At 63.2% G+C, this 54,782-nt stretch carries 55 protein-coding genes and 4 pseudogenes (2 of these 59 cut by a window edge); 34 read left to right on the forward strand and 25 right to left on the reverse strand.

The window, feature by feature from the left end; genetic code table 11:
- Positions 1-231 carry the final stretch of a LysR substrate-binding domain-containing protein gene (locus ACNQPL_RS06090; RefSeq protein ID WP_416466218.1) on the forward strand. 660 nt of this gene lie to the left of the window's left edge, so 231 of the gene's 891 nt are visible here — the last part of the coding sequence; its start codon lies beyond the left edge, outside the window; its stop codon occupies positions 229-231.
- Between the two features lie 118 nt (positions 232-349).
- Here the strand turns inward: ACNQPL_RS06090 and ACNQPL_RS06095 are convergent, their stop codons facing one another.
- Positions 350-805, reverse strand: coding sequence for a flavodoxin (locus ACNQPL_RS06095; protein WP_416466219.1), 456 nt, complete (start codon positions 803-805; stop codon positions 350-352).
- Positions 806-909: 104 nt separating this feature from the next.
- On the opposite strand from ACNQPL_RS06095, the gene ACNQPL_RS06100 reads away from it, so the two are divergent.
- On the forward strand, positions 910-1,338 hold the full coding sequence (locus ACNQPL_RS06100; RefSeq protein ID WP_346613933.1) for a PAS domain S-box protein: 429 nt from the start codon (positions 910-912) through the stop codon (positions 1,336-1,338).
- A gap of 59 nt (positions 1,339-1,397) precedes the next feature.
- Positions 1,398-2,015, forward strand: coding sequence for a PilZ domain-containing protein (locus ACNQPL_RS06105; protein ID WP_346613932.1), 618 nt, complete (start codon positions 1,398-1,400; stop codon positions 2,013-2,015).
- Here ACNQPL_RS06105 and ACNQPL_RS06110 read toward each other — a convergent pair.
- Positions 2,000-2,932, reverse strand: a complete 933-nt coding sequence (locus ACNQPL_RS06110; RefSeq protein WP_416466220.1) for a MerR family transcriptional regulator — start codon at positions 2,930-2,932, stop codon at positions 2,000-2,002. The genes ACNQPL_RS06105 and ACNQPL_RS06110 overlap by 16 nt on opposite strands.
- A gap of 217 nt (positions 2,933-3,149) precedes the next feature.
- Between ACNQPL_RS06110 and ACNQPL_RS06115 the strand changes: the two genes are divergently transcribed.
- The 4 genes from ACNQPL_RS06115 to ACNQPL_RS06130 all read left to right on the forward strand — a co-directional run bounded on the left by ACNQPL_RS06115 (position 3,150) and on the right by ACNQPL_RS06130 (position 5,120).
- Positions 3,150-3,710: an antibiotic biosynthesis monooxygenase gene (locus ACNQPL_RS06115; protein WP_346613930.1), complete on the forward strand. Its 561-nt coding sequence runs from the start codon at positions 3,150-3,152 to the stop codon at positions 3,708-3,710.
- A 77-nt stretch (positions 3,711-3,787) separates the two neighbouring features.
- Positions 3,788-4,480: a dihydromonapterin reductase gene (folM, locus tag ACNQPL_RS06120; protein WP_416466221.1), complete on the forward strand. Its 693-nt coding sequence runs from the start codon at positions 3,788-3,790 to the stop codon at positions 4,478-4,480.
- A gap of 9 nt (positions 4,481-4,489) precedes the next feature.
- Entirely contained in the window at positions 4,490-4,786 is a 297-nt protein-coding gene (locus ACNQPL_RS06125; protein ID WP_346613928.1) for a DUF1244 domain-containing protein, read from the forward strand.
- The gene (locus ACNQPL_RS06130; RefSeq protein WP_346613927.1) at positions 4,779-5,120 is read left to right on the forward strand and encodes a HopJ type III effector protein; all 342 of its coding nucleotides are present in this window, start codon (positions 4,779-4,781) and stop codon (positions 5,118-5,120) included. The genes ACNQPL_RS06125 and ACNQPL_RS06130 overlap by 8 nt, the downstream gene beginning before the upstream one ends.
- Before the next feature lie 262 nt (positions 5,121-5,382).
- Here ACNQPL_RS06130 and ACNQPL_RS06135 read toward each other — a convergent pair whose 3' ends face one another.
- From ACNQPL_RS06135 to ACNQPL_RS06145, 3 genes are all read right to left on the reverse strand, one after another.
- Positions 5,383-6,291 (reverse strand): alpha/beta fold hydrolase, encoded by a 909-nt coding sequence (locus tag ACNQPL_RS06135; RefSeq protein WP_416466222.1) that lies wholly within the window; start codon positions 6,289-6,291, stop codon positions 5,383-5,385.
- Positions 6,292-6,444: 153 nt separating this feature from the next.
- The gene (gene fabV / locus ACNQPL_RS06140; RefSeq protein WP_416466223.1) at positions 6,445-7,656 is read right to left on the reverse strand and encodes an enoyl-ACP reductase FabV; all 1,212 of its coding nucleotides are present in this window, start codon (positions 7,654-7,656) and stop codon (positions 6,445-6,447) included.
- Between the two features lie 97 nt (positions 7,657-7,753).
- Positions 7,754-8,638, reverse strand: coding sequence for a LysR substrate-binding domain-containing protein (locus ACNQPL_RS06145; protein WP_346613924.1), 885 nt, complete (start codon positions 8,636-8,638; stop codon positions 7,754-7,756).
- Between the two features lie 135 nt (positions 8,639-8,773).
- Between ACNQPL_RS06145 and ACNQPL_RS06150 the strand changes: the two genes are divergently transcribed.
- From ACNQPL_RS06150 to ACNQPL_RS06165, 4 genes are read left to right on the forward strand one after another with little or no spacing between them, the layout of a single operon-like run.
- Positions 8,774-9,814 (forward strand): agmatine deiminase family protein, encoded by a 1,041-nt coding sequence (locus ACNQPL_RS06150; RefSeq protein WP_416466224.1) that lies wholly within the window; start codon positions 8,774-8,776, stop codon positions 9,812-9,814.
- On the forward strand, positions 9,811-10,707 hold the full coding sequence (gene aguB / locus ACNQPL_RS06155) for an N-carbamoylputrescine amidase (protein ID WP_416466225.1): 897 nt from the start codon (positions 9,811-9,813) through the stop codon (positions 10,705-10,707). The genes ACNQPL_RS06150 and aguB overlap by 4 nt, the downstream gene beginning before the upstream one ends.
- Positions 10,708-10,709: 2 nt before the next feature.
- A complete protein-coding gene (locus tag ACNQPL_RS06160; RefSeq protein WP_416466226.1) occupies positions 10,710-11,795 on the forward strand; it encodes an extracellular solute-binding protein in 1,086 nt (361 codons plus the stop codon).
- Between the two features lie 3 nt (positions 11,796-11,798).
- Complete coding sequence (locus ACNQPL_RS06165) at positions 11,799-12,905, forward strand: agmatine deiminase family protein (protein WP_416466227.1); 1,107 nt, start codon at positions 11,799-11,801, stop codon at positions 12,903-12,905.
- Between the two features lie 39 nt (positions 12,906-12,944).
- Here the strand turns inward: ACNQPL_RS06165 and ACNQPL_RS06170 are convergent, their stop codons facing one another.
- Together ACNQPL_RS06170 and ACNQPL_RS06175 are read right to left on the reverse strand one after the other, a co-directional pair.
- A complete protein-coding gene (locus ACNQPL_RS06170) occupies positions 12,945-13,484 on the reverse strand; it encodes a cytochrome b/b6 domain-containing protein (protein ID WP_416466228.1) in 540 nt (179 codons plus the stop codon).
- Positions 13,484-13,750, reverse strand: coding sequence for a PepSY domain-containing protein (locus tag ACNQPL_RS06175; RefSeq protein WP_346613918.1), 267 nt, complete (start codon positions 13,748-13,750; stop codon positions 13,484-13,486). The genes ACNQPL_RS06170 and ACNQPL_RS06175 overlap by 1 nt, the downstream gene beginning before the upstream one ends.
- A gap of 219 nt (positions 13,751-13,969) precedes the next feature.
- Between ACNQPL_RS06175 and ACNQPL_RS06180 the strand changes: the two are divergent.
- Positions 13,970-14,917 (forward strand): annotated as a pseudogene (locus ACNQPL_RS06180) (acetyl-CoA C-acyltransferase); the annotation flags it as partial.
- A 115-nt stretch (positions 14,918-15,032) separates the two neighbouring features.
- Entirely contained in the window at positions 15,033-15,623 is a 591-nt protein-coding gene (locus ACNQPL_RS06185; RefSeq protein ID WP_038635110.1) for an acyl-homoserine-lactone synthase, read from the forward strand.
- Between the two features lie 31 nt (positions 15,624-15,654).
- On the opposite strand, the gene ACNQPL_RS06190 is transcribed toward ACNQPL_RS06185, so the two are convergent.
- Positions 15,655-16,380: an autoinducer binding domain-containing protein gene (locus ACNQPL_RS06190; RefSeq protein WP_038635113.1), complete on the reverse strand. Its 726-nt coding sequence runs from the start codon at positions 16,378-16,380 to the stop codon at positions 15,655-15,657.
- 316 nt (positions 16,381-16,696) lie between these two features.
- Between ACNQPL_RS06190 and ACNQPL_RS06195 the strand changes: the two are divergent.
- A pseudogene (locus ACNQPL_RS06195) lies at positions 16,697-16,939 on the forward strand (acetyl-CoA C-acetyltransferase); the annotation flags it as partial.
- A 72-nt stretch (positions 16,940-17,011) separates the two neighbouring features.
- On the opposite strand, the pseudogene ACNQPL_RS06200 reads toward ACNQPL_RS06195, so the two are convergent.
- A pseudogene (locus tag ACNQPL_RS06200) lies at positions 17,012-18,069 on the reverse strand (5-methyltetrahydropteroyltriglutamate--homocysteine S-methyltransferase); the annotation flags it as partial.
- Positions 18,070-18,281: 212 nt separating this feature from the next.
- Here ACNQPL_RS06200 and ACNQPL_RS06205 point away from each other — a divergent pair.
- Positions 18,282-19,793, forward strand: a complete 1,512-nt coding sequence (locus ACNQPL_RS06205) for a methylenetetrahydrofolate reductase C-terminal domain-containing protein (RefSeq protein ID WP_416466229.1) — start codon at positions 18,282-18,284, stop codon at positions 19,791-19,793.
- Here the strand turns inward: ACNQPL_RS06205 and yjiA are convergent.
- The 3 genes from yjiA to ACNQPL_RS06220 all read right to left on the reverse strand — a co-directional run bounded on the left by yjiA (position 19,729) and on the right by ACNQPL_RS06220 (position 23,056).
- Positions 19,729-20,706, reverse strand: a complete 978-nt coding sequence (gene yjiA / locus ACNQPL_RS06210) for a GTPase (protein WP_416466230.1) — start codon at positions 20,704-20,706, stop codon at positions 19,729-19,731. The two genes, ACNQPL_RS06205 and yjiA, sit on opposite strands and share 65 nt — an antisense overlap.
- 72 nt (positions 20,707-20,778) lie before the next feature.
- Entirely contained in the window at positions 20,779-20,976 is a 198-nt protein-coding gene (locus ACNQPL_RS06215; protein ID WP_008094130.1) for a YbdD/YjiX family protein, read from the reverse strand.
- Positions 20,977-20,989: 13 nt separating this feature from the next.
- Entirely contained in the window at positions 20,990-23,056 is a 2,067-nt protein-coding gene (locus ACNQPL_RS06220; protein WP_346613914.1) for a carbon starvation CstA family protein, read from the reverse strand.
- A gap of 165 nt (positions 23,057-23,221) precedes the next feature.
- On the opposite strand from ACNQPL_RS06220, the gene ACNQPL_RS06225 reads away from it, so the two are divergent.
- Positions 23,222-23,584, forward strand: a complete 363-nt coding sequence (locus ACNQPL_RS06225; protein WP_346613913.1) for a PilZ domain-containing protein — start codon at positions 23,222-23,224, stop codon at positions 23,582-23,584.
- A gap of 263 nt (positions 23,585-23,847) precedes the next feature.
- The gene (locus ACNQPL_RS06230) at positions 23,848-25,365 is read left to right on the forward strand and encodes a nucleobase:cation symporter-2 family protein (RefSeq protein ID WP_416466231.1); all 1,518 of its coding nucleotides are present in this window, start codon (positions 23,848-23,850) and stop codon (positions 25,363-25,365) included.
- Between the two features lie 178 nt (positions 25,366-25,543).
- On the opposite strand, the gene radA is transcribed toward ACNQPL_RS06230, so the two are convergent.
- A complete protein-coding gene (gene radA / locus ACNQPL_RS06235; RefSeq protein ID WP_346613911.1) occupies positions 25,544-26,911 on the reverse strand; it encodes a DNA repair protein RadA in 1,368 nt (455 codons plus the stop codon).
- Positions 26,912-27,089: 178 nt separating this feature from the next.
- Here radA and mscL point away from each other — a divergent pair, with 178 nt between their 5' ends.
- Entirely contained in the window at positions 27,090-27,509 is a 420-nt protein-coding gene (gene mscL / locus ACNQPL_RS06240; RefSeq protein ID WP_346613910.1) for a large-conductance mechanosensitive channel protein MscL, read from the forward strand.
- 115 nt (positions 27,510-27,624) lie between these two features.
- Here mscL and ACNQPL_RS06245 read toward each other — a convergent pair whose 3' ends face one another.
- Positions 27,625-28,401, reverse strand: a complete 777-nt coding sequence (locus ACNQPL_RS06245; RefSeq protein WP_416466232.1) for a ferredoxin--NADP reductase — start codon at positions 28,399-28,401, stop codon at positions 27,625-27,627.
- A gap of 212 nt (positions 28,402-28,613) precedes the next feature.
- Here ACNQPL_RS06245 and ACNQPL_RS06250 point away from each other — a divergent pair, with 212 nt between their 5' ends.
- Together ACNQPL_RS06250 and ACNQPL_RS06255 are read left to right on the forward strand one after the other, a co-directional pair.
- A complete protein-coding gene (locus ACNQPL_RS06250; RefSeq protein ID WP_416466233.1) occupies positions 28,614-29,327 on the forward strand; it encodes an autoinducer binding domain-containing protein in 714 nt (237 codons plus the stop codon).
- 93 nt (positions 29,328-29,420) lie between these two features.
- Complete coding sequence (locus ACNQPL_RS06255) at positions 29,421-30,545, forward strand: methyltransferase (RefSeq protein ID WP_416466234.1); 1,125 nt, start codon at positions 29,421-29,423, stop codon at positions 30,543-30,545.
- Positions 30,546-30,662: 117 nt separating this feature from the next.
- Here the strand turns inward: ACNQPL_RS06255 and ACNQPL_RS06260 are convergent, their stop codons facing one another.
- The 3 genes from ACNQPL_RS06260 to ACNQPL_RS06270 are packed head-to-tail and all read right to left on the reverse strand — an operon-like array spanning position 30,663 to position 33,275.
- Complete coding sequence (locus tag ACNQPL_RS06260) at positions 30,663-30,818, reverse strand: DUF2474 domain-containing protein (RefSeq protein WP_346613906.1); 156 nt, start codon at positions 30,816-30,818, stop codon at positions 30,663-30,665.
- 9 nt (positions 30,819-30,827) lie between these two features.
- Entirely contained in the window at positions 30,828-31,835 is a 1,008-nt protein-coding gene (cydB, locus tag ACNQPL_RS06265; RefSeq protein WP_416466235.1) for a cytochrome d ubiquinol oxidase subunit II, read from the reverse strand.
- A gap of 3 nt (positions 31,836-31,838) precedes the next feature.
- Entirely contained in the window at positions 31,839-33,275 is a 1,437-nt protein-coding gene (locus tag ACNQPL_RS06270) for a cytochrome ubiquinol oxidase subunit I (protein WP_416466236.1), read from the reverse strand.
- 346 nt (positions 33,276-33,621) lie between these two features.
- Here ACNQPL_RS06270 and ACNQPL_RS06275 point away from each other — a divergent pair, with 346 nt between their 5' ends.
- The 3 genes from ACNQPL_RS06275 (at position 33,622) to trmA (ending at position 37,442) form a co-directional block, all read left to right on the forward strand.
- Entirely contained in the window at positions 33,622-34,842 is a 1,221-nt protein-coding gene (locus ACNQPL_RS06275; protein ID WP_416466237.1) for an MFS transporter, read from the forward strand.
- Between the two features lie 222 nt (positions 34,843-35,064).
- The gene (locus ACNQPL_RS06280; RefSeq protein WP_346613902.1) at positions 35,065-36,360 is read left to right on the forward strand and encodes an NCS2 family permease; all 1,296 of its coding nucleotides are present in this window, start codon (positions 35,065-35,067) and stop codon (positions 36,358-36,360) included.
- The gene (gene trmA / locus ACNQPL_RS06285; RefSeq protein WP_346613901.1) at positions 36,357-37,442 is read left to right on the forward strand and encodes a tRNA (uridine(54)-C5)-methyltransferase TrmA; all 1,086 of its coding nucleotides are present in this window, start codon (positions 36,357-36,359) and stop codon (positions 37,440-37,442) included. Before ACNQPL_RS06280 ends, trmA begins: the two co-directional genes overlap by 4 nt.
- A 38-nt stretch (positions 37,443-37,480) precedes the next feature.
- Here trmA and pcaG read toward each other — a convergent pair whose 3' ends face one another.
- Both pcaG and pcaH read right to left on the reverse strand, forming a co-directional pair.
- A complete protein-coding gene (gene pcaG / locus ACNQPL_RS06290; RefSeq protein WP_346613900.1) occupies positions 37,481-38,086 on the reverse strand; it encodes a protocatechuate 3,4-dioxygenase subunit alpha in 606 nt (201 codons plus the stop codon).
- 10 nt (positions 38,087-38,096) lie between these two features.
- Positions 38,097-38,816, reverse strand: coding sequence for a protocatechuate 3,4-dioxygenase subunit beta (gene pcaH, locus ACNQPL_RS06295; RefSeq protein ID WP_346613899.1), 720 nt, complete (start codon positions 38,814-38,816; stop codon positions 38,097-38,099).
- A gap of 181 nt (positions 38,817-38,997) precedes the next feature.
- On the opposite strand from pcaH, the gene ACNQPL_RS06300 reads away from it, so the two are divergent.
- Positions 38,998-39,888, forward strand: coding sequence for a neutral zinc metallopeptidase (locus ACNQPL_RS06300; protein ID WP_346613898.1), 891 nt, complete (start codon positions 38,998-39,000; stop codon positions 39,886-39,888).
- Positions 39,889-40,082: 194 nt separating this feature from the next.
- On the forward strand, positions 40,083-42,002 hold the full coding sequence (locus ACNQPL_RS06305; protein WP_346613897.1) for a methyl-accepting chemotaxis protein: 1,920 nt from the start codon (positions 40,083-40,085) through the stop codon (positions 42,000-42,002).
- Positions 42,003-42,123: 121 nt separating this feature from the next.
- On the opposite strand, the gene ggt is transcribed toward ACNQPL_RS06305, so the two are convergent.
- The 3 genes from ggt to ACNQPL_RS06320 all read right to left on the reverse strand — a co-directional run bounded on the left by ggt (position 42,124) and on the right by ACNQPL_RS06320 (position 45,456).
- Positions 42,124-43,791, reverse strand: a complete 1,668-nt coding sequence (gene ggt, locus ACNQPL_RS06310; protein WP_416466238.1) for a gamma-glutamyltransferase — start codon at positions 43,789-43,791, stop codon at positions 42,124-42,126.
- Between the two features lie 117 nt (positions 43,792-43,908).
- On the reverse strand, positions 43,909-44,805 hold the full coding sequence (locus ACNQPL_RS06315; protein WP_346613895.1) for a LysR family transcriptional regulator: 897 nt from the start codon (positions 44,803-44,805) through the stop codon (positions 43,909-43,911).
- Positions 44,806-44,865: 60 nt separating this feature from the next.
- Positions 44,866-45,456, reverse strand: a complete 591-nt coding sequence (locus tag ACNQPL_RS06320; RefSeq protein WP_346613894.1) for an NAD(P)H-dependent oxidoreductase — start codon at positions 45,454-45,456, stop codon at positions 44,866-44,868.
- Positions 45,457-45,621: 165 nt separating this feature from the next.
- Between ACNQPL_RS06320 and ACNQPL_RS06325 the strand changes: the two genes are divergently transcribed.
- The gene (locus tag ACNQPL_RS06325; protein WP_416466239.1) at positions 45,622-45,936 is read left to right on the forward strand and encodes a putative quinol monooxygenase; all 315 of its coding nucleotides are present in this window, start codon (positions 45,622-45,624) and stop codon (positions 45,934-45,936) included.
- Here ACNQPL_RS06325 and ACNQPL_RS06330 read toward each other — a convergent pair.
- A complete protein-coding gene (locus ACNQPL_RS06330) occupies positions 45,926-46,690 on the reverse strand; it encodes a sulfite exporter TauE/SafE family protein (protein ID WP_416466240.1) in 765 nt (254 codons plus the stop codon). The genes ACNQPL_RS06325 and ACNQPL_RS06330 overlap by 11 nt on opposite strands.
- 78 nt (positions 46,691-46,768) lie before the next feature.
- Between ACNQPL_RS06330 and ACNQPL_RS06335 the strand changes: the two genes are divergently transcribed.
- The 7 genes from ACNQPL_RS06335 to ACNQPL_RS06365 all read left to right on the forward strand — a co-directional run bounded on the left by ACNQPL_RS06335 (position 46,769) and on the right by ACNQPL_RS06365 (position 53,651).
- Positions 46,769-47,674: a LysR family transcriptional regulator gene (locus ACNQPL_RS06335; RefSeq protein WP_416466241.1), complete on the forward strand. Its 906-nt coding sequence runs from the start codon at positions 46,769-46,771 to the stop codon at positions 47,672-47,674.
- A gap of 178 nt (positions 47,675-47,852) precedes the next feature.
- Positions 47,853-48,458, forward strand: coding sequence for a CDP-alcohol phosphatidyltransferase family protein (locus ACNQPL_RS06340; protein ID WP_346613890.1), 606 nt, complete (start codon positions 47,853-47,855; stop codon positions 48,456-48,458).
- A gap of 30 nt (positions 48,459-48,488) precedes the next feature.
- A complete protein-coding gene (locus ACNQPL_RS06345) occupies positions 48,489-50,246 on the forward strand; it encodes a bifunctional alpha/beta hydrolase/class I SAM-dependent methyltransferase (RefSeq protein WP_416466242.1) in 1,758 nt (585 codons plus the stop codon).
- Complete coding sequence (locus ACNQPL_RS06350) at positions 50,243-51,655, forward strand: phosphatase PAP2/dual specificity phosphatase family protein (RefSeq protein ID WP_416466243.1); 1,413 nt, start codon at positions 50,243-50,245, stop codon at positions 51,653-51,655. Before ACNQPL_RS06345 ends, ACNQPL_RS06350 begins: the two co-directional genes overlap by 4 nt.
- Positions 51,652-52,083 carry a hypothetical protein gene (locus tag ACNQPL_RS06355; RefSeq protein WP_416466244.1) on the forward strand — a complete coding sequence of 144 codons (432 nt, stop codon included), beginning with the start codon at positions 51,652-51,654 and terminating at the stop codon, positions 52,081-52,083. Before ACNQPL_RS06350 ends, ACNQPL_RS06355 begins: the two co-directional genes overlap by 4 nt.
- Before the next feature lie 10 nt (positions 52,084-52,093).
- Complete coding sequence (locus tag ACNQPL_RS06360; protein ID WP_346613886.1) at positions 52,094-52,717, forward strand: lysophospholipid acyltransferase family protein; 624 nt, start codon at positions 52,094-52,096, stop codon at positions 52,715-52,717.
- A 1-nt stretch (position 52,718) separates the two neighbouring features.
- Entirely contained in the window at positions 52,719-53,651 is a 933-nt protein-coding gene (locus ACNQPL_RS06365) for a phosphatidate cytidylyltransferase (RefSeq protein ID WP_346613885.1), read from the forward strand.
- 96 nt (positions 53,652-53,747) lie between these two features.
- On the opposite strand, the gene ACNQPL_RS06370 is transcribed toward ACNQPL_RS06365, so the two are convergent.
- Together ACNQPL_RS06370 and ACNQPL_RS06375 are read right to left on the reverse strand one after the other, a co-directional pair.
- A complete protein-coding gene (locus tag ACNQPL_RS06370) occupies positions 53,748-54,155 on the reverse strand; it encodes a type II toxin-antitoxin system HicB family antitoxin (protein WP_346613884.1) in 408 nt (135 codons plus the stop codon).
- Positions 54,152-54,380 (reverse strand): annotated as a pseudogene (locus ACNQPL_RS06375) (type II toxin-antitoxin system HicA family toxin). The gene ACNQPL_RS06370 and the pseudogene ACNQPL_RS06375 overlap by 4 nt, the downstream one beginning before the upstream one ends.
- 281 nt (positions 54,381-54,661) lie before the next feature.
- On the opposite strand from ACNQPL_RS06375, the gene ACNQPL_RS06380 reads away from it, so the two are divergent.
- A protein-coding gene (locus ACNQPL_RS06380; RefSeq protein WP_003258412.1) for a cupin domain-containing protein crosses the window boundary here: on the forward strand, positions 54,662-54,782 show its 5' end (the start). The gene runs 224 nt beyond the window's last position; only the first 121 of its 345 coding nucleotides appear in the window; it begins with the start codon at positions 54,662-54,664; its stop codon lies beyond the right edge, outside the window.

Here is a 54,782-nt window from a genome sequence, read left to right on the forward strand (position 1 = left end):
GGCCAGGCAGACTTTCTGGTGGCGCTGGTGGCGGCCGGCCAAGGCGTAGTGTTGCTGCCCCGGGTGGTGGCCAAAGCGCTGGAGCGCCCTGGGGTGGTGCGTTTGCCGTTGAGCGCGCCGGAGGATCTGCGCTGGGACATTGCGTTCATCTGGCGGCGGGGGGCGTATCTTTCGCGGGCGGCGCGGGCCTGGCTGGCGCTGGTCAGTGCGGGGGCAGGCACTCGGGAATAGGCTGGTCGGCATGGCCTCATCGCGGGCAAGCCCGCTCCTACAGGTTATTCACAGCACTCAGGCTCGGCTGTAGGAGCGGGCTTGCCCGCGAAGAGGCCGGCGCGCCAGTAAAGAAACCTCAGGCTTTCAAAGCCTGCGCAAACGCCGCCAACCAAGGCTCGGCATCCGTCTCCGGGGTTACCGTCTCGCTGGCATCCAGCTGGAGCATCGGCTGCACTTCACGCACGCCCAGCTCTGCAAACAGCTCGCGCATCTGCTCGCCACCGCCGCAGTAGGTATCGCCATAACTGGAATCGCCCAGGGCAATCACCGCCCCCGGCAGGCCGCGCCAGGCGGCGGGCAGGGTGTCGCGGATAGTGCTGTACAACGGCATCAGGTTATCGGGCAGCTCGCCCATGCCGGTGGTCGAAGTCACTGCCAGCAGCGCTTCGGGTGCAAAGCCTTCGAGGTCCTGCTGGGTGGCGCGGGCCGCGTGCCAGGCTTCGAAGCCTGCGGCCTTGAGCAACGACTCGGCGTGGCGGGCAACTTCTTCGGCGGTGCCGTACACCGAGCCGGAAATAATGGCGACTTTCATCGGGAGGTGGATTCCGAAACTGAGTGAAAACGTAGGATACTAGCATCCAGCGGTGGCAAAAGGCCGCCTCTACCAAAGTCCCTTCTTTGCCGAATGGCCCGAACATGATCAACGCGCAATTGCTGCAATCCATGGTCGATGCGTCCAACGACGGAATCGTGGTCGCCGAACAGGAAGGCGATGACACCATCCTGATCTACGTGAACGCGGCGTTCGAACGCCTGACCGGTTACAGCCGGGACGAAATTCTCTATCAGGATTGCCGCTTCCTCCAGGCGGATGACCGTGACCAGCTCGGCCGTGCACGCATCCGCAAGGCACTGATCGAAGGCCGCCCGTGCCGCGAAGTGCTGCGCAACTATCGCAAGGATGGCAGTGCCTTCTGGAACGAGTTGTCGATCACCCCGGTGAAGAACGATGCCGATCAACGCACCTATTTCATCGGTATCCAGAAGGATGTCAGCCGCCAGGTGGAGCTGGAGCGTGAACTGGCTGAAATGCACGCGCGTCGGAATTTCGACACGCACCTTTGAACCAAGCGCCTACGGCACGGTCAATCACGTTGAAGAAACCGTCACCTCCGAGTTCGATCATGCACGCCGATGCGCTTTTGACCCAGGATGAGCTGGATTTCATCCAGGACATGCAGCACTCCCCGCAATTGAACCTGGCCGACCCCATGTCGAGCCTGCTGGTCAATGGCGACCGTCGTATTCAGTCTTTGCTGGCGCGCCTCGTAGCCAACGAGCAAGTCACCCTGCAGGCGCAATTCAACAACCAGCAGATCAGCTTCCCGCTGCAGCTGGTAGAAGACGAATTCCACGCCGTACACGTGCAAATCGGCTCGCCGGAAATTTACGAAGACGGCCCGATGCTGCGCCCTTGGCGCCTGTCGATGGACCAGCCCTGCGCGCTGCTGGATGCAAAGGGTCGGGTAAGTGGCCTGTTCGTGCGCGACATCTCCTTCAAAGGTGCGTTGCTGGAAGTCCGCGGCTTGCCGGAGGCACCCTCACGCTTCGACCTGCGTTTCGCGCCAGGGGGCATCCCGGCCATCACGCTGCATGGCCGCCTGCGCCGACGAATCGGCCCGGACCTCGCAGCCTATGACCTCAGCCGCAGCCCGGCTGAAGAAATCGACCGCCTGCGTGAATACATCCTTCAGGCGCATCGCCAGGCCCACCCGGAGCTGCACGCTCAGGTATCGAGCTGACCTGCCAGATACTGCCGCAGCCGCCGGCGCATCAGCTCACCCTCCGCGCCCAGGCACGCCACCGGGCTGCCTGCCAGACTCTGCTGGGCCATTTCGCCCGCCTCGCCCGCCAGTAGCAATGGGCACTCCAGGCCGACTGCGAGCCGGTTCAAGCGTTTGCTCAGCTCGGCTGTGGGTGCGTGATTGGAGAACAACACCAGCGCATCCGGCTTGAGCCTGCCGCACACCACGGCCAGCTCGTCCAATGGCTGCCCAGGCATCAGCAGGGTCGCCCCGACATCGTCGCTGCACAGCAGCAAGCCGGTGACCAGCAGTTCCAGCTCCATGCATTGCCCAGGCAGCGGCGCCACCAGCACGCTGCGCCTGCGCGGTAGGTGGGTAAGCTGCAGGCGCGAGAATACCCGGGCACGTAAAAACTGATCGAGAAACAGCCATTCACTGGCCTGGCCGAACGCCGCCTGCGCGGCCGCCAGGTCGTGCCAGACGGGCATGAATACCTCGGCGAATACCTGGTCCTGGCTGATGGTGGCGAACACCTTGTCGAACAGCCGGTCCAGGCTGGCGGCATCAAAACGCTGCACCGCCTCACGCAACTGAGCTTGCCAGCGGGCGGCGCAACCTGCCGGGAGCATGCCCTGCACGTGCGCCTGACCGCGGGCGAGAATGCTGCCAACCTTGCTCACCGCAACACCGCGCTCAAGCCAGCCGAGGATACGGCGGATATCGTCGACATCCGCTTGCGAGTACAGCCTGTGACCGCTGTCGGTACGGGTTGGCTGGATCAGACCGTAGCGCCGCTCCCAGGCGCGCAGGGTCACCGGGTTGACCCCGGTGAGCCGGGAAACTTCACGTATCGGGAACAGGTCCTGGTGTTCCAGCCCTGCTTCGACGTGCGTGGTACGTCCCTGTTTGTTCATCTGCACTGAATAACCTGTGCGCGGAAGTTGAACGCGCATTCTACTACGAGCCGCCACGCCACAGGTTAGCAACCGTTTGCCACCCGATATTTCCCGATCGAAGCGTTTAAGCGATAATTCGCGCCCGATTCTTGCATGTACGCCTGCGTTGCCCACCACCCCGGGCACGCAGACAAGGGGCCGGCTACCCGCCCGCCCCGTCGCCAGGAGATACACGATGTCTACCCCTCCCGTCACCTTGATGGTGTCGCGCCGCGCCGCTCATGGCCGCTACCAGGCCTTGCTTGCCTGGCTGCACGAAGGCGAGCAGCTGGCCACCGACTTCCCCGGCTACCTCGGTTCGGGCATCCTTGCACCGCCCCGTGATGGCGATGAATTCCAGATCATTTTCCGCTTCAGTGACGAACCTACGCTGCATGCATGGGAGCATTCCGCCTCGCGTCGCGCCTGGCTGCAACGCGGCAACGGCCTGTTCGAGCGCCCCAAAGAGAGGCGTGTGAGCGGCATTGACGACTGGTTTGGCACCCATACAGTGCAAAAACCGCCACGCTGGAAGCAGGCTGTGGCGATCTGGCTGGCGTTTTTCCCGGTATCGCTGCTGTTCAACGTTCTGTTCGGCCATTGGCTGGCAGGGCTGGAGCTGGTGCCGCGGGTAATGCTCAGCACCCTGGCCCTGACGCCAGTGATGGTCTACCTGTTCATCCCGCTCTCCACCCGCCTGCTGGCGAGTTGGCTGCACGCCTCGCCGCCCACTGCCGCTGCACTGCGCGGCCGCTGAGGGCAGGCCATACAAGAGGGAAACAGTTCGGGTATGCTGGGCGGCAACGACAGGATAGACAAGTTGACCGCCCGCACATGAACAGCCCAATTCTCGTTACCGGAGCCAGCCAGCGCGTCGGGCTGGCCCTGGCCCTTGAACTGGCAGAGGCCGGCCATACCGTGGTCAGTGCCAGCCGCAGCGCCCAGCCACACGCCGCACACCCGAACATCGTGCAGTTCCAGGCCGACCTGTGCCTGGCTGCCGACCGCCAGGCGCTGATCGACTACCTGCAGCAGCATTACGACGGGCTGCGCGCGATCATCCACAACGCATCTTTGTGGCTGGACGACGGCCTGGACAACCTCGAGACCATGTTCCGCCTGCACGTCGAGGCGCCGTACCACCTGAACCTGGCGCTGGGCGACCTGCTGGCCAAGGTCGACAAGGCCGACATCATTCATATCTGCGACGAAACCTCGTCTCGCGGCAGCAAGAGCCATATCGGCTATGCCGCCACCAAGGCTGCGCTGCAGAACATGGTGCTGTCATTCGCCGAAAAGTACGCGCCCAAGGTGCACGTCAACGGTATCCTGCCCGGGCTGCTGATCCTCAAGGAAGGGGGTGACGACGCCTACCGCCAGCAAACCCTGAACAAGGCCTTGCTGCCGTTCGAACCCGGCGCCGGCCCGCTGATCGAGACGGTCAAGTACCTGCTCGCCAGCCAGTACAGCACCGGCAGCCAGGTGGTCATCAACGGTGGCCGCCACCTGAAGAACCGCATGACCTGAGAGAAGCCCATGACCCCTCAACAACAGCTCGAACTCGAAGCCGCCGCCTTCCGGCGCCTGGTCGCACATCTGCAGAACCGCACCGACGTGCAGAACATCGACCTGATGAACCTTTCCGGCTTCTGCCGCAACTGTTTGTCCAAGTGGTACAAGGCCGCTGCCGATGAGCAGCAGGTCGACATCAGCCTGGATGACGCCCGTGAAGCGGTGTATGGCATGCCCTACGCCGAGTGGAAAGCCCAGTACCAGAAAGAAGCCAGCGCCGACCAGCAAGCGGCGTTCGAAAAAGGAAAACCTCGTGACTGATCTGAATACTCTGCGCGCCAGCCTGGCCAGCGGCCAACACGCCTTTGCCGACACCCTGGCGTTCATCGCTGACCACTACAGCTACCAGCCTCAAGCGTTCAACAATGGCGGCGTGGAAAACGCCGCCGGGCAGAACGAAGGCTCCTGCAAGACCTTGGGCCTGGCCCTGCTGGAAGGCCTGAGCGACCAGGAGGCCCTGCTGGCCTTCGGCGAGCACTACCGAGACGTGGTCGCCACGCCTGAGGGCAGTGACCATGGCAATATCCGCGCGCTGATCAAGCACGGCCTGGCGGGTGTGAAATTCACTGGCCAGCCGCTTTCGCGCAACGCTTGATAGTGCCGGGGCCGCCATGCGGCCCAATCGCCGGCAAGCCGGCTCCCACAGGTTGGACTGCCTCCCAAAAGTTGGACAGTTCCAAGCTGCAGCCTGAGCCCTGTACTCCACAGGGCTCAGGCCATTGAGCCTCAGTTGGACTGCCCCTGGAAGTAGGACACCAGTCCACCCCTGCGGGCAGTCCAGGTGGTTTCGCAAGCCTTGAGTGCTGTGCATTCCCTGTGGGAGCCGGCTTGCCGGCGATTGGGCCGGGCAGGCAACATCAGCCGATGATCTGCCCCGGCCTGCTAGCCACCAACGCACCGCGCTGCAACCACTCCAGCGCAATCGGCCACAGGCTCTCGCGGAAGCGGTCATGGAAAAACGCGAAATGGCCAATGTCCTCGACCGAGATATCCACAGGCGCGATCCGCAGATGCTGATGTTCAGCGCCCTGCAAATAGCCTAGCAACCGCTCTGTAGCCGCCACCGTGCCAAACGGGTCATCGGTCAGGCTGATGGCCAGCGTCGCCGCCCGCACATGGGCAAACGGCAACTGGTCCAACACACGCCCGCTGGGCCGGTGCTCAAAGCGCGGGGTACGGGTCGTCCAGTCCTGCACCACGCCTGCTGGCGTGTCTTCCATCCAGCCCAGCCGCTTGCCGGGGAAGTAACCGAACACGCGGGTCAGCAACGGCATCGCCACATGCCACTTGCCGAACAGCCGCCAACGCTGATCGACGGCGTAATCGCGCCAGTAGGCAAACTGCGCGCCTACCATCACCACCCGCCGCACCTGCCCGGCAGATGGCGCAAGCCCCACGGCGCACCCACCGAAGCTATGCCCGACTACATCCACCGGCTGGCCGGGGAACGCCTGCGTGGCGTGCGCCAGCATGGCTTCGAAATCCAGCCGGCCCCAGTCGCTCCACGACGCCTCGAAGCCGCGCAAGGAAGGCGGCCGGGATTCGCCGATACCCCGGTAGTCGTAGGTCAGCACATCGCAGCCTTGAGCGAACAGGTAGTCGGCAAAACGGGAGTAATAACGGCAGCGCACGGACGTGGCCGCGTTGATGATCACCAGCGGGCGCTGGGGGTTGGCCTGGGTGTGGCGCCAGCAGAAGCCACCGAGGCTGTAGCCGTCGGCTGCGGTCTGGCGAAAGGGCGTGGCCGGTTGGGTGAGGCTGCTCATGGCGCGCTTCCTGTTGTTGTGCGCCAACGCTAGCAAAAAATCTTGGGCCTGTACCGGCCTCTTCGCGGCACAAGCCCGCTCCCACCGGATTCCTAGTGGGAGCGGGCTTGTCGGGGCGCCGAACCGCCGCGAAGGGGCCAGCCCGATTTCAGCTTACAGCTCGATGCAGTCGAACTTCACATCGGTCGCCACGTCTTCGTCATAGTTGACGTCAGCGCGCTCGAAGCCGAACAGGTTGAGGAACTGCTTCTTGTAACCGGCGTAGTCGGTCAGTTCGAACAGGTTCTCGGTGGTCACCTGTGGCCACAGAGCTTTGCAGTCGCTCTGCACGTCGTCACGCAGCTCCCAGTCGTCCAGGCGCAGGCGACCCTCCTCGTCGACTTCAGCCGGCGCACCGTCGGCGCGATACAGGCGGTCACGGTACATGCGGTCCAGTTGGTCCTGGGTGCCTTCGTGCACGCCTTTCTCCTGCATGATCTTGAAGACCATCGACAGGTACAGTGGCATCACAGGGATAGCCGAGCTGGCCTGAGTCACCACCGACTTGAGCACGGCCACGTTGGCGCCGCCTTTGACTTTGTCATCCAATGTCTTATTCAGGCGCGTGGCAGTTTCGTCCAGGTCCTGCTTGGCCTTGCCCAGCGCACCGTGCCAGTAGATCGGCCAGGTGATGTCGCTGCCGATGTAGCTGAAGGCCACGGTGCGAGCGCCTTCGGCCAGTACGTTGGCGTCAGCCAGGGCGTCGATCCACAGCTGCCAGTCCTGGCCACCCATGACGGTGACAGTGTCGGCGATTTCCTGCTCGGTGGCCGGCTCGATGCTGGCCTCGATGATGGTGTCTTTGTTGGTGTCGATGGCAGTCGACTTGTACGGCTCGCCGATTGGCTTGAGCGCGGAGCGGATCACTTCACCGGTCTTTGGCAGCTTGCGCACCGGCGACGCCAGCGAGTAAATGACCAGGTCGACCTTGCCGCCCATTTCATTCTTGATCAGCTCGATGACCTTGGCACGGGCTTCGTCGGAGAAGGCGTCACCGTTGATCGACTTGCTGTACAGGCCCTCGGCCTTGGCGAACTTGTCGAAAGCCGCGGAGTTGTACCAGCCAGCGGTACCGGCCTTGGTCTCGGTACCTGGTTTCTCGAAGAACACGCCCAGGGTGTCGGCTTTGAAGCCGAAGGCTGCGGTGATGCGCGCCGCCAGGCCATAGCCGCTGGATGCGCCGATGACCAGGACCTTCTTCGGGCCATCCTCGCGCACGCCCAGCTTGCGGGTGGCTTCGATCTGGTCACGGACGTTGAGCTCGCAGCCCTTCGGGTGAGTCGTGGTGCAGATGAAACCGCGAACCTTAGGATGAATGATGGCCAATGTCTGTACCTCGTCAGGTTTATGCAGGGAAGCGCCGCCTTGGGCGATTCCGTTTGATCAGAGGGTGAGACTACCCCCGCAGGTTATCCGACACATATTACGGGGTGTTTGAGGGGATGCAAAACTGCGCTTGCTCAGCCAGCTGGCCTTGCAACCACTGCAGAAACCGCCGCGCCAGTGGATCGTCCTGGCTGTCGCGGTGCACCAGGCAGGCCCACGCCGGCCCACGCACCCGCTTGGGCGAAAGCGCCTGCAGGTGCCCCTCCTCCACTGCCCGCCGGGCGAGCAGCTGGCTGACCAGGGCGATACCCAGCCCTTCACTGGCCGCATCCAGCAGTAAACCTGGGTCGGAGAAATTCAGCCCCTTGCCCTGCTGCCCGACATCCTCGCCGCCTTCCAGCTGCCAATGGCTCCAGTCCATTTCCCGTTCGCCGTGCAGGGTGGTGCGCGCAGTTGCCGACAGCAACGAAGGATGGCAGGCCGGATACAGCTCATCCTGGAACAACACGCTGAAGCTGCATTCGGCCTGGGCGCTGAGGTCGTCGCGGATGGCCAGGTCGATGGTCTCGCTGGCCATGTCCGGCACTTCGAAACTGGTGAACAACCACAGGTCGACCTCCGGGCAGCGTTGATGAAAATCGGCCAGCCGCGGCAGCAGCCAGTGCCGGGCAAAAGCCGGGCTGGTGTTGACCACCAGCTGGTTGGGTTTGCGGTACTGATCAAGCCTTCGAATACCCACGGCAAGGTGCTGCAGCAGCGACTGGGTGGTGCTGAGCAGGTCATGCCCGGCATCGGTCAGGCTCACGCTGCGTCCAGCTCGATGAAAAAGCGGCTGCTCCAGGTAGGTTTCCAGGCTGCGGATCTGCTGGCTGATCGCCGACTGGGTGAGGTTCAGGGCTTCGGCTGCCCTGTGGAAGCTGCCGAGCCGCGCAGCGGCTTCGAAGCCCCGCAGCGCATTGAGGGGTGGCCAGTGTTTGAGCATTATCGATAAGCCCTGCTAATCAGATTTGCGCTAAATCTATCGTTTGTCGCGCTGCCTTCATAGCCATAGCATTGGCACCAACACCCGCGACGGCGGGCTTCGTTGATAAAAATCCTTAATTGATCGGAGTTCACTATGCACCTGTCCCTCGACAGCGGCTGGCGCATGCCTGCCGAATGGGCCCGCCACGCTGCCACCTGGATGATCTGGCCACACAACCAGGCACTGTGGGAAAGCGGCTGGCAGGTCAACCTTGCCGACGTGCAGCGCGACTATGCACGGGTCGCCGCCGCCATCGCCCGCTTCGAGCCGGTGAAAATGGTCGTCGATCCCTCGGCACTGCAGAGTGCTCGTGCCCTGTGTGGCGCCAACATCGAACTGGTCGAGCTGGCCGTGGACGACAGCTGGTGCCGTGACAGCGGGCCGAGTTTCGTTTGCCATCCGCAGCATGGCCTGGCCGGGTTGAGCTGGCGCTTCAATGCCTGGGGCGGCAAGTCGCAGCATGGCCACGACCGTAGCCTGGGCCGACGGATCCTCGACCAGCTTGGCCTGGACGGCTTCAGCACGCCGTTGTGCAGCGAAGGTGGTGCGATCCATGTGGACGGCGAAGGCACGCTGATCACCACCGAGTCGGTGCTGCTCAACCCCAACCGCAACCCCGGCGTCAGCAAGGCCGAATTCGAAGCATGCTTCGCCCGTTACCTGGGCATCAGCAAGACCATCTGGCTGCCGGGCGACCCGCAGTACGTCACGGGCGACATGACCGACGGCCACGTGGACGGCGTGTGCGCCTTCGCCCGCCCCGGCGTGCTGCTGGTCGATAACACCCACGAGCACGGCTCGGTCTACGCCGAGGTGGTACGGGAAAACCGCCGCGCCCTGGCGCTTGCCACCGACGCCCAGGGCCGGCATTTCGAGCTGCTCGACCTGTATGAAGCCAGCGCTGCGGTCGACCAGGACGCCGAAGTGTTCTGCGCCTCCTACACCAACTTCTACATCGCCAATGGCGCGATCATCATGCCGGCCTACGGTATCGCCGCCGACGCCGATGCGGCGGCGCAACTGGCCCACGCCTTCCCCGGCCGGGAGATCGTGCCGGTGCGCATCGACCACATCGCCCACGGCGGCGGCGGTATCCATTGCATCACCCAGCAACAGCCGGAGGTTTGCCGATGAGCCTGCTGCGCGTCGCCACCACGCAGATGCCGTGCAGCTGGAACCTGCCCGCCAACCTCGACCGCGCCGAACAGCTGGTACGCCAGGCGGCCGCGCAAGGTGCCCAGGTGATCCTGCTGCAAGAGCTGTTCGCCACACCGTACTTCTGCATCGAGCAGGACCACCGCCACCAGGCCCTGGCCGAGCCGTATCCGCACAGCCCTATCCTGCAACGCTTCGCCGCGCTTGCCGCTGAGCTGGGTGTGGTGCTGCCGCTGAGTTGGTACGAGCGGGCCGGCAATGCCTTCTTCAACTCGCTGACCGTGGCCGACGCCGATGGCCGCCTGCTGGGGGTGTATCGCAAGACCCATATCCCCAACGCCATCGGCTATCAGGAGAAAGAGTACTTCAGCCCCGGCGACACCGGTTTCAGGGTCTGGGACACCGCCTTCGGCTGCCTGGGCATCGGCATCTGCTGGGACCAGTGGTTCCCCGAAACCGCCCGCTGCCTGGCCTTGATGGGCGCTGAAGTGCTGTTGTTCCCGACGGCCATCGGCTCCGAGCCCGGCGCCGCCGAACTGGACTCCCGCGACCATTGGCAGGTCGCCATGCGCGGCCATGCCGCCGCCAACCTGCTGCCGGTGGTGGCGGCTAATCGCGTAGGCCGGGAAGTGGCGCAAAGCGACGAAACGCTGGCCATGCGGTTCTATGGCTCGTCGTTCATCTGCGACCACAAAGGTGCGCTGCTCGCCGAAGCCGACCGCGACAGCAGCGGCATCTGGCTGCACGACCTGGACCTTGCGCGCATGCGCGAGGATCGCCTGAGCTGGGGCATCTACCGCGACCGCCGCCCAGAAATGTACGCGCCGCTTTTGACCCTGGACGGCACTCACCCACACGTCGCGAGGACCTGAACATGAAGCTGCCCCGACTGGCCGCCCTCACCCTGGCGCTTTGCGCCGCCCAGGCCCAGGCCGAACAACCCACCCTGCGCCTATACAACTGGGCCGACTATTTCGCCGAGGACACCCTCAAGCAGTTCACCGCCGAGACCGGTATCCAGGTGATCTACGACGTGATGGACGGCAGCGAAGTGCTCGAAGCCAAGCTGATGTCGGGGCGCAGCGGCTACGACCTGGTATTCCCCGGCGACACCGTGGCCGAGCGCCTGATGCGCGCCGGCAGCCTGCAACCGCTCGACCCCAGCCGCCTGGAGGCCTTGGGCGACATCGAACCGGGCCTGCGCAAACTGCATGGGCAGTACCCCAAGGCCAGCCAGGCCACAGTGCCCTATACCTGGGGCACCATCGGCCTGACGGTGAATGCCGCCAAGGTTCGCGAACGCATGCCTGATGCGCCGCTGGACGACCTCGACCTGCTGTTCAAACCCGAGCTTGCGGCCAAGTTCGCCGACTGCGGCATCTCGGTCATCGACTCGCCAGACGAAGTGCTGGCCGTGGTCCTCAATTACCTGGGCCGCGAACCGCGCAGCGCCAAGCGTGAAGACCTGGCGGCGGCGAGCGAACTGCTCAAGGCGGTGCGCCCGTACATCCGCAAGTTCCAGTCGCAGCCGGTGACCGAGCTGGTCAACGAAAACCTCTGCCTGTCGCTGGGTTACAGCGGCGACGTGATCCAGGCCCAGCGCACGGCATCCGCCGCCGGCAAGGCGCTCGACTTCCAATACCGCGTGCCGCGTCAGGGCACCACGGTATGGATGGACACCATGGCGATCCCCGCCGACGCCAAACACCCCGAATACGCCTATCGTTTCATCAACTTCGTCATGCGCCCGGCGAACATGGCCGCAATCAGCAACTTCACCGGCTACCCCACTGCCAGCGCCAAAGCGCGCGAGGCGGTCGACCCGCAGATGCGCGACAACCCCGACATCTACCTCGACCAAGCCACTTACGCCCGGCTGATTCCGGGCCGGGACATCCCGCAAGCCGACATGCGCGCCCGCATGCGCGTGTGGACCCGCTTCAAGACTGCACAGGACTGAGCCATGCCAAGCCGTAGAACCTTCCTGCAACTGTCACTGGCCGCAGGCCTCGGTGCCGGCCTCGGCCTGCCCCTGAGCCTGGCCCGCGCCGACGAGCCCGGGCCCTGGTTCATGCCCGACGAAGGCGAACCGCAGCAACGGGCGTTCATCGCGTTCGGCGCGCAGGACGCCATCTGGGAAGACTTCACCGCCGACGTGCAGGCGGCCCTTGGCCGCATCGCCCAGGCCATTGCGCGCTACCAGCCGGTAACGGTGTTCTGCCGCGCCAACGAACGGGAGCTGGCCCAGCAGCGTTGCGGCAGCCACAACACAAGCTTCGTCACTTGCGGGCTCGACGACATCTGGATGCGCGACATCGGCGCCAACTTCGTCGTCGATGATGACGGCGCCCTCGGCGCGGTGGACTTCAACTTCAACGGCTGGGGCAACAAGCAACGCCATCGTAGCGACGCTCAACTGGCCAAACGGGCCGCCACGCTCGCTGGCGCGCACTATCAGCGCAGCGAACTGGTTGGCGAGGGTGGCGCAATCGAAGTGGACGGCCACGGCACCGGCATCATGACCGAAAGCAGCTGGGTCAATGCCAACCGCAACAAAGGCTGGAGCAAGGCCGAGGTCGAGGCCGAACTCAAGGAGCGCCTGGGCTTGAGCAAGGTCATCTGGTTGCCGGGCATCGCCGGTGAAGACATCACTGACGGCCATGTGGATTTCTATGCCCGCTTCGTTCGGCCAGGTGTGGTGATTGCCAACCTGGACAATGACCCCGAATCCTATGACTACGACGTGACCCGCAAGCATCTGCAGATTCTCAAGCAGGCGACCGACGCCGAAGGCCGGGCTCTGCAGGTGCACCTGGTTTCGCCACCGATGCGCGGGCGCCGCAACAGGTTCAGCAAGAACGCCGATTTTGCTGCGGGCTACATCAACTATTTCGTCATCAACGGTGCAGTCATCGCCCCGCAGTTCGGCGATGCCCAAGCCGATGAAAAAGCGCGAGCGTTGCTGGCCGCGCTGTACCCAGGGCGCGATATCGTGCAGCTGGACATCGATGCAATTGCTGCGGGTGGCGGAGGCATCCACTGTGTGACACATCAATGCCCGGCAGTCTGAACATTGTACCCGCGAAGAGGCCGGGCCAGGCGCTGTACATCACTGGTCGTTGTCAGGGCCGCGGCGGCGCCCGGTGATCATCGATAGCGGCAGGTTTTCGCCCAGGCGCACGCTTTCGACGATGGCCGCCAGCACGTGTACGCCCACCAGCGCCAGCACGGCGTCTGCCAGCAAGCTGTGCACGTCCATGGGCCAGTCGGCGCCCCATAGTGCGTCGATTTCCTGCGAGGCCCAGCCGGTCAGCCCCAGCCCGGTGATACCGGCCAGCATCAGCAGCATCACCAGTGCACCGATCGGTGAATGCCCCAGCCGATGGTACGGCTCACCCCGCAGCAGCGCCCGGGCATGTGCTGCTAGGCGCGAGGGCGTCGGCCAGAAGTCTGTCCATCGGGCGCTCTGCGGCCCGATGAAGCCCCATACCAGGCGCACCACGACACAGCCCAGTGCGTAATAACCGAGCCACTGGTGCCAGTCGTCACCCTCTTCGGTGAAAAAGTAATCGGCAATGAACACGGTGGCGAAAGACAGGTGGCACAGCCGCAGGAGCGGGTCCCACAGCTGTACCGTTGGCGTCTGCATCAGTCTTCGATCTCGGTCTTGACCGCTTTGCCAGTGACCGGGTCATGGTAGATCTCGACCTTCTTGCCGTCCTTGTTGAAGCCGTAGATTTCGTAGCAGTTGCCTTTGGTGACCTTGAACTTGTTGATCTTGTAGCCCTGCTCCTTGAGCTGGGCCTGAAACTTTTCCTGGTCTTGCCAGGTGCTTTTGTCAGCGGTGGTGCATTGGGTGGCGGCGAATGCACTGCTGCAGCCAACGAGCAAGGTGAGAGCGATCAGGGTACGCATGGCAATGAGCTCCGGTCTGTTGAGTGAACAGCATGAGGCGCGTGCAGCCCAATCAAGCTTAGCCAGCGGTGCAAGGTTTGCCTGCTGTGGCCTTTCAAGCCATTCATTTGCTTTTCACATCAATGGCAAAGAAAAACAAACTTAACAAATGAGCCAAACCCACCGAAGCTGAAGGCACCGCGCCCGCTCGGCGCCCACCTGTACACGGAGAACAACAAGATGAACGATGTGGTCATCGTCGCCGCAACCCGTACCGCCATCGGCAGCTTCCAGGGCGCCCTGGCCACGGTGCCCGCCGTCGACCTCGGCGCGGCCGTGATCAAGCGCCTGCTGGAGCAGACCGGGCTGGACCCGGCGCAGGTCGACGAAGTGATCCTGGGCCAGGTGCTCACCGCCGGTGCCGGGCAGAACCCCGCCCGCCAGGCCGCGATCAAGGCCGGCCTGCCCTACAGCGTGCCGGCGCTGACCCTGAACAAAGTCTGCGGCTCGGGCCTCAAGGCCCTGCACCTGGCGGCCCAGGCCATCCGTTGCGGCGATGCCGAGGTGGTAATTGCCGGCGGCCAGGAGAACATGAGCCTGGCCCCTTACGTGATGCCTTCGGCGCGCTCCGGCCAACGCATGGGCCACGGCCAGCTGGTCGATAGCATGATCAGCGACGGCCTTTGGGATGCCTTCAACGACTACCACATGGGTATCACCGCAGAAAACCTGGTCGAGCAGTACAGCCTCAGCCGTGAACAACAGGATGCCTTCGCCGCCGAATCGCAGCGCAAGGCCGTGGCCGCCATTGAGGCAGGCCGTTTCCAGGACGAAATCACGCCAATCGTGATGCCACAGAAAAAAGGCGACCCCGAGGTCTTCGACCGTGACGAGCAGCCACGTCCGGACACTACCGCCGATTCCCTGGCCAAGCTGCGCCCGGCCTTCAAGAAAGACGGCAGCGTCACTGCGGGTAACGCCTCCAGCCTGAACGACGGCGCTGCAGCGGTGCTGCTGATGAGCGCTGCCAAGGCCAAGGCCCTGGGCCTGCCGGTGCTGGCGAAGATTGCCGCGTACGCCAGTGCGGGTGTGGACCCGGCGGTCATGGGCATCGGCCCGGTATCGGCTACCCAACGCTGCCTGGACAAGGCGGGGTGGCAGCTGGCCAAACTGGACCTGATCGAGGCCACCCCCAACGAATGGCTTGACCTCGATTCCACCGAAGCCCCTACCAGATCTTGCAGGTGCCAAGCCTGTGCAAGTCCTCTATAAAACTGCACTCCATCCCTAAGGAACCCCAGCAATGCACATGGAAGAGCACACACTGAGCGAAATGGACGATGAGCTGAAACTCATGCTCGGCCGCTTTCGGCACGAACAATTCGTCGAGAAACTCGGATGGCGGCTGCCCGCCCATCCGAGCCAGGCAGGTTGTGAATGGGATCAATACGACACCGAACACGCCCGCTACCTCCTGGCGTTCAATGCAGACCGCGCCATCGTTGGCTGCGCCCGGCTGATTCCCACCACGCTCCCCAACCTGCTTGAAGGGGTGTTCAGCCATGCCTGCGCCGGGGCGCCGCCCAAGCATCCAGCCGTCTGGGAAATGACTCGCTTCACCACCTGCGAACCGCAATTGGCGATGCCGTTGTTCTGGAGAAGCCTCAAGACGGCCGCCCTGGCGGGCGCAGAGGCCATCGTCGGGATCGTCAACAGCACCATGGAGCGCTATTACAAAATCAACGGAGTCCACTACGAACGGCTGGGCCCGGTCACGGTGCACCAGAATGAGAAAATCCTCGCCATCAAACTCTCGGCCCACCGCGAGCACCATCGCAGCGCGGTCGCACCGTCAGCCTTCATGTCCGGCACATTATTGAAAGAGACAGCTTGATACGGGCCGAGTCGTCCTTTTTGAATGCCCCTCAGATATAGCCCATCGCGACTGCGTAAGACACTGCCTGCACGCGGTTACTGGCGCCGATTTTGCGCTGGATGTTGCGGTGATGGTAATTCACGGTATCGGTGCACACCCCCATGATCACGCCGATTTCCTCCGAGGTCTTGCCGTCGGCCGTCCAGCGCAGCACATCACATTCCCTCCCACTGAACGCCACGCCCGTATTGAAGACACGCACGTCGCTCTCCAGCTCGGAAATTTTCTCGTGGGCCGCGGCGGCAAAGGCTCTGGTCACCGGCTTCAAGGCTTCAAATTCCTGAAGGCTGATGGGGTTGTTCTTGCGCGCCAGGCTTAACACCCCGACCCTCCCCTGGGCGTTGAACGAGGGTTGTGCCAGGCCGTGGCATAAATGTGAATCCTTGGCTTCAGACCACAGGTCCGCGCATCCCCGGAACAACTCATTGCTCCATAGAATGGGGGCCGACGAGACTTTGCTGTGCTTCACCGTGGGATCGATCACCGCGTAGTTAGCCGCCTGATATCGCTGCACCCAGTCCTCGGGGTAATTGCCGTACATATAAGTCCTGGGCCGCATGAACGGGGTCACGCTGCACATGCCGTAGGCAAAAAAATCAAACCGTAGTTCGCGCAAGGCCCTCAACGCGACAGCCGTAAACTCCTGCATATCCATGGTTCGCGCAAAGATACTATAAAAGTACGCATCCCATCCCAACTGCTGCCCTAATTCCATTTTGAGCACCACTAAAGTTGAAAACAGGCCGTTAGACTAGACCAACCTGAATCTCTGTCAACAAGCAAAATCACATCGTCATAGAAGGCTTTGCGCTAGCACTAGATTCATTGCGCCTAATCCAACCAACTACTTAGAACATTGCATCCCGGCGATGTTAGTAAGCCATTACCGCCTCTCAGCCGACGAATGAACCTGCCTCTTCACAATAATGCAACAGTTCATTCGGTGGGCTGCAGCCAACCCGTTCATACGCTAATCACTACAAGATCTGGTAGTCCACCCCCAAGAAACGCAGGTGTATAAACAACACCCGCTCAGCACCGCCAATGAGGCGTTTGCTGCACAGGCACTGGCGGTGGGCAAGGCGCTGGAATGGGATGCGACGCGGGTCAACGTGAATGGTGGGGCGATTGCCCTCGGCCACCCGATTGGGGCGTCGGGGTGCCGGGTGCTGGTGACCTTGCTGCACGAGATGATCAAGCGCGATGCCAAAAAGGGCCTGGCCACCCTGTGCATTGGGGGTGGGCAGGGTGTGGCGTTGGCCATCGAGCGTTGATCGGGGGTTGATGCAAGCTGTGCGGGCCTCTTCGCTTCACTCCAGCACAGCGCTGAAGAGGCCCTACGGATAACGCGTGCTCAGGCGGCAGCAGCACGCATGTCCAGACTTGCCAACCGGGCTACCTCCTGGCACTTCTGCACGGCGAAGGTCAGGTCGACCGAGTTGTGCAGCAGCGAGCAGGACGGCGCGACCCACAGGCGGTCACCCAGGCGTTCGGCCGCATGACGCAGCACGTCTGCAGCCCGTTCCAGGTCGCACGCCCCTGCGGCGCTGCCATTTACCAGGCCCAGCGACAGCACTTTGTAGGCCGGCAGGCGATCAAGAATCGTGGGGTACTGATCCGGCGCACGCACCAGGTCGATATGCAGGCCATCGACCGGCAGGTTGGCGGCGAGGCCGAGGTTTTGTTCCAGGCCACCGAAGTAGGTGGTCACCAATTTTTTCAGCGGTGCGCGCTGGAGGATGTTGTACACGCGCTCATAGGCGTTCTTCCATTCCTGTGGCAGGTCGAGGACCAGAATCGGCTCGTCGATCTGTACCCACTCCACGCCCTGAGCGGCCAGGCGGTTGAAGACCTGGTCGTACAGCGGCAGCAGGCGATCGACCAGCTCCAGCTTGTCGAAATCCGCACCCTTGGCCTTGCCCAGCCACAGGTAGGTAAGCGGCCCGATCACCACCGGCTTGATGGCGTGGCCCAAGGCCTTGGCTTCGTCTACCTCATCGAACAGTTGCTCCCAGCTCAGCGCGAACTGCTGGTCAGCGGTAAACTCGGGGACCCGGTACTGGTAGTGGGTGTCGAACCATGGGGTCGTTTCCTGAGCCCCTTGGGCCATGGCAAACAAGGTCTGCAGGGTTGGCTTGGCACCCTCCTCGCCACGCAGGTGTTCGGGAATCACACCAAAGGTCAGCGAGTGGGTCAGCACCTGGTCATACCAGGCGAAATCGCCGACCGGGAGCAATTCGATACCGGCATCCTTCTGGGCGTGCCAGTGAGCGGCGCGCAATTCACGGCCAACCTTGCGCAAGCCTGCCTCGTCCAGCTCACCGTTACAGAAGGCCGCCTGGGATTTCTTCAGCTCGCGATCACCACCGATGCGCGAAAAACCCAGGTTGTGTGCCAGTGCCATGTCGTGTCTCTCAAAACCCAGAAAAAGAATGAGAGAATTTTCAAGCGAAGCGCATTTCGAAACAAACTCATTAAATTTGAGATGAACTCAAGTATTGCTCATGATCGCCCTGCAGCTTGTCTTGATCAGAGCAGCATCCTGCGCCCTTGGACATGACCGCGCCCGCGCTCTGCCGCACAATGCCACCCTGATCAATCCAGGTGCCACCCACCATGAGCCTGTTGCAATCGGCGCTGCACGAAAAGCACTTCGTCTGCGTCATGGAGTTTGTGCCCAAGCCCTCGGCCGAGCGCTTCGCCGCGATGGAGGCGATCATGGCCCGTGCGCACCTGTGCGGCTGGCCGATGACCGTGGCCATCGGCGACCGCGTCGGCAGCCCGCTCGACCTCTCGCCACTGGATGCCCTGTCCAGTTTCAGCTCGCCCGTGCCTGCCCTGCCCCATTTCTCCGGCAAGGACCGCGAACGCCACCACCTGCTTGCGCAACTGCAGCGCATGGACGCCGCCGGCCTGGACCAATTGCTGCTACTGACCGGCGACCGCCTGCCTGGCCACCAGCCAGGCGAACGCCCGGTGCGCTATCTGGAGTCGGTGGCGGCGCTGCAGATCGCTCGCCAGGCCTGCCCCCATTGGCTGCTCGGCGCCGCGCTCAACCCGTTCAAATACCGTGAGGAAGAAGGCGGCGCGCAGTACTTCAAGGCCGAGAAGAAGCTCGCTGCGGGCGCTGACTTCCTCACCCTGCAACTGGGCTTCGATGCCAGCAAGCATCAGGAGGCCATGCAATGGATGAGCCGCCAGGCCGCCCCAAAACCCATGCTCGCCTGCCTGATGAGCCTGACCCATGGCCGTGCGACGATGCTCGAGCATGTCGCCGGCGTGACCGTCTCGCCGTCCATGCGCGACATGCTCGAAGCCGAAGCGGCTGTGTCCAAGGCCTACGCCCAGGCGCGCAGTGTCGATCGCCTGGCCTTGCAGATCATTGGTGTGAAGCTGATGGGTTACGCCGGGGTGCACCTGTCCGGTATTCACGAGCTCAAGCAACTGCTCGCCCTGGAACAGCGCCTGGAACATTGGCAGGCACGCATCCACGCGCTGGAACAGTGGGCGCCCGCCTGGGCCGAGAGCTGGCAGATGCCGGGCCTGCCAGCGGTAACCTTCCACCCACCGCAAGCGGCCTGGCGTCAGGGTGAGTCGCAGGTCAGTGCAACCCGCAGAGAAACACTGCGCTATCACCTGCTGCATGCGTTTCACGCGCTGCTGTTCAGCCGCACCCACTGGCTGAGCAAGGCCTTCGGCTGGGCCGTGCGGCGACCACTCTGGAACACGCCCCGGGGCGCTCGCTGGCTACATGGCCTTGAGCGCTGCGTGAAACGGCCGCTGCTGGGCTGTGACACCTGCGGCCGTTGCCGGCTCGAAGACACCTTGTATGTCTGCCCGGAAACCTGCCCCAAGGGCCTGGCCAACGGCCCCTGTGGCGGTACTGCGCTGAACCGCTGCGAGTTCGGCGACCGTGAATGCATCCACAGCGTCAAATACCGCACCGCCAAGGCCGTGCGCCAGACTGCCGTGCTCAGCGAGCGGCTGATCCCGTGCATCGACGTCGAAACACGCCACCGCAGCTCGTGGCCGCAGTGGTTCGACGCCTCGGCGCCGCGCCGGTTCAGCTCGCAGCCAGTGCCTCGAAACCAGCCCGAATCTTCGCCTCCGGCAGTTCATCGGCAATGAACACCATCACGCTCTCGCGGGTTTCGCCATCGGCCCATTCGGCATCCCAGTCGAAACCATAGAGCTTGAGCACGCCCTGGAACACCAGGCGGCGGTCGTCGCCGGCAATGTTGAGCACGCCCTTGTAGCGCAGCAGTTGCTTGCCGTGGGTTTCCAGCAGCTCGTTCATGAAGTCGCTGAGGCGGTCGATGTCCAGCGGCACTTCGGTACGCAGCACCAGCGTGGAGATCCGATCCGCTGTGGCGGGTTTCAACACCGGGCGCAGGGCCGGTTTCAGGTTGGCACCGAGGTCGGGGTTGAGGTTGAAACCGCGCACATCGAGCAGTTCGGCCAGGTCGATGCTGCCGTGTTCCACCACACGGATGGCCGCTCGGCCATTGATGCGCGCCAGGCGCTCGCGCAGGGCTTCTACCGCAGCCGGCTCGACCAGGTCGGTCTTGCTCAGCAGCAGGCGATCGGCAAACCCGACCTGGGCCTGGGCGATGGTCTGGGTCAGGTGCAGTTCGGCATGGGCGGCATCGACCAAGGTGATGATGCCGTCGAGGATGTAGCGGTCGCGCAAGTCTTCTTCGATGAAGAAGGTCTGCGCCACCGGCGCCGGGTCAGCCAGGCCGGTGCATTCGATCACCAGGCGGTCGAAGGCGATCTCGCCGGCGTCCAGGCGCTCGAGCAGCAGGTACAGCGCGCGGGTCAGGTCGCCATGGATGCTGCAGCACACACAGCCGTTGGCCAGGGTCATGACCTGCACCGGCTCGTCGCCCAGCAGCTGGCTGTCGATGCCGGCCTCGCTGAACTCGTTTTCGATCACGGCGATTTTCAGGCCGTGCTCGGCCTTGAGCATGTGCTTGAGCAAGGTGGTCTTGCCTGCACCGAGAAAGCCGGTCAGCACGGTTACGGGAATTGGCGTCTGCACGCAGAAATCTCCTGAAGCTGAAAATGACTGTGGGAGCCCACAGGCTCCCACAGGTTCACGCAGTGTGCCGGCTCAGCAGCACTTGGGGCCGGACTTGCCACCGTAGCGGGCTTCCTGGCGTTCGCGGAAGAACGCCTCGTAGCTCATCACCGGCTTGTCCGGGTGCTTGGTCTGCATGTGCTCGACATAGTTGTCGTAGTCGGGCATGCCGACCATCAGGCGGGCTGCCTGCCCCAGGTACTTACCCAGTCGACCCAGGTCGTTGAACATCGCAGCATTCCTCTCAAGCGTCAGGCAAAGCCTGGAACGGGGTTTCCTTGTCGGTGCGCTCCTTGCGGCCAAGGGCGGCGTAGCCAACCTTGACGGCGAAGAACAGCACGCTGAACACCACTATCAGGAACAGCACGGTCAGGCCTGCGTTGGTGTAGGCGTTGTAGATCACATGCTGCATTTGCCCGATGTCCTTGGCCGGGGCCAGTACCTGGCCGGCGTCCAGCGCGGTGCTGTACTTCTTGGCCAGGGCCAGGAAGCCAACGGCCGGGTTCGGGTCGAACAGCTTGATCAGGCCCGCGGTGGTGGTGCAGATCAGCAGCCACACGGCTGGCAGCAGGGTGACCCAGACGTAGCGCTGGCGCTTCATCTTGATCAGCACCACGGTGCCGAGCATCAGGGCGATACCGGCCAGCATCTGGTTGGAGATGCCGAACAGCGGCCACAGGGTGTTGATGCCACCCAGCGGGTCGATCACGCCCTGGTACAGCAGGTAGCCCCACAGCGCCACGCAGCCGGCGGTGCCGATCAGGTTGGCGGTCCACGACTCGGTACGTTTCAGGGCCGGGACGAAGCTGCCCAGCAGGTCCTGCAGCATGAAGCGGCCCGCGCGGGTACCGGCGTCCACGGCAGTCAGGATGAACAGCGCCTCGAACAGGATCGCGAAGTGGTACCAGAAGGCCATGGTGTTTTCACCCGGCAGCACCTGGTGCAGGATCTGCGCAATACCCACCGCCAGCGTCGGCGCACCACCGGCACGGGCCAGGATGGTGTGCTCGCCGATGTCACGGGCAACCGCTTCAAGCTGCTCGGGGCTGATCAGGAAACCCCAACTGCTGACCGTCTGCGCCACCGAAACCACGTCGGAGCCCACCACGGCGGCCGGGCTGTTCATGGCGAAATACACGCCCGGCTCGATTACCGAAGCGGCGACCATCGCCATGATGGCAACGAACGACTCCATCAGCATGCCGCCGTAGCCGATGTAACGGGCGTTGGTTTCGTTGTCCAGCAGCTTCGGCGTGGTCCCCGAGGAGATCAGCGCGTGGAAACCGGACACCGCACCACAGGCGATGGTGATGAACAGGAACGGGAACAGAGTGCCCTTCCATACCGGGCCAGTACCGTCGGTAAACTGGGTCAGCGCGGGCATTTTCAGCTCGGGCGCGATGATCAGGATACCGATGGCCAGGCCGACGATGGTGCCGATCTTGAGGAAGGTCGACAGGTAGTCACGCGGCGCCAGCACCAGCCATACCGGCAGCACGGCAGCGACAAAACCATAGCCCACCAGCATCCAGGTGATCTGCACGCCAGTGAAGGTGAACGCCGGGCCCCACACCGGGTCCGCGGCAATCTGGCCCCCCAGCCAGATCGACGCCAGCAGCAGCACCACGCCGACCACCGAGATTTCGCCGATGCGGCCCGGGCGGATATAGCGCATGTAGATGCCCATGAACATCGCGATCGGGATGGTCGCCATCACCGTGAACATGCCCCATGGGCTTTCGGCCAGGGCCTTGACCACGATCAGCGCCAGCACCGCAAGGATGATGATCATGATCAGGAAGCAGCCGAACAGGGCGATGGTGCCCGGGATGCGGCCCATTTCCTCGCGCACCATGTCGCCCAGCGAGCGACCGTTACGGCGGGTGGACAGGAACAGGACCATGAAGTCCTGCACCGCACCGGCCAGCACCACGCCGGCGATCAGCCAGAGCGTGCCGGGCAGGTAGCCCATCTGCGCAGCGAGCACAGGGCCGACCAGGGGCCCGGCGCCTGCAATAGCGGCGAAGTGGTGACCGAAGAGGATGTGTTTGTTGGTCGGGACGTAGTCCAGGCCGTCATTGTTGAGTACCGCGGGGGTGGCCCGGCGGGCATCGAGTTGCATCACCTTGGTGGCGATGAACAGGCTGTAGTAGCGATAGGCGACCAGGTAGATGGCCACTGACGCGACTACGATCCACAAGGCATTGATCGCCTCGCCGCGACGCAGGGCAACCACACCCAGCGCGCAGGCTCCTATGACTGCCAGCGCCAGCCACGGAATGTGGCGTAGCAGGCTATTATTGTTGTTCATGGTTTGCTTCCAGCTGGTGGATTGGAAAGACCGCCCACCGAGTCTAGGGCCAGTCATCGCGCATTGCCACACTTGCTTTGGTCTAGAGCCTCTGCGGCCAGATTGCGGTACCTGATAGCCACACAGGATTAACTATAGTCAGGATGAACCCCGGAGGGCTTGCCCATGCGCCAACACGACGAACGTCGCCGTTTTCAACGCATCGAGTTCGATGCCCCCGCCGAGTTGCGCCAGGGGAACCGCCGCTGGCCGGCAAAACTCATCGATCTGTCGCTTAAAGGCCTGCTGGTAGAACGCCCGAGAACCTGGGACGCCGACCTGACCCAGGATTTCGACGCGATCATCCACCTCGACCGGTATACCCGCGTGCAGATGCAAGTCGAACTGCGTCACGAGGAGCCTACTCGCCTGGGTTTCGTGTGCCTGTTCATCGACGTCGAATCGATGACGCATTTGCACCGTCTTGTGGAATTGAACCTTGCAGACAGCACCGAAATGATGCGTGAGCTGCGCCAACTCATCGAATAATGGAATCTCTTAGCTAGCTTAGATTTTTCCCACCTTGCGTTTCTTGTCTACCCAGACAGCTTCATGCCTGGGTAGCAGTGCTTTGTACACAGCCCTCTAGCACAGCATCCACCCACTTGGTACGCGATCTGCATCAGGGTCTTGCACACACTGCAAGGTCGCTTGTTCGCGCTCCAATCAAAATATTGTATACAATTTTTGTAGCAATCATTTGTAGGAAGTGTCTACAGTAGCGGCACAACAATAAACAGAGAGCCTGCTCAATGACTACGTCCCCTAGCACGTCTCCCGCCAAGCGCCCCGAGGACGAAAACCTCGGCCTTGGTGCCAACCTGGCTTATGGTCTGCAGCATGTGCTGACCATGTATGGCGGGATCGTCGCAGTACCCCTGATCCTGGGGCAGGCCGCGGGCCTGAACGGTGCCGAGATCGGCATGCTGATCGCCGCTTCGCTGTTCGCCGGTGGCCTGGCCACGCTGTTGCAAACGCTTGGCCTGCCCTTCTTCGGTTGCCAGTTGCCGTTGGTACAAGGCGTGTCTTTCGCCGGCGTGGCGACCATGGGGGCGATTCTCAGCAGCGAGGGCGGTGGTGGCTTGCCTGGCGTGCTGGGCGCGGTCATGGCGGCTTCGCTGATCGGCTTCCTGATCACCCCGGTGTTCTCGCGCATCACCAAGTTCTTCCCACCGCTGGTCACCGGCATCGTCATCACCACCATCGGCCTGACCCTGATGCCGGTGGCGGCGCGCTGGGTGATGGGCGGCAACAGCGCTTCGCCGGAGTTCGGCAGCATGGCCAACATTGGCCTGGCGGGGCTTACCTTCGCCATCGTGCTGTTGCTGAGCAAGCTGGGCAGCGCGACCATTTCGCGGCTGTCGATTCTGCTGGCGATGGTGTTCGGTACCCTGATCGCCTGGGCGCTGGGCATGACCGACTTCAGCAAGGTCGCCGAAGGCCCGATGTTCGCCTTCCCCACGCCGTTCCACTTCGGCATGCCGACCTTCCACATCGCGGCCATCCTGTCGATGTGCATCGTGATCATGGTGACGCTGGTGGAAACCTCGGCAGACATCCTCGCCGTGGGTGAAATCATCGACACCAAGGTCGACTCCAAACGCCTGGGCGACGGCCTGCGCGCCGACATGGCGTCGAGCATCCTGGCGCCGATCTTCGGCTCCTTCACCCAAAGCGCCTTCGCCCAGAACGTCGGCCTGGTGGCCGTGACCGGGGTCAGAAGCCGCTACGTGGTGGCGACTGGTGGCGTGATCCTGGTAGTGCTGGGCCTGCTGCCGGTCATGGGCCGGGTGATTGCCGCGGTCCCGACACCGGTACTCGGCGGGGCAGGCATCGTGCTGTTCGGCACCGTGGCGGCCAGTGGCATTCGTACCCTGTCGAAGGTCAACTACAAGAACAACGTCAACCTGATCATCGTCGCCGCTTCGCTGGGCTTCGGCATGATCCCGATTGCCGCACCGACCTTCTACCACCAATTCCCGAACTGGTTCGAGACCATCTTCCACTCGGGCATCAGCTCGGCGGCGATCATGGCTATCCTGCTGAACCTGATCTTCAACCACTTCACGGCCGGCAACTCGGACCAGCAGTCGGTATTTGCCGCGGCCTACGAACGGACCATCCAGTATTCGGACATCTCCTCGCTGCGTGATGGCGATTTCTTCAAGGATGGCAAGCTGTTCGATGCCGAAGGCAACGAGGTGCCCGTGCTGGAACTGGACGAGCATGGCAATGCGGCGCCCAGGCGAACACCGGTCGCCGAGCATTGACCGCTGACTGAGCGGTAAGCAGGGGAGCCGACGCGCATCGTCGGCTCCCCTTTTTGCTTGTCTGTACTGGCCTCTTCGCGGGGCAAGCCCGCTCCCACAGGCTCCCCACAGCTTCTGGACCCTGTGGGGAGCCTGTGGGAGCGGGCTTGCCCCGCGAAGGAGCCGGACAGACTATGAATTACTCGAACAAGGCATCCAGGGCCTGTTCCAGCCGAGTCACGGCAATCACCTGCAGCCCAGGCGGCGATTCCTTGGGCGCATTGCCCTTGGGCACGATGGCCCGCTTGAAGCCATGCTTTGCCGCCTCCTTCAAGCGCTCCTGCCCGCTCGGCACCGGCCGCACTTCGCCGGACAGGCCGATCTCGCCGAACACCAGCAACCCGTGGGCCAATGGCCGGTTGCGCAGGCTGGACATCACCGCCGCCAGCAAGGCCAGGTCGGAGGCCGTTTCGAGCACCTTCACCCCGCCAACCACGTTGAGAAACACGTCCTGGTCATGGGTGGGAATACCGCCATGGCGGTGCAGGACCGCCAGCAGCATGGCCAGGCGGTTCTGGTCCAGGCCCAGGGTGACCCGCCGTGGGTTGGCCAGGTGGCTGTCGTCGACCAGCGCCTGCACTTCCACCAGCATCGGCCGGGTACCTTCCCAGGTAGCCATGACCACACTGCCCGGCACTTCCTCCTGGGCCCGGTTGAGGAAGATCGCCGAAGGGTTGGAAACCTCCTTCAAGCCGCGATCGGTCATGCCGAACACACCCAGCTCGTTGATTGCGCCAAAGCGGTTCTTCACTGCCCGCAACAGGCGCAGGCGGCCATCGGATTCGCCCTCGAAATACAGCACCGTGTCGACCATGTGCTCCAGCACGCGAGGCCCTGCCAGCGAACCTTCCTTGGTGACATGGCCAACCAGGAAGATCGCCGTACCGCTCTGTTTGGCATAGCGCACCAGCAAGGCGGCACTCTCGCGCACCTGGGCCACGCCGCCTGGGGCCGACTGCAGTTGTTCGGTGAAGATGGTCTGGATCGAGTCGATGACCATGACGCGGGGCTTTTCCTGCCGCGCCGTGGCGATGATCGTCTCGATGCAGGTTTCGGTCATGACCTTGAGCTTGTCCTGCGGCAGGCCCAGGCGCCGCGAGCGCATGGCCACCTGCTGTTGCGATTCCTCGCCTGTGACATACAACGCGGGCATGTTCACGGCGATGTTGCACAAGGTCTGCAGCAGGATGGTCGATTTGCCGATGCCGGGGTCGCCGCCGATCAACACCACCGAGCCATCGACCAGGCCGCCACCCAGCACACGATCGAGCTCGGTGCTGCTGGTGGTGAAGCGCGGAATTTCCTCAACGCTGACTTCGGCCAGGGTCTTGAGCTGCGCTTGCTGCCCCGCCCAACCTGTACGCCCGCTGGGCGCCGCCGCGCCACCGCTCTCGATCATGGTTTCGACCAGGGTGTTCCAGGCCCCGCATTCGCCACACTGGCCGGCCCATTTGGGGAAGGTCGCACCGCATTCGGTGCAGCCATACAAACGCTTGGCTTTGGCCATGGGGCAGGGTCTCCTGGAAAAAGTCGCCATGATAGCCGACGCAGACGTGCCTCGAACGCGTTGGGATGCGACAAAACTATTCGTTCTAAGCGCAGTCACTACCCCTGAACGTCACGCATGAAGCGTTTTAGTGGCTTACACTGCGTTAACCTCACCATTTGTTACAAAGGAATCGAACATGGGAATGATCAGTGAGTTCAAGGCCTTCGCGGTCAAAGGCAATGTCGTCGACATGGCGGTCGGTATCATCATCGGCGCAGCCTTCGGCAAGATCGTCTCCTCTTTCGTCGGCGACGTGGTCATGCCGCCACTGGGGCTGCTGATCGGCGGCGTGGACTTCAGTGACCTGGCCATTACCCTGAAGGCCGCAGAGGGCGATATCCCCGCCGTGGTGCTGGCTTACGGCAAATTCATTCAGACCGTGATCGACTTCGTGATCGTGGCGTTTGCCATCTTCATGGGCGTGAAGGTCATCAACCGCCTGAAGCGCGAGGAGGCCGTGGCCCCGAGCGTGCCGCCTGCCCCGACGCCTCAGGAAACATTGCTGACCGAGATTCGCGACCTGCTCAAGACGCAGAACCAGGATCGCCTGCCTTGAACAATCTGGGGGCGCCTCGCGCCCCAATCGCCGGCAAGCCGGCTCCCACAGGTATATGCAGTTCGCTCGTCGGAGCCGGCTTGCAGGCGATTGGGGCGCAAAGCGGCCCCGTGCATCACCAGTAGTTTTCCACCGCTACCTGCCCCGGCCGTTTGCTCAGGCTCAGCTGCAGGTCGCGCGCCTTGAGCACTTTGCGCGTGTCATCAATCATCTCTGGGTTACCGCAGAGCATGATCCGCGAGTGCTCAGGCGAAAACTCAAGCCCCGCCGCCTTCTCCAATTCACCGGTCTCGATCAGTGTGGTGATGCGCGCGTTCAATGCCCCCGGGTGGGGCTCGCGGGTAACCACCGGGATAAACTGCAACTTGCCTGCGAACTCGGCCAGGTATTCACGCTGTTCCAGCCCGGCGATGTCGTCCACATACGCCAGCTCCTTCGCCTCGCGCACTGAATACACCAGCTTGATGTTGTCGAAACGCTCCCAGGCTTCAAAATCCTGCAGGATCGACATGAACGGAGCAATGCCGGTACCGGTCGCCAGCAACCACAGGTCACGCCCGCCGACGAAGCGGTCGAGGGTCAGGAAGCCGAATGCCTGGCGGTCGATCAGCAAGGTGTCGCCCTCGCCCAGGCGGCTCAGCTCGCTGGTGAACTCCCCGCCCGGCACCACGATGGAAAAGAAGTCCAGGTGATCGTCGTGCGGCGCACTCACCATGGAATAGGCACGCCAGACCACACTGCCGTCGGCCTTGGTTACGCCAAGCCGGGCGAACTGGCCGGCACGGAAGCGAAACCCCGTATCGCGAGTCACCCGCAGGCTGAACAGGTTCGGCGTCAGCGGCTGGACGTCGAGCAGGGTCTGGCGGGTAAACTTGTCGGCACTGGCGGTCATGACGGGCTCCAAAAATAGCGTGTGCACAGTGTCGCGCAAAGCGGCCTGGATAAAAACCACCTAGATGTAGGGGCACGGCAAGTCAATCGTGCCGTTTTCTCAGAGAAACCTGATCGCTATAACAAAAAAATCCCAACACAGCGCTCGGACTTTTCCTACAATGCTTCGGGTATGCGAACGGATTGGATCCGCAAACCGAGGGAGTGTGCCGGATGCTTCAATGGAATCACGAGCATCTACATAGGTTGATCAGCGAGAGCGCGCCGCAAAAGGTGTTCGACCTCGCTGTGCACCTGGCACAGGATATGGACATGGACTTCCTGGGCCTGAAAATTCGCATTCAGCTTGCAGCTCAAGCACCCAAGCTCTTCCTCTACAGCAACTACCCCGAGGCCTGGATCGAGCGTTATCAGCGCGATGATTTCTATAAAGAGGACGCGGCAGCCGTCTGCAGCCATGCCTCGACGATGCCGGTGCTGTGGACCGATGAGCTTTATCGTGAAACGCCGCATTTTCGCCAGCAAGCCTGCGAACACGGCCTGCGCCATGGCTGGACGCAGTCGCTGCACGACCTGCAGCACAACGAGAGCCAGGTCAGTGTTTGCAGGCCCACCGGCGAGGTGAGCATCGCCGAGCTCTACGACAAGGCCGGCAAGGTGCAGTGGTTGTGCCACACCCTTCACGCGATCGTCAGCGAGCATCATCTGGCCAGGCTCAGTTCGCCTCCTGTCAAAATGAGCGGGCGCGAACTCGAGGTGCTCAAATGGTCGGCCGCCGGCAAGACGGCCGCCGATGTAGCCTGCATCCTTTCCCTTTCGCAAAGCACGGTGAACTTCCACATTCGCAGCGTGATCACCAAGACCAACGCCGCCAACAAGGCAGGCGCTGTCGCCATCGCCATGATGCGCGGGCTGATCGATCAGTAGCCAGGCCTGCGACTGTCGGCAAAGCCCTGTAGAATCGCGGACCAAAGCCCGAGGCGATCCGCCACGGGCAGATCCGTACCCGAGCCAGACGCCATGCCCCTGTTGACCACCCCCTTCGCCGAACTCGACCTGATCCGCCAACCGGACCAGGCCAACGACCCGCTGCAGGCCTTCGATGCTGCCGATGAGTACCTGCTCGAACAGTTGCATGGGCAACAGCTGGCTGCCGAGTGCCGGGTGCTGGTACTCAATGACAGCTTCGGTGCCCTGGCCGCCAGCCTGGCCGGCCACCTGTCGGTGGTCAGCAGCGGCGACTCGCACCTGGCCCACCTGGCCCTGGAAAAAAACCTCGCGCGCAATGGCAAGGCGTTCGACAGCGTGCCATTCGTGCCCGCCAGCGAGCACTGGCAGGGCCCGTTCGATCGCGTGCTGGTGCGCGTGCCCAAGACCCTGGCGCTGCTTGAAGAGCAACTGATCCGCCTGCAAGGCCACCTGGCCCCCGGCGCACAAGTGATTGCCGGGGCAATGATCAAACACCTGCCGCGGGCGGCTGGCGACTTGCTGGAGAAGTACATCGGCCCGGTGCAGGCTTCGCTGGCACAGAAAAAAGCGCGCCTGCTGACCGCTACCGTCGCCGAGCGCCCCGTTGCACGTTCGCCCTACCCCACCCGCTACCAGCTGGACGCCCCTGCGCTGGAACTGCTCAACCACGCCAACGTATTCTGCCGCGACGGCCTGGACATCGGCACCCGCGCGTTCCTCCCGCACTTGCCACGCGACCTGGGCAATGCACGGGTTGCCGACCTGGGTTGCGGCAACGGCGTGCTCGGTATCGCCAGCGCGCTGGCCAACCCGCTGGCGCAGTACACGTTGGTCGATGAGTCGTACATGGCGGTGCAGTCGGCCCAGGAAAACTGGCAGGCCGCACTGGGCGACCGCGAGGTGACAGTGCTGGCAGGCGACGGCCTGGCCGGGGTGGAAAAACAGTCGCTGGACGTGGTGCTGTGCAATCCGCCGTTCCACCAGCAGCAGGTGGTGGGCGACTTCCTGGCCTGGCGCATGTTCCAGCAGGCGCGCGAAGCGCTGGTGGTGGGGGGTGCGCTGTATATCGTCGGCAACCGTCACCTGGGCTACCACAGCAAGCTGGCGCGGTTGTTCAGAGGGGTGGAGCAAGTGGCGGCGACGCCGAAGTTCGTGATCCTCAAGGCCCGCAAGTAACCATTGCGTGCCCTATCGCCGGCAAGCCGGCTCTCCCAGGCATTGCGGTGCTCTCAAGCACAACGCTGTACCTGCAGGAGCCGGCTTGCCGGCGATAGGCCCATCACTGGACAGTCTTCAATGGGTGGTCAGCCCGGCCGCCCCCATGAACAGCCGCATTACATAGGCAGCCACACCCAGCGCCGCCACGCTCATCGCCCAGATCAGCAGCAGCCAGCCCAGCCGCTGCCAAAGCGGTTTTTTCTCTTCAAGGCCATGTTTGCCAGCCATCATGCACCTCTCCTAGTGATAGCCGTCTTCGTGGGTGACCTTGCCGCGGAACACGTAGTAGCTCCAGAAGGTGTACCCAAGGATGAACGGCAGGATGAACAGCGTGCCCACCAACATGAAGCCCTGGCTTTGTGGCGGTGCAGCGGCCTCCCAGATCGAGATCGACGGCGGGATGATGTTCGGCCACAGGCTGATGCCCAGGCCACTGTAGCCAAGGAAGATCAGCACCAGGGTCAACAGGAACGGCGTGTAGTTGGCACTGCGCGCCACCGCTTTGAACAGGCCGTAGAAGGTCACCAGCACCAGGACCGGCACCGGCATGAACCACAGCAGGTTAGGCATGCTGAACCAGCGATCGGCGATCTGCGGGTAAGCGATCGGCGTCCACAGGCTGACGATACCGATCACCACCAGCAACACCAGTGCCAGTGGCCGGCCGAGTTTGTGCATCTGCGCCTGCAACGGCCCCTCGGTCTTCATGATCAGCCAGGTGCAGCCCAGCAAGGTATACGCAACGATCAGGCCCAGGCCGCAGAACAGGCTGAACGGGGTCAGCCAGTCGAGCGTGCCGCCGGCGAAATGCCGGTCGACCACTTTGAACCCCTCCATGAACGCGCCCAGCGCAACACCCTGGAAGAACGTCGCCACCAGCGAGCCGCCGATAAATGCCTTGTTCCAGATATGGCGCTTGTCATCCTTGGCCTTGAAGCGGAATTCGAACGCCACGCCGCGGAATATCAGGCCGATGAGCATCAGAATCAGCGGCAGGTACAAGGCTTCGAGCACCACTGCGTAGGCCAGTGGGAACGCCCCGAACAGCCCGGCACCGCCGAGCACTAGCCACGTCTCGTTGCCGTCCCACACGGGGGCGACGGTGTTCATCATCACGTCACGGTCATGCTCGTCCTTGACGAACGGGAAGAGCATGCCGATGCCGAGGTCAAAACCATCCATCACCACGTACATCATGACGCCGAAGATGATGATCACAGCCCAGATCAGCGGAAGGTCGATACCCATGGCTCAGTTCTCCTTGCTCAGGCTGGGGGTGTTGGCCTCGCGGCCATCATCGGCGGCAGACAGCGGCCGTGCCGGCGTGCGTTTTTGCCCGGGGCCACCCGGCGTGTGATCATCACCCTCGCCTGTTTTCGGCCCTTTGCGCACCAGGCGCATCATGTACCCAAGGCCCGTGCCGAACAGCGCGAAGTACACCACCACGAAAGCCACCAGGGTGAACCCAAGTTGTGCATAACTGTGGTTGGAAACAGCTTCCGAGGTGCGCATCAAGCCATAGACCACCCACGGCTGACGGCCGATCTCGGTGGTGAACCAGCCAGCCAGGATCGCGACCAGGCCGGACGGGCCCATCCACAGGGTCAGGTACAGGAACGGCCGTGAGCTGTAGAGGGTGCCGCGCTTGCGCAGCCACAGGCTCCACAGGCCGACGAAAATCATCAGCAAGCCCAGCCCGACCATGACCCGGAACGACCAGAAGACAATGGTCGAATTGGGCCGGTCCTCGGGTGGGAACTCCTTCATGGCCGGCACCTGTTTATCCAGGCTGTGGGTGAGGATGAGGCTGCCAAGCGCCGGGATCTCGACCTTGAAGCGGGTGGTCTCGGCTTTCATGTCGGGGATGCCGAACAGGATCAGCGGGGTTGGCTCGCCGGGCACGTTCTCCCAATGGCCTTCGATCGCGGCAATCTTTACCGGCTGGTGCTTGAGGGTGTTGAGGCCGTGGAAGTCACCGATGACTGCCTGCACCGGCGCGACGATCAGCGCCATCCACATGGCCATCGAGAGCATCTTGCGCACGGCCGGGTTGTCGCGCCCGCGCAGCAGGTGCCAGGCCGCCGAGGCGCCGACGAAGAAGGCCGTCGCAACGAACGCCGCAGTGGCCATGTGCATCAGGCGATAGGGGAACGACGGGTTGAAGATCACCGCCAGCCAGTCAACCGGAACCACACGGCCGTCGATGATCTCGTGGCCCTGCGGGGTTTGCATCCAGCTGTTGGAGGCGAGGATCCAGAACGTCGACACCAGGGTGCCCAGCGCCACCATCACCGTGGCGAAGAAGTGCAGGCCGCGGCCCACACGGTTCCAGCCGAACAGCATGACGCCGAGGAAGCCCGCCTCGAGGAAGAACGCGGTCAGCACTTCATAGGTCAGTAGCGGGCCGGTGACGGCGCCTGCGAAGTCGGAGAAGCGGCTCCAGTTGGTGCCGAACTGGTAGGCCATGACCAGGCCGGAGACCACGCCCATGCCGAAGTTGACGGCGAAGATTTTCGACCAGAAGTGGTAGAGGTCACGGTAGACCTGCTCGTGGGTCCTCAGCCAGAGGCCTTCGAGAACCGCCAGGTAGCTCGCCAGGCCGATGGTAATGGCCGGGAACAGGATGTGAAACGACACGGTAAAGGCAAACTGAATTCGGGCGAGCTCGAGGGCTTCTATTCCGAACATGGTGCTTCCTCTTCAGATAATCCGGCTTCCGGGCTTGTGGCCCCGTTGCCCACTGCCCCCACGTCTCAGTCGAGTGCGGCCTGTTGGAATTGTTCTGTTCGATCGCAGGGATTTCGGCCTACAGGCCAATTCGTTGTTTCTGGAACGATTGATCCAGATCAACGACTGCTAGGAAGCATAGTCCCGAATGGCCGGATGGGCCGTGTGGTTGATTGCCGCGTGACCTGTTGCCCCACCCTCTTTCGGGAAGCGTTGAAAAGTGCCGATCACGGCAAACAGTAACTGTTTGTTACAAACAGATGATACGCTGCGGGCCCCTCTACTGCGCCGAAGCCACAGGTTCGCGATGTCTGATTCAGCACCGCAGTTATTACGCCATCACCGCCCGTTCGTTGCCTTCTGGCTGGCACGGGTATTCACCGCCAGCGGCTTCCAGATGCTCACCGTGGCCATCGGCTGGCACCTCTACCAGCTGACCGGCAATGTGCTCGACCTCGGCCTGGTCGGCCTGGTCGAATTCGCGCCGCGCGTGCTGTTCATGCTGCACACCGGGCATGTCGCCGACCGTTATGACCGGCGCAAGGTCGCTGCCCTGTGCCAGACCCTGCAGGGCCTGATCGCCCTGGCCCTGGCGTTGGGCAGCGCCACCGACAACGTCAGCCGCGAATTGATCTTCGTGCTGGCCTTCCTGCTGGGCGCCACGCGCTCGTTCGAAATGCCCGCCACCCAGGCGCTGTTGCCCAATGTAGTGCCGCCCGGGCTGTTCCCACGGGCCGTGGCGGCGTCTGCCTCGGCGACTCAGGCGGCGACCATCGTCGCCCCGGCCGTGGGCGGTTTCCTCTATGCCTTCGGCAGCATCTGGGTGTACGGCCCGACCGTGGCCCTGTATGCCATTGCCTGCCTGCTGATGCTGAGCCTGGACTCGCGCCAGCAGGTACCGCAGCGCGGGCGCGCCAGCCTGGAGTCGCTGCTGGCCGGGATTCGCTTCATCCGCAGCCGGCCAGACATTCTCGGGGCCATTTCGCTCGACCTGTTCGCCGTACTGCTGGGCGGTGCCACCGCGCTGTTGCCGGTGTTCGCCAAGGACATTCTGTTGACCGGCCCGTGGGGCCTGGGCCTGCTGCGCTCGGCACCGGCGGTGGGGGCGCTGTTGATGTCGCTGTGGCTGGCGCGCTTCCCGGTTGAGCGCAAGGTCGGCCGCATCATGTTCACCGCGGTCGGCGTGTTTGGCGTGGCGACCATCGCGTTTGGCCTGTCGACCTCGTTCTGGTTCTCGTTGGCAGTGCTGGTGGTGCTGGGCGCGGCAGACATGATCAGCATGGTGATCCGCGGCGCCTTCGTGCAGCTGGAGACGCCCGACGAGATGCGCGGCCGGGTGAGCGCAGTCAACGGGTTGTTCATCGGTGCCTCGAATCAGCTCGGCGAGTTCGAATCCGGTGTCACGGCGCACTGGTTTGGTACGGTGCCGGCGGTGGTGATGGGCGGGGTGGGCACACTGGTGGTGACGGGGCTGTGGATAAAAATGTTCCCGACGCTGGCCAAGCGGGACCGGTTGCATAACGGTTGATCAGTTGCCTGTGCCGGCCTCTTCGCGGGACAAGCCCGCTCCCACAGGGCCGGTACCGGCTATGCAAACCCATTCCCCAACGGCCATAGGCCCCCGCCAAGCATGCTGGTATGATGCGCGGCTTTTTTCCTCCCCACACAAAACCACGGCAACCGGTACGGTCTGTGCTTTGCTGATGGGGTCGATACATTCATGGCGCCGGGGGCGCCTTGGGGAGCGGGCATGCTGGAAAGGCTGTTTCAACTAAGAGCACACAACACCAACGTGCGCACCGAGATTCTCGCGGGCGTCACCACCTTCCTGGCCATGGCCTACATCCTGTTCGTCAACCCGAGCATTCTCGGCGAAACCGGCATGGACAAGGGTGCGATCTTCGTCGCCACCTGCCTGGCCGCGGCCATCGGCTCGGCCACCATGGGCCTGATCGCCAACTACCCGATCGCCTTGGCGCCGGGCATGGGCCTGAACGCGTTCTTCACCTACACCGTGGTCCTGCACATGGGCCACACCTGGCAAGTGGCGCTGGGTGCGGTGTTCCTGTCGGCGGTGATGTTCTTCCTGTTGTCGATCTTCCGTATCCGCGAATGGATCGTGAACAGCATCCCGCTGCCACTGCGCTCGGCCATCGCGGCCGGTATTGGCCTGTTCCTGGCGCTGATCGCCCTGCATAACGCGGGCATCGTCGTCGATAACCCAGCTACCTTGGTGGGCATGGGCGACCTCAAGCAGCCTTCGGTGATCCTCGCCACACTGGGCTTCTTCCTGATCGTCGGCCTCGAGTCGCTGAAAGTGCGCGGCGCGGTGCTGATCGGCATCCTGGCCGTCACCGTCGCGTCAATCGCCATGGGCGTCACGCCGTTCGGCGGCATCGTGTCGATGCCGCCTTCGCTGGCACCGACCTTCTTGCAGCTGGACATCGCCGGTGCCCTCGATGTGGGCCTGATCAGCGTGATCTTCGCCTTCCTCTTCGTCGACTTGTTCGACAACTCCGGCACCCTGATCGCCGTGGCCAAGCGCGCCGGCCTGATGGGCAAGGACGGCCACATGCCGAAGATGGGCCGCGCCCTGATCGCCGACAGCACGGCAGCCATGGCCGGTTCGCTGCTGGGCACCTCGACTACCACCAGCTACATCGAGTCGGCGGCGGGCGTGAGCGCCGGTGGCCGCACTGGCCTCACCGCCATCGTGGTTGCCGTGCTGTTCCTGCTGGCGCTGTTCTTCGCCCCGCTGGCCGGTAGCGTACCGGCCTTCGCCACCGCCCCGGCGCTGCTGTTCGTCGCCGTACTGATGGCCTCGGGCCTGGCGGAAATAAACTGGGACGACGTCACCGAAGCTGCGCCCGTGGTGGTCACCGCCCTGGCGATGCCGCTGACCTACTCGATCGCCAACGGCATCGCTTTCGGCTTCATCTCCTGGACTGCCATCAAGCTGATCTCGGGCCGCCACCGCGACCTGAACCCGGCACTGGTGATCCTTTCCATTCTGTTCGTCATCAAGCTGGGCTGGTTCAACGCATGAGTGCTGCATTCGACCCTAGCGCCTACGACGCGCAACTGCAGGGCAAAGTCGCCCGCCTGCGTGAGCTGTTGGCCCCGTTCGGCGCGCCGGAGCCTGCCGTCTTCGACTCGCCGCGCGAGCACTACCGGTTGCGCGCCGAGTTCCGCCTGTGGCGCGAGGACGGCCAGCGCCACTATGCGATGTTCGCCCCGGGCGAGAAGCACAAGGCCATCCTGATCGACGATTTCCCCATTGCCAGCCAGCGCATCAACGCCCTGATGCCGCGCTTGAAGGCGGCCTGGCAGGCCAGTGAGGAACTCAGCAATCGCCTGTTCCAGGTGGAGTTCCTGACCACCCTGGCCGGCGATGCAATGGTCACGATGTGCTACCACCGCCCGCTCGACGAAGCCTGGGAAGTGGCCGCGCGGGAGCTGGCTGAAGCGCTGGGTGTGAGCCTGATTGGCCGGTCCAAAGGCAAACGCCTGGTGATTGGCCGTGACTATGCCGTGGAGAAACTCGAGGTCGCCGGCCGTGTGTTCAGCTATCGTCAGCCGGAAGGTGCGTTCACCCAGCCTAACGGCGCGGTAAACCAGAAGATGTTGAGCTGGGCATTCGAGGCCATCGGCGATCGCGATGACGACTTGCTGGAGCTGTATTGCGGCAACGGCAACTTCACCCTGCCGCTGGCCACACGGGTGCGCCAGGTGCTGGCCACCGAGATCAGCAAGACTTCGGTCAATGCCGCGCTGAGCAACCTTGACGAGAACGCTGTGGATAACGTGCGGCTGGTGCGGTTGTCGGCAGAAGAGCTGACCCAGGCACTGAATGACGTGCGCCCGTTCCGCCGGCTGGAAGGGATCGACCTGAAAAGCTACGCGTTCGGTACTGTGTTCGTCGACCCGCCACGCGCGGGCATGGACCCGGATACCTGCGAGCTGACCCGGCGTTTCGAGCGGATTCTGTACATTTCGTGCAACCCGGAAACGCTGGCGGCGAACATCGAGCAGTTGCAGGACACGCACCGCATCGAGCGTTGTGCGTTGTTTGACCAGTTCCCTTATACCCACCATATGGAAAGTGGGGTTTTGCTGGTTCGGCGTTGATTGGCTGAAACTGGGGCCGCAACGCGGCCCCAATACACTCAGAAGTCGAAGAACACCGTCTCCCCTTCCCCCTGAATACGGATATCGAAACGATAGGCCGTCTTCCCATCCACTTCGCAACGCTTGGCAACCAGGGTTTCGCGGCGCTGCGGCTGCTCGATCAGGTTGAGCACCGGGCATTTGGCGTTGGCTTCGGCCTCATCATCGAAATACAGCCGCGTGTGCAGGTGGATGTTGATGCCACGGGCAAACAGGCTGATGTTGATGTGCGGCGCCATCGGCACACCGGCCGCATTCTTCACCACACCAGGCTTCACAGTCTGCACGGTCCATTCACCGGCATCGAAGGTGGTGGCGGTGCGGCCGAAGCTGTTGAAGGCGTTTTCCAGGTTGTATTCATCCTGGTACTGGCCAGCGGCGTCCGCCTGCCACAGCTCCAGGAACGAATCGCGCACCAGGTGGCCGTTGCCGTCATACACCTGGCCGATCAGCAGAATGTGTTCACCCTGTGCCTCAGGCTTGGCCAGGCAGTTCCAGATTTCCTGGTCGCGGGTCGGGTTGCCGGCCGCTTCCAGGGCCAGGCCGATGTGCACGTAAGGGCCGGCGGTCTGCGAAGGGGTTTCCGGCAGCAGTTCGATTGGCATGGCGGGGTCCTCAGCAGTTTTCGAAGTGGGTCTTGCGCTGGCCGCGCAGCACGATGTCAAAGCGGTACGCCAGGCAGTCCATGGGGTTGGCGTGGCTCATGTCGAGCTTGGCAATCAGCTGCTGCACCGCTTCAGGGTTGGCGATCGACTTGACGATCGGGCACATCGGGATCAGCGGGTCGCCTTCGAAATACAGCTGGGTGATCAGCTTGGTGGCGATCGACGGGCCACTCACACCCACGTGAATGTGCGCCGGGCGCCAGTCGTTGGGGCCGTTGCGCCATGGGTACGGGCCGGGCTTGATGGTGCGGAAGCTGTAGCAGCCGTCGCGGTCGGTCAGGCAACGGCCGACACCGCCGAAGTTCGGGTCCAGCGGTGCCAGGTAGCGGTCGTTCTTGTGGCGATAGCGGCCACCAGCGTTGGCCTGCCAGATCTCCACCAAGGTGTTGGCCACCGGCTTGCCGTACTGGTCTACGACACGGCCGGCAACGATGATGCGCTCACCGATCGGCAGGCCACCGTTGTTGAAGTTCAGCAGCAGGTCGTGGTCATGGGCGCCGAAGCCCAGGTGGGTGAAATCCGGGCCGGTGGTTTCGCTGATCGACTGCGGAATGCTCACCAGTGCCTGGCGCGGCGAGCGGGCAATGGAAGTCTTGTAGTCGGGCGTCAGGGCCTTGGGGTGCCAGTTGCGATCACGGATCACGAAGCGGCTATTGTCCTGGGCGGGCATGCCGTTTTCCTCTCTTGGAATTATGAAAATTCCCCTATGGGGACTTGCAGTTTCAGATAACTCGCGCGGGATGAATATTGAAATCAGCGGTCAGATACATAACCGTATGGTTATGCATTAGTACCTTTGGCTGGGGTGAACTAATCTTTGTCTTCATGTTTCACGGTCGGGAGCACAACTCATGGAATGGCGAAAAGGCCGGCGCAGCGACAATGTGGTGGATGCCCGTGGCGAGGGCGGCGGCGGCGGCGGTATGCGCTTTGGCGGCGGCAAGGGGCTGGGGCTTGGGGCAATCCTGCTGATCGTCGGCATCGGTTGGCTCACCGGCCAGGACCCGCTGCAGATACTCGGCCAGCTCACCGGGCAGATGGAACAGCAGCAACAGCAGGCGCCCAGCGGCGCGGGCAACAAGGCGCCGGCGGCGAACGACGAGCAGGCGCAATTCGTCGCGTCGATCCTCGGCGACACCGAAGACACCTGGAAGGCCCTGTTCTCCCAGGCGGGCAAACAGTACCGCGACCCCAAACTGGTGCTGTTCAGCGGCCAAGTGAATTCCGCCTGCGGTTTTGCCTCCGCGGCGGTGGGGCCGTTCTACTGCCCGGCGGACCAACGGGTCTACCTGGACATGTCATTCTTCCGCGAAATGGAAACCCGCTTCGCCGCTGCAGGTGACTTCGCCCAGGCCTACGTGATAGCCCATGAGATCGGCCACCATGTGCAGACCTTGCTCGGTGTGTCGGCCAAGGTCGATGCCGCGCGGCGCAACGGCCAGCGCCTGGAAGGCGACAATGGCCTGCTGGTGCGCCAGGAGTTGCAGGCCGACTGCCTGGCCGGTGTCTGGGCCTATCAGGCGCAGCAACGCTTGAACTGGCTGGAGCCGGGGGATGTCGAGGAAGCACTGAATGCGGCCAACGCGATTGGTGATGACCGGTTGCAGCAAAAGGGCCAGGGGCGCGTCGTGCCGGACTCGTTTACCCATGGCACTTCGGCGCAGCGGGTACGCTGGTTCAAGGCCGGGTTTGCGCAGGGGGATGTGAACAGCTGCGATACGTTCAGTGCGCGCAGCCTGTGAAATGTTCGCGGGCTCGCCCGCGAATAGCCCGATAAAAAGCAAACGTTTTCATGCAGTTACAAAACAGCTGAAAAAGCGTTTCAGCTTCGCTGCCAAGTGCCGATAACCCCTGCACGATTCAGCGGGCATCCAGAACAACAACGCCTTGCGATCGAAAAATGATCAAGTGAGCGAAATTTTTCTGGAGAGCGTGCATGAACAGCTGGTTCGCCAACATCAGCGTCAACCTCAAACTCGGCCTGGGCTTCGGCCTGGTGCTGGTCCTTACCGGCCTGCTGGCCCTGACCGGCTGGACCAGCCTGGGCAGCCTGATCGACCGCAGCAACTGGATGGGTGATATCGGCCAGCTCAACAAAGACCTGACCGACCTGCGCGTAGCGCGCCTGCAGTACATGATCGCCAACGGCGATGATGCCGCCGCTGCCAACACCCAGGCCAAGCTGGATGCGTTCAGCAAGCAGCAGGAATACCTGGTCGGCACCTTCAAGAGCCCGGAAAACGTCAAGCTGCTCAAAGAGCTTGGCCAGACCATCAGCGAGTACAAGGTCTCGCTGAACAAGATGCGCGCGGGCTACAAGAGCTCGCTGGCCGCCCGTGAAGCGATGAACGTGTCGGCCGCGCAGGCCGACGCTGCCATGGAAACCCTTAGCCAGGACGTCATGGCCCGCCCCGAGGCCGACAGCGTGCGCCTGGCGCAATACCAGTTGATCAGCAAAACCCGCCAGCAACTGCTGCAAGTGCGTGTGGACGTGCGCGGCTACATCGCCGAAAACACCGCGGCCAACGAACAGGCGGCGCTGCGCCAGCTGGAATCGGCACTGGTGCAAATCGACACCCTCAAGCGCCAGCTGCCAGCCGAAGCCACGCGCGTGCAACAGTTCGAACAGTCGGTTCAGGCCTACCGTGAGGCAGTGCGCCAGTTCCGCGATGCGGTCGCAACCATCACCACCTCCCGCGCAGAAATGACCGTTCAGGGCGCCGACATCGTCAAGCGCAGCGACGCCTTGTACAAGATCCAGATCGAGCGCCGCGACATCGAAAGCAGCCAGGCCCGCAGCCTGCAGACCATCGCCACGTTGCTGGCGCTGCTGGCCGGTGTACTGGCGGCAGTCATCATCACCCGCCAGATCACCCGCCCTCTGCAGGAGACCCTGCAAGCCGTGGAGCGCATCGCCGGCGGCGACCTCACCCACGACATGCGGGTTACCCGCCGCGACGAAATCGGCGTGCTGCAACAAGGCATCGCGCGCATGGGCACCACCCTGCGTGAGCTGATCAGCGGTATCCGTGATGGCGTCACGCAGATCGCCAGCGCCGCCGAAGAGCTGTCGGCCGTCACCGAGCAGACCAGTGCGGGGGCCAACAGCCAGAAGGTCGAAACCGACCAGGTGGCTACCGCCATGCACGAAATGGCCGCGACCGTTCAGGAAGTGGCGCGCAATGCCGAGCAGGCTTCGCATGCTGCAACCGGTGCCGACGATGAAGCGCGCGCGGGTGATCGCGTGGTCGGTGAGGCGATCAGCCAGATCGAACGCCTGGCCGAAGAAGTGCACCGTTCCACCGAAGCCATGAATCTGCTGCAACAGGAAAGCCAGAAGATCGGCAGCGTGATGGACGTGATCAAGTCGGTGGCCGAACAAACCAACCTGCTGGCGCTGAACGCCGCGATCGAAGCCGCCCGCGCCGGCGAAGCTGGCCGTGGTTTTGCCGTGGTCGCCGACGAAGTGCGCGGCCTGGCCCAGCGCACGCAGAAGTCCACCGAAGAGATCGAAGAGCTGGTCGCCGGCCTGCAGCATGGCACCCAGCAGGTGGCCAACGCCATGCAAGGCAGCCGTACTCTGACCGACAGCAGCGTCGAGCTGGCGCGCAAGGCCGGGGCTTCGCTGGAGAACATCACCAGCACGGTGTCGAGCATCCAGTCGATGAACCAGCAGATTGCTGCGGCGGCCGAGCAGCAGAGTGCGGTGGCTGAAGAGATCAGCCGGAGCATTCTGAATGTGCGGGATGTGTCGGAGCAGACGGCGGCGGCCAGTGACGAGACGGCGGCGTCGAGCGTCGAGCTGGCGCGCCTGGGTGGGCACTTGCAGATGTTGGTCAGCCAGTTCCGGGTGTGACTACAGGCTTGGGGCCGCTATGCGGCCCAATCGCCGGCAAGCCAGCTCCTACAGGTAGTGCGCAACCTCAAGATAGGCGCGGGACTTGTGGGAGCCGGCTTGCCGGCGATGGGGCCAACGCTTATTTGACGACCATCCCCACCCCGCGCCCACGCGGATCGGAAGCCGTCTCAAGCTTCGCCCCGTTCACCCGGATCGCCTGGATATCGCCCATCTCCCAGCCCTGATCCTCCAGCACATACCCCATCTTCTTCAGCCCATCGGCCACCGGCCCGGTCAGCGGCGCATAGCTGTCGAAATAAATGGTGTCCTTGGGCAGCAACTGATGGTGCACACGCTGCGCCGCCACTGCCTTCTCCAGCGGCATGCCGTAGTCATACAGGTTGTTCATCACCTGGAAGATCGAGGTGAAGATGCGCGAACCACCTGGTGTACCGAGCACTAGCTCGACCTTGCCATCGCGGGTCATCAGGCTCGGGCTCATGGATGACAGCATGCGCTTACCCGGTTCGATCGCATTGGCATCACCGCCCACGACACCAAAGGCGTTGGCCGCGCCCGGCTTGGCACTGAAGTCGTCCATCTCGTCGTTGAGCAGGAAGCCTGCGCCTTTCACCACCACGCCACTGCCGTAGTCGAGGTTGAGTGTGTAAGTGTTGCTGACCGCATTGCCCTGCTTGTCGACGATCGAGAAGTGCGTGGTCTGGTGCGGTTCCAGCCCCGGCTTGACGTCGTCGGTTGCAGAAATGGCCTTGGGGTTGACCTGCGCAGCACGCTTGGCCAGGTAGTCCTTGGCGACCAACTGGTCGACCGGCACTTTGGTGAAGGCTGGGTCGCCCAGGTAGTCGGCACGGTCGGCAAACACACGTTTCTCGATTTCGGCCAGCAGGTGGATGTACTGCGCCGAGTTGTGCGCCACGCCCTTGAAGTCCGCCGCGCGGTCTTCCTTGATGCCCAGCAACTGGGCCAGGGCAACGCCGCCGGAGCTGGGCGGCGGCGCGGTATAGACCACGTTGCCGCGCCAGCTCAGGGCCATCGGCTCACGCCACACGGCTTTGTAATCCTTGAGGTCTTCCTTGGTGATCAGGCCTTTGTCGGCCTGCATCTGGGCCACCAGCAGGTCGGCGGTCTTGCCCTGATAGAACTCACTCACGCCTTTGTCGGCAATGCGCTCGAGTGTCTGGGCCATCTCCGGCTGCTTGAACAGCTCACCGACTTTCATGTTGCCGAAGTAGTCGTTGAAGTTGGTCGCGGTCTTGAACAGGCCTTGGGCGTCGTTGCGGTACTGGTACTGTTTTTCTGCGATCTTGAAGCCATTTTTGGCATAACCGATGGCCGGGGTGAGCAGCTCGCTCCACGGCAGCTTGCCGAACCTATGGTGTGCTTCCCACAGGCCCATCACCGTACCGGGCACGCCGGCCGCACGCACACCCACCAGGCTCAGGTTCTCGACGACCTCGCCTTTGTCGTCCAGGTACATGTTGCGGGTCGCGGCCTTGGGCGCCACCTCGCGGTAGTCGAGGAAATAGGCTTTGCCGTCGACGAACAGGGTCATGAAACCACCGCCACCGATGTTGCCGGCCTCGGGGTACGTCACCGCCAGGGTGAAGGCTGTGGCCACTGCCGCATCCACTGCGTTACCACCCTTTTTCAGAATATCGGCGGCCACCTGTGCGCCATATTGATCGGGCGCGGCCACCGCGCCACCCTCCAGGGTTGCCGCGTAGACCGAGGAACTGCTCAGGATCGCGGCTGCTAGCGCGAGGTACTGGAACGGGACGATACGCATGACACTTCCTTGGTGTTGTTTTTGTTGATCAGTCAGTAAGGCCGAAGCGTGTCGACTGTGCAATCAAAGGTAGGAAGTTTCGCCGCCTATGGGCAGGATTTGTCGCGTTCAGGCAACTCAGCAGGCGTACATCGCCAACTTCTGCTGGATGAAATCGAGGAAGCATTGGATGCGCAAGGCCAGTTGCGTATTCCGGTAGTAAACGGCGTGGATCGGCTGGCGGTAACCGTTGTTGGCATCGCTCAACAGCACCTGCAGGCGGCCAGCGCGAATGTCTTCATGGGTCATGAAGTGCGACAGGCTGACAATTCCCTCCCCGGCCAGCGCCAGCTGGCGCAGGGTCTCGCCACTGGAGGCGATCAGCGCCGGGCGGATCTGCCAACGGTCGCCCTCGGCGTGGCGCAGCGGCCACAGGTTGAGCGACTCGGGCTGGCTGAAGCCCAGCAGGCAGTGGTTGTTCAGGTCTTCGACGTGCTGCGGCGTGCCGTGCTGTGCCAGGTAGGCCGGGCTGGCCAGCACCTGCACCGGGCTGCAGCCCAGCGAGCGGGCATGCAGGCTGGAGTCAGCCAGCTCACCGATGCGGATTGCCACGTCGGTGCTCTGTTCCAGCAGGTCGATGATCAGGTCGTCGGTGTTGAGTTCCAGCTCGATGCCAGGGTACTGGCGGCGAAACTCACCGATCCAGGGCAGGATGGCGTGCAGCATGAAAGGCGCCGCGGCGTTGATGCGCAGGCGCCCGGCGGCGTTCTGGCGGTTCATCGACAGGCGCTCTTCCATTTCGTCCATCTGCTCCAGCACCCGCCGTGACCGTTCCAGGAAAAACCGCCCCTCTTCAGTCAGGTCCATGCGCCGCGTGGTGCGGTTGACCAAGGTGGTGCCGAGCTTGGCCTCCAGGCGCGACAAGGTGCGGCTCACCGCCGACGGGGTCTGGCCCATCTGCTCGGCGGCAGCGGAGATCGAGCCGCAGTCGATCACGGCGACAAATACCTGGAGTTCTTCGGATCGGGTTTTCACGGCGGCGCCTGTGTCTGCTGGTCGCGGTGATAGATAGCCGCTTGAGGGCTGCAAGTCCAGTTATTCGGCCTTACCGAACACCTGGTCCAGGTGCGCTTCATAGGCTGCCAGTGCGGCTGGTACATCCGGGCGCTTCATCACATCGACTGCCAGGTAGGTCGGCAGGCCGGTCATGCCCAGGAACTGATTGGCCTTGTGGAACGGGAAGTACACCGCGTCCACACCTTTGCCCTCGAAGAAATCGCTCGGGTCATCAAAGGCCTGCTGCGGGGCGTTCCAGGTCAACGACAGCATGTACTGCTTACCCTGCACCAGGCCGCCGCTACCGTACTTCTGCGAGGCATCCGAGCGGGTACGACCGTCGTTGGCATAGAGGCTGCCGTGGCCGGCGGTGAAGACCTCGTCGATGTACTTCTTCACGGTCCACGGTGCACCCATCCACCAGCCCGGCATCTGGTAAATCACCACGTCGGCCCAGAGGAATTTTTCGACTTCGGCCTGCACGTCGTAGCCGCCATCGATGAAGGTTTGTTGCACGTCGAAGCCGGCGCGGTCGAGATGGGCCAGGGCAGCGTCGTGCAGGGTCTGGTTGAGGCGGCCGTCGGAGTGAGCGAACTGTTTACCGCCATTGAGCAGAAGGATCTTTTTCATGCTGGGCCTCGGTGGGCTGAGTCAAATTGGATGACCGGCAGATTAGAGGCTTGCTTGCGCGGGAAACAGCAGGGATGGATCAAAATACAATTGCCTTGAAGTCACGAATGCTCGATTCATTATTGCCTTAGAATCGTCTCATCGTTAATCACCGAGTAGCACATCATGACCGAGCAACACGCCTTCATCCTCAAGGCCAAGACCCGTCCGGAAATGGCCGACGCCTTCGAAACCTTGTTCCGTGCCTACGTAGAGCCGAGCCGTCGGGAGCCTGGCTGCATCGAGTACCACATGTTGCGCGACAAGGCCGACCCGAGCTTGTTCGTGTTCTTCGAGGTGTGGGCCGACAAAGCCGCGCTGGACGTGCATTCAGCCTTGCCACATATGGTCGAGTTCTTCGAAAAGCGCATGGATTACCTGGAGCGCGACTTCGATATCCAGGCCATCGAGATGCTCAGTGCTTCGTCCGCTAACCGTTGATCAGCAGATGGCCGCCCAGCACGGCCAGGCCGATGAAGAAGCAGCGTTTGAACAGCACCGGGCTGATGCGCTGACGCAACCACTGGCCCGCCAGCATGCCCAGCAGCGCAGGCGCCAGCATCAGCAGTGACGCACCCAGTGCCTGGCCACCCAGGGCATCCTGCCCGGCCAGGCCCAGGGCCAGGGCCACGGTCGAGACGGTGAACGACAGGCCCAGCGCCTGGATCATTTGCTCGCGGCTCAGGCCCAGGCTCTGCAAGTAGGGTACCGCTGGTATCACGAACACGCCCGTTGCGGCGGTCACGATGCCGGTCACCAGCCCACACAATGGCCCAAGCCACCCTTCCCTGCTTGGCGCCAGTCGCAGATCGGGCCCGAGCAGGCCGTACATCGCGTACACCAGCAACGCCGCGCCCAGCGCGTGCACCGCCCATGGGCCACTGTCGATGCCCAGCCAGGCGCTACCCAGCAGGGTGCCGATGAAGATCATCGCCAGCATCGGCCCGAGACGCCGCAGCAGCGCCAGCAGATGCCCGCCCGCCGCCAGTTGCCAGAGGTTGGTGAGCGTCGACGGGACGATCAGCAACGCGGCAGCCTGCGCAGGCGGCATAGCCAGGCCCAACAGGCCCATGGCAATGGTCGGCAGGCCGAGGCCTATCACCCCTTTCACCGCGCCAGCCAGCACGAAGGTGATGATGACCAGAACTGACAAGGCCGGGCCGATGTTTTGATAGAACGCGATCAAGGTATTCATGGCTGCCATCATGGCGTGAGACGGGTGGGCTGAAAATCTGCCATATACTCAGGGAGACTTTTGCCTGGACAGAGGCTAATGCATTTCGACCTGATTGATCTCACGCTTTTCCAGCACACCCTTGAGTGCGGCAACATCACTGCGGGGGCGCGCCGCAGCCATCTGTCACTGCCGGCGGCCAGTGCGCGTATCCGGGCCATGGAGGCTTCGCTCGGGACTGCACTGCTGCAACGCAACCGCCGTGGCGTGCAGCCGACGCCTGCTGGCCAGGCGTTGTTGCAACACGCCCGGCTGATCGGCCAGCAGGTCGAGCGCCTGCAATTCGACCTTGCCCAATACGCCCAGGGCCAGCAAGGCCAGGTGCGCCTGCTGTGCAATACGGCGGCGCTGACCGAATACTTGCCGGAACTGCTTGCCGGTTATCTGGCCAACAACCCCGGCGTGAGTGTCGATGTGCAGGAACTGCCGAGCCTGAGGATCGTGCAGTCGATCACCCAGGGCATGGCCGACCTGGGCATCATCTCCACTGCTGCACCCAGCGCGCACCTGCAGACCCTGCCGTTTCGCGATGATCCGCTGGTACTGGTCACCCCCCCGGGCCACCCGCTCAGCGCGGAGCCCGCACCGAGCTTTGTCGACAGCCTCGCCCATGGCCATGTCGGGCTGGGGGCGAACAGCGCGCTGGCGCTTTACCTGGAGGAGCAGGCCTTGCGCGAGGGCCTACGCATGCGCGTGCGGGTACGCGCAGAAGGTTTTGACGGGGTGATCCGCATGGTTGCAGGGGGCGCCGGTGTCGGCGTGGTGCCGCTGGCGGCAGTGAGGCGCTGGGAAGGCCTGTTACCGATGCATTGGGTGGCGCTGCGCGAGGGCTGGGCCAATCGCCGCTTGCTGCTGTGCGCGCGGGATTTTGCTGGGTTGCCGGGGTATGCCGCTGGGTTGGTCGAGCGTTTGCGGCCCACCCCAGGTGGTTTGATTGAACCGTGACTTTGTGGGTGCGGGTTTACCCCGATGCCGCCCCCCGCGAACCAGGGCGAAGCCATGGCCAGGCCCCGCCTCTAATGCTTCGCGGGCAAACCCGCTTCCACGGCGATCGTGGTGTTCTTGCGTTACGGGATATGTCCGCCTCACAATCCCACCGCCGCACCACGACAGGGAGTTCAACGTGCCATCGATCTATCAGCTCAAACCCCGCTTTCAGGCCTTGCTGCGCCCCGGCGTCGAACGCCTGCATGCCCGTGGCGTCACCGCCAACCAGGTCACTGTCAGCGCTGCGGTGGTCTCTGTTTTGCTGGGCCTGCTGCTGGCCTGGCTCAGCCACAGCACCTGGCTGTTCATCCTCATCCCGCTCTGGATGCTGCTGCGCATGGCGTTGAACGCCGTTGACGGCATGCTCGCCCGGGAATTCGGCCAGCAATCCACACTGGGTGCCTACCTGAACGAGCTGTGCGACGTGATCGCCGATGCCGCGCTGTACCTGCCGTTCGCCCTGCTAGCCGGGGTGTGGCCCAGCCTGGTGGTGCTGGTGGTGCTCAGCGCCACGTTCAGCGAATACGCGGGCGTGATGGGCCCGCTGGCCGGTGCATCGCGCCGCTACGACGGGCCGATGGGCAAGAGCGACCGGGCGTTCGCCTTCGGCGTGCTGGGCACAGGCGTGGCCTTCGGCCTGCTCGCTGCGCCATGGATCAACGGCCTGCTGCTGGTCATCCTCGCACTCTCGCTCTATACCCTCTACAACCGGGTTCGCCAGGGGTTGCTCGAGACCCGCTGAGCCCATCGCCGCCGGACAAGGACTTTCGCCATGCGCCAAGCGCAATCGCTGCACTTCTCCACCCATGACGGGGTCGAGCTGCACTACCGTTACTGGCCTGCCACGCGTAACCAGCACCAGCCTCGCCGGGCTGTGGTGATGTTCCACCGTGGCCATGAACATGGCGGGCGCATGGCCCACCTGCCAGACGAACTGGACATGCCGGGCTATGAGTTCTTCGCCTGGGATGCACGCGGCCACGGCAAGTCTCCGGGCGCCCGCGGCGACAGCCCGAGCTTTGCCACCAGCGTGCGCGATGTGCAGACGTTCATCGAACATATCCAGGCCCGGCACGGCATCGCCGAACAGGACCTGGTGGTGTTGGCGCAGAGTGTCGGCGCCGTGCTGATCGCCACCTGGGCCCATGACTACGCACCCAAGGTGCGCTGCCTGGTGCTCGCCTCGCCCGCCTTCAAGGTCAAGCTGTATGTGCCTTTCGCCCGCCCCGGCCTGAAGCTGCTAAAGGCCATGCGCGGCAACTTCTTCGTCAACAGCTACGTCAAACCGCGCCTGCTTACCCACGACCCGGAGCGGGTCATGTCGTATGTGTCCGACCCGCTGATCAGCCGGCCGATTTCGGTGACCATGCTGCTCGGCCTGTACGAGGCTGCCGAGCGGGTGGTGGCTGATGCGCAGGCCATTCAGGTGCCGACGCAGATGCTGGTTTCCGGGGCCGACCTGGTGGTCGAGCGCAAGCCGCAGGAGCGTTTTTACGAGCGCTTGGGCAGTGCCCGCAAAGAGCTTCACATCCTGCCCGGGTTTTTCCACGACACCCTCGGCGAGCGTGAACGGGGGCATGCTTTGAAGCGCATCGAACGCTTTGTCGAGCACTGTTTCGAAAGCCCCGCGCCGCTACCGTCGCTGCTCGATGCCGACCAAGTCGGCGCCAGCTGTGCCGAGGCCGAAAGCCTGGCGGCGCCCTTGCCGCGCAACTCGCCACGCGACCTTTACTGGCGTGCCACCCGCGCCGGGCTGCGCCTGGGCAAAGGGCTCGCCGACGGGGTGAAGCTGGGCTTCGACACCGGTTTTGATTCTGGCAGCACCCTGGACTACGTCTACCGCAACCAACCGACGGGCAAGGGCAAGCTGGGCCGGATGATCGACCAGCACTACCTCGGCGCCATCGGGTGGCGCGGCATCCGCCAGCGCAAGCTGCACGTTGAAGAGCTGCTGCGCATCGCGATCGCTCGGCTGCGGGAACAGCAGCGGCCGGTACATATCACCGATATTGCCGCAGGCCACGGCCGCTACATTCTCGAAGCCTTGCAAGCGCTGGAACAACTGCCGGAATCCATCCTGCTGCGCGACTACAGCGAGCTGAATGTGCAGCAAGGCAGCGCGCTGATCGCCGAAAAAGGCCTGGCCGACATCGCCCGCTTCGTTCAAGGCGATGCCTTCGATCGCGAAAGCCTGGCTGCGCTCGAGCCGCGCCCTGCCCTCGCCGTGGTGTCCGGCCTGTATGAACTGTTCCCCAGCAATACGTTGGTTAGCCACTCGCTGGCAGGCCTGGCCGAGGCTGTCGAGGATGGCGGCTACCTGGTCTACACCGGCCAGCCTTGGCACCCGCAACTGGAGATGATCGCCCGCGCCCTCACCAGCCACCGGGGCGGTGAGGCGTGGGTCATGCGCCGGCGCAGCCAGGCCGAGATGGACCAGCTGGTCGAGGCGGCGGGCTTTCGCAAGCTTGCCCAGCGCATCGATGAGTGGGGCATTTTCAGCGTCAGCCTGGCGCAACGAGTGCGGGAATGAACCCACCCCGTGAGCCGGGCCTGATCCGCCGGGGCGTGCTCTGGTTGTTGATGCTGGGCCCGTTCTTCTTTCTTAGCTATGGCCTGGTGAACAACTACACCGCTGGCCGCGATGACATCGGCAGCCTGGTGTTCGGCTGGGAACAGCACATGCCGCTGTGGCCCTGGACCATCATTCCTTACTGGTCGATCGACCTGCTGTACGGGCTGTCCTTCCTGCTGCCACGCACCCGTCAGGAAATGGACCGGCATGCCCTGGCGCTGTTGACCGCGCAACTGATCAGCGTGGGCTGTTTCCTGCTCTGGCCGCTGCGTTTCACTTTCGAGCGGCCAGGGCTGGATGGCGTGTTCGGCTGGTTGTTCGATGTGCTGATGGGGTTCGACAAACCCTATAACCAGGCACCGTCGCTGCATATCGCGTTGCTGGTGATCATCTGGACGATGTTTGCCCGGCACATTCACCGGCAACCCTGGCGATGGGTGATGCATGGCTGGATGGCGTTGATCGGTATCTCGGTGCTGACGACCTGGCAGCACCATTTCATCGATTTGCCTGCCGGGGCGTTGGCGGGGTTTGTGTGTGTCTGGCTGTGGCCGCGTGAAGGCCTGCTGCCTTTGCAGGGTGCGCGCCTGGCGCGCGTTGCCAAGCGTTGGCGGCTGGCAGCCTGGTATGGGCTGGGGGCAGGTTTGTGCGCGGTGTTGGCGGGCGGGCTCGGCGGCGCGTGGTTGTGGCTGGCATGGCCTGCGGTGTCTTTGTTCATGGTCGCGCTTAACTATGGTGTGCTCGGTGCGGGTGGGTTTCAGAAAGGTAGCGACGGGCGGCTTTCGAATGCCGCCTGCTGGCTATTGGCGCCTTACCTGGTCGCGGCCTGGATCAACTCCAGATGCTGGACCTGGCGGCACCCACAGCCGGATGAAGTATGTGACGGGGTGTTCCTCGGGCGCATACCGGGGCGCGGCGAGCGCGCGCCCTTTGCTGCCATCGTCGACCTCTGCGCCGAACTGCCCTTTATTGCCTGTACCACCGCCATCGCCGGCAAGCCGGCTCCCACAGGTACTGCGCGAACCTTGGAGCCTGTGGCGATCCCTGTGGGAGCCGGCTTGCCGGCGATGAGGCCAGCGCAGTCAGCCTACCGATCATTGCCAACCCTGGATCTGATAGCCGCCGATGCCCAGCTGCTGCAACAAGCCGCCGACGCCATCGAGCACCTGCGCACTCAAGGGCCCCTGCTGGTCTGCTGCGCGCTGGGGTATTCGCGCAGCGCCAGCGCAGTGGCCGCCTGGCTGTTGCTCAGCGGCCGCTGCAGCGATGCAGCCCAGGCCGAGGCGCTGATCCGCCAGGCGCGCCCCGGCATCGTCCTGCACCCGGCGCATCGCCAGGTGCTGAAGCAGTTGGGAGCCTACCCATGAACCTGCACCTGGTCGCCAGCCTGCTCGGCCGTGGCGCGCAACTGGAGCGCCTGTCGGATGGCATCACTCTGCTCGCCCTGGCCTACGGCCTGGCACCTTTACTCGGTATGCCACTGCAGCCGCTGGCCAGCGTGCTATGCGTTGTTTTGCTGGTACTCGGCCTGCTGCACAAGTACTGGGCGATCCGCGTGGCACTGGATGCAGAGCTGTTTGCCAAGCTGAGCGCCAGCACTGACCTGCCTACGGATACCCAGGCCCTGGACCGGGCCCTGATCGACCTGCGGCTCAAGCCGCAAGCCGTCGACGCCCGCGACTGGCCCAGCCGCTGTCAGGCCGCGCTGGCCCTGTTACGCCGCCAGGCCGCGTGCCTGGCCCTGCAACTGATACTGACCTTGACTACCCTGCTCACACTCCCCTTCACCGGATAACCACCGCGCCATGCTCGCCGCCCTGACCGCCTTCGTCATTACCTCCGCCGCCCGCCTGATCACCGGCGCCCGCGCCCTTTGGCTCGGCTGCACACCGCTGCCGGTGCAACGCCTGTACTTCGCCAACCACAGCAGCCACGGCGACTTCGTGCTGCTCTGGGCCTCGCTGCCAGCGCCTCTGCGTGAACGCACACGTCCCGTGGCCGGCGCCGACTACTGGGCCAAGCCTGGCATTCGTGATTTCCTGATCCGCAAAGTGTTCAACGGCGTGCTGATCGACCGCCAGCGCAGCGAAGGCCAGGGCAGCCCACTGCAGCCGATCCTGGAAGCGGTGGCCCAGGGTGATTCGCTGATCTTCTTCCCTGAGGGCACGCGCAACCTCAGTGACGAGCCGCTGATGCCATTCAGAAGCGGCCTGTACCACCTGGCGATGGCCAACCCCGAGGTTGAGCTGGTGCCGGTGTGGATCGCCAACCTCAACCGGGTCATGCCCAAGGGCCGCGCGCTGCCCTTGCCGTTGCTGTGCACGCTGAGCTTCGGCGAACCTATTCACCTGCATGCGGATGAGAGCAAGCAGGCGTTTCTCGAGCGGGCCAGCCAGGCCCTGCTGAACCTGGCCCCTAAGGAAGCCTGACATGGACGACAACACCCTTTCGCTATTTGCCGGCATCGGCGCCCTGCTGCTGCTCGCCAGCGTGATCGGCCGCCTGCTCAAGTGGCGCGCCGGCCCGGCGCCGCACGCGGTGATCGACAACCTCAACGCCCGCATCAATGCCTGGTGGGTGATGGTGCTGGTGATCGGCATCGCCTTCGTGTTCGGCAAATACGGCGTGATCGTGCTGTTCTACGGCGTTTCGTTCTACGCCCTGCGCGAATTCATGACGCTCACCCCGACCCGGCGCAGCGATTACCCGGCATTGGTGGCAGCGTTCTACGTGGCGCTGCCGGTGCAATACCTGCTGATCGCCATGGATTGGTATGGGCTGTTCAGCATCTTCATCCCGGTCTACCTGTTCCTGCTGCTGCCGATCCTGGCCAGCTTCGGCGGCGATACCACGCGGTTTCTCGAACGCGCCTCGAAGGTGCAGTGGGGGCTGATGATCGCGGTGTACTGCGTGTCGGCAGTGCCCGCGCTGTTGACCCTGGATATCCCCGGCTACGAAGGCCGCAACCTGCTGCTGATCGCCTGGCTGATCCTGGTGGTGCAGATCAGCGACGTGCTGCAGTACGTATGCGGCAAGCTGTTTGGCAAACGCAAGGTGGCACCCAACCTGTCACCCTCGAAAACCCTGGAAGGCCTGCTCGGCGGCGTGGCACTGGCCACGCTAGTGGGCGCCCTGCTGTGCTGGATCACCCCGTTCAGCTTCTGGCAGGCGGCCCTGATGGCGCTGACTGTGAACGTGATGGGCTTCTTCGGCGGTTTGGTGATGTCGGCGATCAAGCGCGACCGGGGTGTCAAGGATTGGGGGCACATGATCGAGGGGCACGGCGGCATGCTCGACCGGATGGACTCGGTGTGCTTCGCGGCGCCGGTGTTCTTCCACTTTGTGCGGTATTGGTGGGCTTGAGTGATGAGGGTGCCAGTGCGGGCCTCTTCGCGGGCAAGCCCGCTCCCATGGAAGTTTGCGCTGTACCTGTGGGAACGGGTTTACCCGCGATGAGCTTCAGTGGCCGAGGGCCAGCTCCCGCAACGCGGCTGAAGCCAGGAATCCAGACCGCGATGCGTACCGATGATCGCGCTTTACCTTCTCATCGATCCTCTGCAGCAGATTTTCCGGCAGCGTTGCGTTGAAGCGTACCGCCTTGCCCAAATACGGTGTTACATCGAAATCCACTACAGCCCAAACGCCACCTTGGTAATCGGGGTTGGTCACGTGAACATCGACCTCCTGCGCCTGCGGTAACGCCTCGTTATCAGCGACCAAGCCTTCAAAATGCAGGGCCAAAGCCTCCTGAACATTTTCCAACGCTTGAGACACGCTCGCCCCTGCGGAAAAGCAGCCGGGGACATCAGGAACGGTCACCCCGTAATCCGAGTCGGCGTCCTTATGCAATACGACGGGAAATTTCATTGCGCGTCTCCACTGAATTTCGAGCGGTTGAAGCTATCAGGGTGCATCAACCCAGCTTGCTTCAGGATGCTATGTACTGTGCCCTTGGGCAGATCACTTTTAGGATGGGGAACCCGTCACCCTTCCCCTTTTGATTGGGTGCCTGAACTGGTGATGGCTGCCCTTCACCTCTACTTTGTACCACCCGTCTGCCTCAATGAGCTGAATTACATCACGACTGCGCATTCATTCTTCCTTCGACAGTCGATGTGTATGATACACATCAAACGGACCAGAATGAAGCGCAGTACACACTACACACACCTGGCGCGACCAGCGGACGAGTCGGGCGCGCAAGTAGGTATCAACCTATTGTCATGTAGGATTTTGTCACCGCCTGCTTATGGAGGGTTAATCACGTCCGCGCATAGCGCAGCCAGGCACCTGGACGTCGAGCGCAGGCAACTGGGGCTCGGCCAATGGCCCTATGGTGTCGAGTCATTCAGCCAGTCACCAGGAGTTGTGCCATGTCCGATTTCATTACCGTCCTGCGCGAAACCTGCCCGACGCCGGTCGTGGACGCCACCAAGTGGAAGCGCATCGGCGGCGATCCGCACACCGTCAACCTCAACGCCTACCTGTCGGCCG

The sequence above is a fragment of the Pseudomonas sp. LFS044 genome (assembly GCF_047978245.1).
Taxonomy (GTDB): domain Bacteria; phylum Pseudomonadota; class Gammaproteobacteria; order Pseudomonadales; family Pseudomonadaceae; genus Aquipseudomonas.

Coding starts and splice junctions, on each gene's coding strand:
- ACNQPL_RS06280 (WP_346613902.1), top strand. CDS start 35,065: ATGCTGGAAAGGCTGTTTCAACTAAGAGCACACAACACCAACGTGCGC.
- ACNQPL_RS06325 (WP_416466239.1), top strand. CDS start 45,622: ATGACCGAGCAACACGCCTTCATCCTCAAGGCCAAGACCCGTCCGGAA.
- ACNQPL_RS06360 (WP_346613886.1), top strand. CDS start 52,094: ATGCTCGCCGCCCTGACCGCCTTCGTCATTACCTCCGCCGCCCGCCTG.
- ACNQPL_RS06335 (WP_416466241.1), top strand. CDS start 46,769: ATGCATTTCGACCTGATTGATCTCACGCTTTTCCAGCACACCCTTGAG.
- ACNQPL_RS06225 (WP_346613913.1), top strand. CDS start 23,222: ATGCGCCAACACGACGAACGTCGCCGTTTTCAACGCATCGAGTTCGAT.
- ACNQPL_RS06250 (WP_416466233.1), top strand. CDS start 28,614: ATGCTTCAATGGAATCACGAGCATCTACATAGGTTGATCAGCGAGAGC.
- ggt (WP_416466238.1), bottom strand. CDS start 43,791: ATGCGTATCGTCCCGTTCCAGTACCTCGCGCTAGCAGCCGCGATCCTG.
- ACNQPL_RS06165 (WP_416466227.1), top strand. CDS start 11,799: ATGCCAAGCCGTAGAACCTTCCTGCAACTGTCACTGGCCGCAGGCCTC.
- mscL (WP_346613910.1), top strand. CDS start 27,090: ATGGGAATGATCAGTGAGTTCAAGGCCTTCGCGGTCAAAGGCAATGTC.
- ACNQPL_RS06110 (WP_416466220.1), bottom strand. CDS start 2,932: ATGAACAAACAGGGACGTACCACGCACGTCGAAGCAGGGCTGGAACAC.
- trmA (WP_346613901.1), top strand. CDS start 36,357: ATGAGTGCTGCATTCGACCCTAGCGCCTACGACGCGCAACTGCAGGGC.
- ACNQPL_RS06320 (WP_346613894.1), bottom strand. CDS start 45,456: ATGAAAAAGATCCTTCTGCTCAATGGCGGTAAACAGTTCGCTCACTCC.
- ACNQPL_RS06245 (WP_416466232.1), bottom strand. CDS start 28,401: ATGACCGCCAGTGCCGACAAGTTTACCCGCCAGACCCTGCTCGACGTC.
- ACNQPL_RS06260 (WP_346613906.1), bottom strand. CDS start 30,818: ATGATGGCTGGCAAACATGGCCTTGAAGAGAAAAAACCGCTTTGGCAG.
- pcaG (WP_346613900.1), bottom strand. CDS start 38,086: ATGCCAATCGAACTGCTGCCGGAAACCCCTTCGCAGACCGCCGGCCCT.
- ACNQPL_RS06275 (WP_416466237.1), top strand. CDS start 33,622: ATGTCTGATTCAGCACCGCAGTTATTACGCCATCACCGCCCGTTCGTT.
- ACNQPL_RS06115 (WP_346613930.1), top strand. CDS start 3,150: ATGTCTACCCCTCCCGTCACCTTGATGGTGTCGCGCCGCGCCGCTCAT.
- ACNQPL_RS06305 (WP_346613897.1), top strand. CDS start 40,083: ATGAACAGCTGGTTCGCCAACATCAGCGTCAACCTCAAACTCGGCCTG.
- ACNQPL_RS06370 (WP_346613884.1), bottom strand. CDS start 54,155: ATGAAATTTCCCGTCGTATTGCATAAGGACGCCGACTCGGATTACGGG.
- radA (WP_346613911.1), bottom strand. CDS start 26,911: ATGGCCAAAGCCAAGCGTTTGTATGGCTGCACCGAATGCGGTGCGACC.
- folM (WP_416466221.1), top strand. CDS start 3,788: ATGAACAGCCCAATTCTCGTTACCGGAGCCAGCCAGCGCGTCGGGCTG.
- ACNQPL_RS06345 (WP_416466242.1), top strand. CDS start 48,489: ATGCGCCAAGCGCAATCGCTGCACTTCTCCACCCATGACGGGGTCGAG.
- ACNQPL_RS06230 (WP_416466231.1), top strand. CDS start 23,848: ATGACTACGTCCCCTAGCACGTCTCCCGCCAAGCGCCCCGAGGACGAA.
- ACNQPL_RS06300 (WP_346613898.1), top strand. CDS start 38,998: ATGGAATGGCGAAAAGGCCGGCGCAGCGACAATGTGGTGGATGCCCGT.
- ACNQPL_RS06220 (WP_346613914.1), bottom strand. CDS start 23,056: ATGAACAACAATAATAGCCTGCTACGCCACATTCCGTGGCTGGCGCTG.
- ACNQPL_RS06100 (WP_346613933.1), top strand. CDS start 910: ATGATCAACGCGCAATTGCTGCAATCCATGGTCGATGCGTCCAACGAC.
- ACNQPL_RS06170 (WP_416466228.1), bottom strand. CDS start 13,484: ATGCAGACGCCAACGGTACAGCTGTGGGACCCGCTCCTGCGGCTGTGC.
- ACNQPL_RS06095 (WP_416466219.1), bottom strand. CDS start 805: ATGAAAGTCGCCATTATTTCCGGCTCGGTGTACGGCACCGCCGAAGAA.
- ACNQPL_RS06175 (WP_346613918.1), bottom strand. CDS start 13,750: ATGCGTACCCTGATCGCTCTCACCTTGCTCGTTGGCTGCAGCAGTGCA.
- pcaH (WP_346613899.1), bottom strand. CDS start 38,816: ATGCCCGCCCAGGACAATAGCCGCTTCGTGATCCGTGATCGCAACTGG.
- ACNQPL_RS06145 (WP_346613924.1), bottom strand. CDS start 8,638: ATGCTCAAACACTGGCCACCCCTCAATGCGCTGCGGGGCTTCGAAGCC.
- ACNQPL_RS06135 (WP_416466222.1), bottom strand. CDS start 6,291: ATGAGCAGCCTCACCCAACCGGCCACGCCCTTTCGCCAGACCGCAGCC.
- ACNQPL_RS06105 (WP_346613932.1), top strand. CDS start 1,398: ATGCACGCCGATGCGCTTTTGACCCAGGATGAGCTGGATTTCATCCAG.
- ACNQPL_RS06205 (WP_416466229.1), top strand. CDS start 18,282: ATGAGCCTGTTGCAATCGGCGCTGCACGAAAAGCACTTCGTCTGCGTC.
- ACNQPL_RS06365 (WP_346613885.1), top strand. CDS start 52,719: ATGGACGACAACACCCTTTCGCTATTTGCCGGCATCGGCGCCCTGCTG.
- ACNQPL_RS06355 (WP_416466244.1), top strand. CDS start 51,652: ATGAACCTGCACCTGGTCGCCAGCCTGCTCGGCCGTGGCGCGCAACTG.
- ACNQPL_RS06150 (WP_416466224.1), top strand. CDS start 8,774: ATGCACCTGTCCCTCGACAGCGGCTGGCGCATGCCTGCCGAATGGGCC.
- ACNQPL_RS06160 (WP_416466226.1), top strand. CDS start 10,710: ATGAAGCTGCCCCGACTGGCCGCCCTCACCCTGGCGCTTTGCGCCGCC.
- ACNQPL_RS06350 (WP_416466243.1), top strand. CDS start 50,243: ATGAACCCACCCCGTGAGCCGGGCCTGATCCGCCGGGGCGTGCTCTGG.
- ACNQPL_RS06190 (WP_038635113.1), bottom strand. CDS start 16,380: ATGGAATTAGGGCAGCAGTTGGGATGGGATGCGTACTTTTATAGTATC.
- ACNQPL_RS06255 (WP_416466234.1), top strand. CDS start 29,421: ATGCCCCTGTTGACCACCCCCTTCGCCGAACTCGACCTGATCCGCCAA.
- cydB (WP_416466235.1), bottom strand. CDS start 31,835: ATGGGTATCGACCTTCCGCTGATCTGGGCTGTGATCATCATCTTCGGC.
- ACNQPL_RS06330 (WP_416466240.1), bottom strand. CDS start 46,690: ATGAATACCTTGATCGCGTTCTATCAAAACATCGGCCCGGCCTTGTCA.
- ACNQPL_RS06215 (WP_008094130.1), bottom strand. CDS start 20,976: ATGTTCAACGACCTGGGTCGACTGGGTAAGTACCTGGGGCAGGCAGCC.
- ACNQPL_RS06270 (WP_416466236.1), bottom strand. CDS start 33,275: ATGTTCGGAATAGAAGCCCTCGAGCTCGCCCGAATTCAGTTTGCCTTT.
- ACNQPL_RS06125 (WP_346613928.1), top strand. CDS start 4,490: ATGACCCCTCAACAACAGCTCGAACTCGAAGCCGCCGCCTTCCGGCGC.
- aguB (WP_416466225.1), top strand. CDS start 9,811: ATGAGCCTGCTGCGCGTCGCCACCACGCAGATGCCGTGCAGCTGGAAC.
- ACNQPL_RS06185 (WP_038635110.1), top strand. CDS start 15,033: ATGCACATGGAAGAGCACACACTGAGCGAAATGGACGATGAGCTGAAA.